Source organism: Deinococcus malanensis (assembly GCF_014647655.1).
Taxonomy (GTDB): domain Bacteria; phylum Deinococcota; class Deinococci; order Deinococcales; family Deinococcaceae; genus Deinococcus; species Deinococcus malanensis.
Genome location: NZ_BMPP01000017.1, coordinates 56,410 through 102,248, shown reverse-complemented (window position 1 = coordinate 102,248; position 45,839 = coordinate 56,410). Strand labels below are relative to the sequence as shown.

Annotated in this window: 46 protein-coding genes (1 of these 46 running past the window's edge); 19 read left to right on the top strand and 27 right to left on the bottom strand. The window is 66.0% G+C overall.

Annotated elements, in window-relative coordinates:
* Positions 1-175 precede the first annotated feature (175 nt).
* Positions 176-1,579, bottom strand: coding sequence for an RtcB family protein (locus IEY49_RS17300; protein ID WP_189011033.1), 1,404 nt, complete (start codon positions 1,577-1,579; stop codon positions 176-178).
* Positions 1,580-1,763: 184 nt separating this feature from the next.
* Here IEY49_RS17300 and IEY49_RS17295 point away from each other — a divergent pair, with 184 nt between their 5' ends.
* Positions 1,764-2,402, top strand: coding sequence for a hypothetical protein (locus IEY49_RS17295; RefSeq protein WP_229780887.1), 639 nt, complete (start codon positions 1,764-1,766; stop codon positions 2,400-2,402).
* Here IEY49_RS17295 and IEY49_RS17290 read toward each other — a convergent pair.
* From IEY49_RS17290 to IEY49_RS17270, 5 genes are all read right to left on the bottom strand, one after another.
* The gene (locus tag IEY49_RS17290; RefSeq protein ID WP_189011031.1) at positions 2,394-3,875 is read right to left on the bottom strand and encodes a UDP-N-acetylmuramoyl-L-alanyl-D-glutamate--2,6-diaminopimelate ligase; all 1,482 of its coding nucleotides are present in this window, start codon (positions 3,873-3,875) and stop codon (positions 2,394-2,396) included. The genes IEY49_RS17295 and IEY49_RS17290 overlap by 9 nt on opposite strands.
* 56 nt (positions 3,876-3,931) lie before the next feature.
* Entirely contained in the window at positions 3,932-4,555 is a 624-nt protein-coding gene (locus IEY49_RS17285; protein ID WP_189011029.1) for a deoxynucleoside kinase, read from the bottom strand.
* 86 nt (positions 4,556-4,641) lie between these two features.
* Positions 4,642-5,253 (bottom strand): deoxynucleoside kinase, encoded by a 612-nt coding sequence (locus IEY49_RS17280; protein WP_189011027.1) that lies wholly within the window; start codon positions 5,251-5,253, stop codon positions 4,642-4,644.
* Positions 5,254-5,321: 68 nt separating this feature from the next.
* Positions 5,322-6,422, bottom strand: a complete 1,101-nt coding sequence (locus tag IEY49_RS17275; protein ID WP_189011025.1) for a S1C family serine protease — start codon at positions 6,420-6,422, stop codon at positions 5,322-5,324.
* Positions 6,419-6,625 carry an FmdB family zinc ribbon protein gene (locus IEY49_RS17270; RefSeq protein WP_189011024.1) on the bottom strand — a complete coding sequence of 69 codons (207 nt, stop codon included), beginning with the start codon at positions 6,623-6,625 and terminating at the stop codon, positions 6,419-6,421. The genes IEY49_RS17275 and IEY49_RS17270 overlap by 4 nt, the downstream gene beginning before the upstream one ends.
* A 138-nt stretch (positions 6,626-6,763) precedes the next feature.
* Between IEY49_RS17270 and IEY49_RS17265 the strand changes: the two genes are divergently transcribed.
* The 6 genes from IEY49_RS17265 to IEY49_RS17240 all read left to right on the top strand — a co-directional run bounded on the left by IEY49_RS17265 (position 6,764) and on the right by IEY49_RS17240 (position 14,947).
* The gene (locus tag IEY49_RS17265) at positions 6,764-7,969 is read left to right on the top strand and encodes a trans-sulfuration enzyme family protein (protein ID WP_189011022.1); all 1,206 of its coding nucleotides are present in this window, start codon (positions 6,764-6,766) and stop codon (positions 7,967-7,969) included.
* A 370-nt stretch (positions 7,970-8,339) separates the two neighbouring features.
* Positions 8,340-10,160, top strand: a complete 1,821-nt coding sequence (gene glmS, locus IEY49_RS17260) for a glutamine--fructose-6-phosphate transaminase (isomerizing) (RefSeq protein WP_189011020.1) — start codon at positions 8,340-8,342, stop codon at positions 10,158-10,160.
* A 467-nt stretch (positions 10,161-10,627) separates the two neighbouring features.
* Positions 10,628-12,268, top strand: coding sequence for a GGDEF domain-containing protein (locus tag IEY49_RS17255; protein WP_189011018.1), 1,641 nt, complete (start codon positions 10,628-10,630; stop codon positions 12,266-12,268).
* Positions 12,269-12,342: 74 nt separating this feature from the next.
* Positions 12,343-13,926 (top strand): gamma-glutamyltransferase family protein, encoded by a 1,584-nt coding sequence (locus IEY49_RS17250; protein ID WP_229780886.1) that lies wholly within the window; start codon positions 12,343-12,345, stop codon positions 13,924-13,926.
* A 2-nt stretch (positions 13,927-13,928) separates the two neighbouring features.
* Positions 13,929-14,684 carry a sulfite exporter TauE/SafE family protein gene (locus IEY49_RS17245; RefSeq protein ID WP_189011050.1) on the top strand — a complete coding sequence of 252 codons (756 nt, stop codon included), beginning with the start codon at positions 13,929-13,931 and terminating at the stop codon, positions 14,682-14,684.
* Positions 14,681-14,947, top strand: a complete 267-nt coding sequence (locus IEY49_RS17240) for a hypothetical protein (RefSeq protein WP_189011017.1) — start codon at positions 14,681-14,683, stop codon at positions 14,945-14,947. Before IEY49_RS17245 ends, IEY49_RS17240 begins: the two co-directional genes overlap by 4 nt.
* 87 nt (positions 14,948-15,034) lie before the next feature.
* Here IEY49_RS17240 and IEY49_RS17235 read toward each other — a convergent pair whose 3' ends face one another.
* The 6 genes from IEY49_RS17235 to IEY49_RS17210 all read right to left on the bottom strand — a co-directional run bounded on the left by IEY49_RS17235 (position 15,035) and on the right by IEY49_RS17210 (position 22,245).
* Positions 15,035-15,511: a hypothetical protein gene (locus tag IEY49_RS17235; RefSeq protein ID WP_229780885.1), complete on the bottom strand. Its 477-nt coding sequence runs from the start codon at positions 15,509-15,511 to the stop codon at positions 15,035-15,037.
* A gap of 52 nt (positions 15,512-15,563) precedes the next feature.
* Positions 15,564-16,352, bottom strand: coding sequence for an alpha/beta fold hydrolase (locus IEY49_RS17230; protein ID WP_189011013.1), 789 nt, complete (start codon positions 16,350-16,352; stop codon positions 15,564-15,566).
* Between the two features lie 23 nt (positions 16,353-16,375).
* The gene (locus IEY49_RS17225) at positions 16,376-17,398 is read right to left on the bottom strand and encodes an MBL fold metallo-hydrolase (protein WP_189011011.1); all 1,023 of its coding nucleotides are present in this window, start codon (positions 17,396-17,398) and stop codon (positions 16,376-16,378) included.
* 120 nt (positions 17,399-17,518) lie between these two features.
* Positions 17,519-18,835, bottom strand: coding sequence for a 2-oxoglutarate dehydrogenase complex dihydrolipoyllysine-residue succinyltransferase (odhB, locus tag IEY49_RS17220; RefSeq protein ID WP_189011009.1), 1,317 nt, complete (start codon positions 18,833-18,835; stop codon positions 17,519-17,521).
* Positions 18,836-18,975: 140 nt separating this feature from the next.
* The gene (locus IEY49_RS17215) at positions 18,976-21,822 is read right to left on the bottom strand and encodes a 2-oxoglutarate dehydrogenase E1 component (RefSeq protein ID WP_189011007.1); all 2,847 of its coding nucleotides are present in this window, start codon (positions 21,820-21,822) and stop codon (positions 18,976-18,978) included.
* A gap of 132 nt (positions 21,823-21,954) precedes the next feature.
* Positions 21,955-22,245, bottom strand: a complete 291-nt coding sequence (locus IEY49_RS17210) for an addiction module toxin RelE (RefSeq protein WP_189011005.1) — start codon at positions 22,243-22,245, stop codon at positions 21,955-21,957.
* A gap of 89 nt (positions 22,246-22,334) precedes the next feature.
* On the opposite strand from IEY49_RS17210, the gene IEY49_RS17205 reads away from it, so the two are divergent.
* From IEY49_RS17205 to IEY49_RS17185, 5 genes are all read left to right on the top strand, one after another.
* A complete protein-coding gene (locus tag IEY49_RS17205) occupies positions 22,335-23,255 on the top strand; it encodes an SMP-30/gluconolactonase/LRE family protein (protein ID WP_229780884.1) in 921 nt (306 codons plus the stop codon).
* 47 nt (positions 23,256-23,302) lie between these two features.
* Positions 23,303-23,542, top strand: coding sequence for a hypothetical protein (locus tag IEY49_RS17200; protein ID WP_189011004.1), 240 nt, complete (start codon positions 23,303-23,305; stop codon positions 23,540-23,542).
* Positions 23,543-24,213: 671 nt separating this feature from the next.
* A complete protein-coding gene (locus IEY49_RS17195) occupies positions 24,214-25,587 on the top strand; it encodes an alpha,alpha-trehalose-phosphate synthase (UDP-forming) (protein ID WP_189011002.1) in 1,374 nt (457 codons plus the stop codon).
* Entirely contained in the window at positions 25,584-26,288 is a 705-nt protein-coding gene (gene otsB / locus IEY49_RS17190) for a trehalose-phosphatase (RefSeq protein ID WP_189011000.1), read from the top strand. The genes IEY49_RS17195 and otsB overlap by 4 nt, the downstream gene beginning before the upstream one ends.
* 185 nt (positions 26,289-26,473) lie before the next feature.
* On the top strand, positions 26,474-27,670 hold the full coding sequence (locus IEY49_RS17185) for a S1C family serine protease (RefSeq protein WP_189010998.1): 1,197 nt from the start codon (positions 26,474-26,476) through the stop codon (positions 27,668-27,670).
* A gap of 116 nt (positions 27,671-27,786) precedes the next feature.
* Here IEY49_RS17185 and IEY49_RS17180 read toward each other — a convergent pair whose 3' ends face one another.
* From IEY49_RS17180 to IEY49_RS17130, 11 genes are all read right to left on the bottom strand, one after another.
* Entirely contained in the window at positions 27,787-27,984 is a 198-nt protein-coding gene (locus tag IEY49_RS17180) for a YwbE family protein (protein ID WP_189010996.1), read from the bottom strand.
* Between the two features lie 216 nt (positions 27,985-28,200).
* Positions 28,201-28,422: a hypothetical protein gene (locus IEY49_RS17175; protein WP_189010994.1), complete on the bottom strand. Its 222-nt coding sequence runs from the start codon at positions 28,420-28,422 to the stop codon at positions 28,201-28,203.
* Between the two features lie 176 nt (positions 28,423-28,598).
* Positions 28,599-30,017, bottom strand: coding sequence for an amidophosphoribosyltransferase (gene purF / locus IEY49_RS17170; RefSeq protein ID WP_189010992.1), 1,419 nt, complete (start codon positions 30,015-30,017; stop codon positions 28,599-28,601).
* Positions 30,014-32,236: a phosphoribosylformylglycinamidine synthase subunit PurL gene (gene purL / locus IEY49_RS17165; RefSeq protein ID WP_189010990.1), complete on the bottom strand. Its 2,223-nt coding sequence runs from the start codon at positions 32,234-32,236 to the stop codon at positions 30,014-30,016. Before purL ends, purF begins: the two co-directional genes overlap by 4 nt.
* Positions 32,233-32,721 carry a DinB family protein gene (locus tag IEY49_RS17160; protein ID WP_189010988.1) on the bottom strand — a complete coding sequence of 163 codons (489 nt, stop codon included), beginning with the start codon at positions 32,719-32,721 and terminating at the stop codon, positions 32,233-32,235. Before IEY49_RS17160 ends, purL begins: the two co-directional genes overlap by 4 nt.
* Positions 32,722-32,736: 15 nt before the next feature.
* Positions 32,737-33,219 (bottom strand): DinB family protein, encoded by a 483-nt coding sequence (locus IEY49_RS17155; RefSeq protein WP_189010986.1) that lies wholly within the window; start codon positions 33,217-33,219, stop codon positions 32,737-32,739.
* On the bottom strand, positions 33,216-33,884 hold the full coding sequence (gene purQ, locus IEY49_RS17150) for a phosphoribosylformylglycinamidine synthase subunit PurQ (RefSeq protein ID WP_189010984.1): 669 nt from the start codon (positions 33,882-33,884) through the stop codon (positions 33,216-33,218). Before purQ ends, IEY49_RS17155 begins: the two co-directional genes overlap by 4 nt.
* Positions 33,881-34,252 carry a cupin domain-containing protein gene (locus IEY49_RS17145; RefSeq protein ID WP_189010982.1) on the bottom strand — a complete coding sequence of 124 codons (372 nt, stop codon included), beginning with the start codon at positions 34,250-34,252 and terminating at the stop codon, positions 33,881-33,883. Before IEY49_RS17145 ends, purQ begins: the two co-directional genes overlap by 4 nt.
* On the bottom strand, positions 34,249-34,500 hold the full coding sequence (gene purS / locus IEY49_RS17140; RefSeq protein WP_189010981.1) for a phosphoribosylformylglycinamidine synthase subunit PurS: 252 nt from the start codon (positions 34,498-34,500) through the stop codon (positions 34,249-34,251). The genes IEY49_RS17145 and purS overlap by 4 nt, the downstream gene beginning before the upstream one ends.
* A 56-nt stretch (positions 34,501-34,556) precedes the next feature.
* Positions 34,557-35,270 (bottom strand): phosphoribosylaminoimidazolesuccinocarboxamide synthase, encoded by a 714-nt coding sequence (gene purC, locus IEY49_RS17135; RefSeq protein ID WP_189010979.1) that lies wholly within the window; start codon positions 35,268-35,270, stop codon positions 34,557-34,559.
* A gap of 275 nt (positions 35,271-35,545) precedes the next feature.
* The gene (locus IEY49_RS17130; RefSeq protein ID WP_268239085.1) at positions 35,546-37,057 is read right to left on the bottom strand and encodes a CbiX/SirB N-terminal domain-containing protein; all 1,512 of its coding nucleotides are present in this window, start codon (positions 37,055-37,057) and stop codon (positions 35,546-35,548) included.
* Between the two features lie 99 nt (positions 37,058-37,156).
* Between IEY49_RS17130 and IEY49_RS17125 the strand changes: the two genes are divergently transcribed.
* The 3 genes from IEY49_RS17125 to IEY49_RS17115 all read left to right on the top strand — a co-directional run bounded on the left by IEY49_RS17125 (position 37,157) and on the right by IEY49_RS17115 (position 40,356).
* Positions 37,157-37,585 carry a hypothetical protein gene (locus tag IEY49_RS17125; protein WP_189010975.1) on the top strand — a complete coding sequence of 143 codons (429 nt, stop codon included), beginning with the start codon at positions 37,157-37,159 and terminating at the stop codon, positions 37,583-37,585.
* A 144-nt stretch (positions 37,586-37,729) separates the two neighbouring features.
* On the top strand, positions 37,730-38,815 hold the full coding sequence (locus IEY49_RS17120) for a M20/M25/M40 family metallo-hydrolase (protein ID WP_189010973.1): 1,086 nt from the start codon (positions 37,730-37,732) through the stop codon (positions 38,813-38,815).
* Positions 38,816-39,024: 209 nt separating this feature from the next.
* Positions 39,025-40,356: a S41 family peptidase gene (locus IEY49_RS17115; RefSeq protein WP_189010971.1), complete on the top strand. Its 1,332-nt coding sequence runs from the start codon at positions 39,025-39,027 to the stop codon at positions 40,354-40,356.
* A gap of 1 nt (position 40,357) precedes the next feature.
* Here the strand turns inward: IEY49_RS17115 and IEY49_RS17110 are convergent, their stop codons facing one another.
* The gene (locus IEY49_RS17110; RefSeq protein WP_189010969.1) at positions 40,358-41,581 is read right to left on the bottom strand and encodes an MFS transporter; all 1,224 of its coding nucleotides are present in this window, start codon (positions 41,579-41,581) and stop codon (positions 40,358-40,360) included.
* Between the two features lie 32 nt (positions 41,582-41,613).
* Between IEY49_RS17110 and IEY49_RS17105 the strand changes: the two genes are divergently transcribed.
* The 4 genes from IEY49_RS17105 (at position 41,614) to IEY49_RS17090 (ending at position 44,177) form a co-directional block, all read left to right on the top strand.
* A complete protein-coding gene (locus IEY49_RS17105) occupies positions 41,614-42,513 on the top strand; it encodes an MBL fold metallo-hydrolase (protein ID WP_189010967.1) in 900 nt (299 codons plus the stop codon).
* Positions 42,514-42,586: 73 nt separating this feature from the next.
* Entirely contained in the window at positions 42,587-43,198 is a 612-nt protein-coding gene (locus IEY49_RS17100; protein WP_189010965.1) for a Dps family protein, read from the top strand.
* Positions 43,199-43,282: 84 nt separating this feature from the next.
* Positions 43,283-43,774, top strand: coding sequence for a DUF4385 domain-containing protein (locus tag IEY49_RS17095; RefSeq protein ID WP_189010963.1), 492 nt, complete (start codon positions 43,283-43,285; stop codon positions 43,772-43,774).
* Between the two features lie 13 nt (positions 43,775-43,787).
* A complete protein-coding gene (locus tag IEY49_RS17090; protein ID WP_189010961.1) occupies positions 43,788-44,177 on the top strand; it encodes a DUF1622 domain-containing protein in 390 nt (129 codons plus the stop codon).
* A gap of 59 nt (positions 44,178-44,236) precedes the next feature.
* On the opposite strand, the gene IEY49_RS17085 is transcribed toward IEY49_RS17090, so the two are convergent.
* The 3 genes from IEY49_RS17085 to IEY49_RS17075 all read right to left on the bottom strand — a co-directional run.
* Positions 44,237-44,632 carry an OsmC family protein gene (locus IEY49_RS17085; protein WP_189010959.1) on the bottom strand — a complete coding sequence of 132 codons (396 nt, stop codon included), beginning with the start codon at positions 44,630-44,632 and terminating at the stop codon, positions 44,237-44,239.
* A 520-nt stretch (positions 44,633-45,152) separates the two neighbouring features.
* Entirely contained in the window at positions 45,153-45,758 is a 606-nt protein-coding gene (gene mobA, locus IEY49_RS17080) for a molybdenum cofactor guanylyltransferase (protein WP_229780883.1), read from the bottom strand.
* Positions 45,748-45,839, bottom strand: partial view of an aldehyde dehydrogenase family protein gene (locus IEY49_RS17075; RefSeq protein ID WP_189010955.1) — the 3' portion only. It continues 1,372 nt past the right edge of the window; only the last 92 of its 1,464 coding nucleotides appear in the window; its start codon lies off the right edge, out of view — the gene reads right to left on this strand; the stop codon is at positions 45,748-45,750. Before IEY49_RS17075 ends, mobA begins: the two co-directional genes overlap by 11 nt.

Below are 45,839 nucleotides of genomic sequence, written 5' to 3'. Positions count from 1 at the left end.
AACGTGGAGGAGCTCAAGGCCCGGTTGATCAGCGCTTGGCAGCGTGTACGATACATCCAGCTTCCACAGCACTTGATGGACTCAAACTTATGCCGAGATCAATAAGCTGTGCAATTTGTCCAGCACCCGCAAGATGGCGTCGTGGGGCCAGGGCCAGCGCACCGCCTCCGGGCCCTCAAATATCCTCGCTCCCGGTATCCATCCGGACCACCCGGGGCTGGAACTCGGCCACGATGTCCACCAGGTCGCTCTGACGGGCAATGACCTCCTCGATGCGCTTGTACGCCTGAGGGGCCTCGTCGATTCCGCCGCCGATCAGGGTGATGCCGCGCTGCTGAAGGTAGCCCTGCACGTCCTTTTTCGCCAGGCTTTTGGCGGCGGCCTTGCGGCCCAGCTGGCGGCCGGCGCCGTGGCTGGCACTGTTTAGCGCGCCTTCCTCGCCGCGCCCGCGCACCACGAAGCCGGGGTCAGCCATGCTGCCCGGAATCAGGCCCAGGCGGCCGCGCTCGGCGGGGGTAGCCCCCTTGCGGTGGACGATCAACTCGCGGCCCTTATGAATCTGCTTCCAGGCCAGGTTGTGGCTGTTGCTGACCTGCGCGGTGGGACGCACGTTCAGGGCGTGGGCCAGCCGGCGGTGAATCAGGTCATGGTTGGCCAGCGCGTAGCGTCCGGCCAAATTCATGGCCTGCCAGTACGCCTCGCCCTCATGCGTGTCCATGGGCAGCCAGGCCAGCTTCTGGGCGGCGCGGTCAAGGTTGGGGTGCAGTTTCTGGGCCAGCGCCGTGAAGTGCCCGGCCACCTGGGCGCCAAAGCCACGGCTGCCGCTGTGGGACAGCACCGCCAGGTACTCGCCGGGTTCCATGTCCAGGTCCGCCTCGCGCAGTTTCAGGGTGCCGAACTCCACGAAGTGGTTGCCACTGCCCGAGGTGCCGATCTGTTCGGCGGCCTTGGGATACAGGTGGCGCAGCAGCGGCTGGTCCTTCCAGGTGCTCTCGTGCAGCACCTCGTGGTCCTGGCGGTCGCGCTTCTCAAACCCCACGCCGGCACCGAAGCGGGTGTGCTTCATCAGCAGGCTGCGCGCCTCGTCGGTGCTCAGGGCTCCGGGCGCGATGGGCAGCACACTCAGCATCATGCTGCAGCCGATGTCCACGCCTACGCCGTAGGGAATGACCGCGTTCTCAGTGGCCAGCACCCCGCCGATAGGCAGGCCGTAGCCCACGTGGGCGTCGGGCATCAGGGCGCCGGCGCGGCTGACCGGCAGGCGCATGGCGACGTCCATCTGGTCGTGCGCAGAAGGCTCGATCAGGTCCTGGCCCCAGACGCGGTAAGGCAGAGGTATGGAGCGCAGCGCGGCACTCTGGCGCGACACCGTGGCCTGCTGCTGTTCATGAAGCTCTGCCGCCAACTCGGCGTAGACACCGCCGCTGAGGTAGCCGGTGGGGTTGTTCTGCACGGCCTGGAGCTCTTCGAGGATGTCGTTACGCCCGGCACCCGCGTCCTCACGGAGGTTGGCGGCGTCCAGCGCCAGTTTGATCGCCCGTTTCTCAAAGCCGAGCTTCTGAATGTGTTTGCCGTTCATGGGTTCATCCTGCTGGGGTGGAGTGGGCCTGCGGCTCAGGGCAAATGAAGGGGCCCTGAGGCTTGGCGGCCCCGGATCTGAGTCTGGTGTCCTGGCCTTGGAAGCTGCATCCGCCAGGTGGCCGGGTGCACCCCAGGCATGCTGGCCTGACAGGCCCCTGAAGCCCAGCGCCTAGCTTCAGGGTATGAACACGTCGTGGCAGACACTAAAAATGGTCAGGACTCTGGGGCTGCTGGCGCTGCTCGGTGCCGGGAGCGCCGGGGCGGTGGCCATCGAGGGCCAGATCCGCAACGTGACCCAGGTCAAAGAGCAGCTCGGTGAGCAGGACGTGCGCGTGCTGCTCGCCAATTTCACCGAGGGCCGCATCGTGGGTCTCAGCACGCTGCGCGGCGGGCTGTTCAGCATCGATATTCCCACCTCGTTCCGTCCCGCGACGGCCCCCATGAACCTGTGTCCCGGGGTCACGGCCCGCCCGTCCGAGCCGCGCACCTACATTGCAGAGAGCCTGCTGGTCTATCAGGCCGGGAAAAACAGCGCCGCGCTGCTGATCCAGGCCGACCACCCCACCGATCCGACGCGGCGTACCCAGTGGGTCTACAGCGACCGCGCCGCGACCATCAAGGGCCGCTGCACCGGCCTGAACTCGCACTACGACCTCAAGCTGCGCCGTGGCTGGACCGCCGTGATGACGACCAGCGAATCGGGCGCCTTCCGGGTGACCAACGCCACGCCGGGCCTGCCCTACTGGGTGCAGGGAAGCTTTACGCCCAATGCGCGTACGGTGTACGGCAGCCTGTTTGGCCGGGAAAGCCTGTCACGCTGAGGAATTGGCTGCACGCAGGGTCAGGGCATCACGCGCTTCCCCTACCTCATTCCAGGGCAGGGTCTCGGTCAGGCGCTCCAGGGTGTCCTCGGGTCCCTTGCCGGCCAGCAGCACCGTGTCGCCGCTGCCCGCCGCCTGAATGACATGCCGGATCGCCTCACGCCGGTCGCCGATGCTTCTGAAGTTGGTGCGGCCCGCCTCCCGGGCGCCACGCTCCATCTCGCCCAGAATGTCCGCCAGCGGCGTGTCACGGCAATCTTCCTCGGTAAACACCGCGTGATCGGCCAGGCGCGTAGCCACCTCGCCGAGGGGCGCGCGTTTGCCCGGGTCGCGGGGACCACCGGCCGAGCCGATCAGCACCCACAGCTGCCCGGTGGTGGTGGCCCTCAGGGTGCTCAGTGCTTTTTCCAGGCTGGGCGGCGTGTGTGCAAAATCCACGATGACCCGCACCTCCTGTCCCTCGGCAGGCACGAGTTCCATGCGTCCGGGCACACCCCGGAAGCTGGCCAGACCTGCGCTCAGCTGCGCGGCGCCCACCCCCAGATGGGCGGCGGCAGCCATGGCCGCCAGCGCGTTGGCCACGTTGAAGCGCCCGATCATCGGCAGGGCGGCGTCGAAAGCACCCAGCGGCGAGGTGACCCGGAAATGCAGGCCGGTCAGCCGTTCCTGGATGTCCGTGGCCTGCCAGTCGGCCCCGGCGCCCTCCAGGCTGTAGGTTGTTTCGGCCGGCGCCACGCCGCGCAGCTGTGCGGTCCAGGGGTCGTCGGCGTTCAGGACCGCGAAGGGCGCGCGCTCGACCAGCCGGCGCTTGTCGGCGAAGTAGTTTTCCACCGTGCCGTGAAAGTCCAGATGCTCGCTGGTCAGGTGCGTCCACACCGCCACGTCCCAGTCCACCGCGCGCACCCGGTCCAGGGCCAGGGCATGGCTGCTGGCCTCCAGCACCACCGCGCCCGCGCCGGCGGCAACCATGTCCCGCAGCGTCTGCTGCACCTGCGGGGCCTCGGGCGTGGTGAAGTGGGCCGGGAAGTGCCTCAATTCGCCGTCGGGCAGCTCAAAGCCCACGGTAGACAGCAGTCCTGTCTTCAGTCCGGCCTCGCGCAGCAGGTGACGGGTCAGCCAGCTGGTGGTGGTCTTGCCGTCGGTGCCGGTGATGCCTATGACCTTCAGCACCCGGCTGGGGTGTCCGGCCAGCGCCGCTGCCGCGTCGGCCAGTGCAGCACGGGCGGAGGGCACCTGCAGGTAGGGCAGCGGCGAGACCATTCCATCAGGCAGGCCCTCGCCCAGCACGGCGATGGCGCCCGCTTCCCTGACCTGCCCCAGAAAGCTGTGACCGTCGAACTTCGCGCCACGGATCGCCACAAAGGCAAAGCCGGGCTGCACCCAGGCCGCGTTGTGGGTCACGCCGCCGACCGGTAGGTCCGGCAGCCTGGTGGTGGAAACGTTCAGAGCGGCGGCCAGATTGTGCAGACGCATGCCCGGCAGAGTACCAGCCCTTATAACGGTCACTACGACAGTGGACAGTATTCGGGTCAGCGCAGCAGCGGCAGGCCGATACCATGCGCCTGGATTCGGGTGCAGACCCACTGAAAAGCACCCGGGTCCGCCACGAAATCCAGCTCGTCGCCGTTGACCCGCACCACCGGGCAGGCGTCGAAGGTGCTGACCCAGGCGTCGTACAGGCGGTTCAGCCCGCCCAGATAGGCGTCAGGAATGTCCTGTTCGTAGGCGCGTCCACGCTGCGCGATGCGTTTTTTCAGGGTGGGCAGCGTGGCATCGATGTGGATCAGCAGGTCGGGCACCCGCAGGGCCGGCAGCACGCCCTCGTACAGCCCGCGGTAGGTGTCCCAGTCGCGTCCTTCCATCTGCCCGGACTCGAACAGGTTGCGCGCAAAGATGTTGGCGTCTTCAAACACCGTGCGGTCCTGGATCACGTAACGGGCGCCCGTCACCGTGTTCAGGTGCTGTTCGAGCCGCCGGGACAGAAAGTACACCTGCGAGTGAAACGAGTACCGCCGCATATCTCGGTAGAAATCTTCCAGGTAGGGATTGTCCGCGTAGGGCTCGTACACCGGCCGCAGCCCGTAGCGCTCGCTGAGCATGCGCGTCAGGGTGCTTTTACCGCTGCCGATGTTGCCGGAAATGGCGAGGTACATATCAGATCACCATGGATGCGCCGGCAGGCCCCGGGCGGGCGCGAGAAGCAGACAGCCGAGAAGCAGACGGCACAGTGCCGGACAGGTCAGTCGGCGGCCGTTTTGGGCTGCAGGGCGTCGTGAATGCGCTCCAGAATGACCTGCTCGTCCTCGGTGCGGCCCACGAAGTCGTACTCGCCAGCTTCAATGGTCAGCAGCGGGTGCCGGTAGGTGCGGAAGTAATCGTCGTAGCGGCTGGTCAACTCGGCCAGGTAGCCCGCCTGCATGTCGCGCTCGAACGGGCGCCCACGCCGGGCGATGCGGCGCAGCAGTTCGTCGGTGTCGGCCCGCAGATACACCACCAGATCCGGGGTGGGCAGGCGCGGCGAGAGGTGTGCGTACAGATCCTCATACAAATGGAACTCGGCGTCCTTGAGGTTCATGGCCGCAAAGATGAAATCCTTGTCGAACAGGTAGTCGCTGACCACGTTGCCGCTGAACAGCCCCGGCTGTGAGAGGGCCGAGAGCTGCTTGAAGCGTGAGAGCAGGAAGAAGACCTGCACCTGGAACGAGTAGGCGTCTGGCTGCTCATAGAAGTGCGCTAGAAAGGGGTTTTCCTCGACGATCTCCAGGTTGAGTTCGGCACCGTAGCGCGCGGCGAGCCGCCCCGCCAGGCTTGTTTTTCCTACCCCGATTGGGCCTTCCACCACAACGTACATGACAGCTCAGAGCATAGCGCCGCCCGCACATGAAGACCTGATCAAGGGCCCCTTTGGGGGGAGGCCGGTTACTGCAGCGTGCGTTTGAGCAGCGTGACCTTCACGTCCACGGCCTTCTTGTTGCGCCACACCCGCAGGGTGACCGTCTGTCCTGGGCGCCGGGCAGCCACCAGCCGCACCACGTCGAAGGAACTCTGCACCCGCTGCCCGTTGACCGCCACGATGATGTCGCCCAGCGGCGAGAGCAGCTGCCCGCGACTGTTGCGCAGCGAGCCGCGCAGGCCCGCACGCGCACCCGCGGTGCCGGCCGGAACCTCGTCCACCAGGGCCCCTTCGCTGCTGCTCAGGCCGGCCAGGCTGCGCAGGGCCGGGTCCAGGGTGTCGAGGTCCACCATGGTGACGCCCAGCGTGCCACGCTGCGGGACCCCGATCTTCTCCAGGTCGTCCAGGCTCTGCTTGACTAGATCGCCGGGCAGCGCGATGCCGATCACGCCCGGCACCACGGCGTTGGGCGCGGCGTTCGCATCCGCTACCCCCACGACCGCGCCGCGCGAGTCCAGGATCGGTCCGCCGCTGTTGCCCTGCTGGATGCTGGCGGTGGTGATCAGGTACTGCCCGACCTCCTGCGCCAGATTGTCACCGCGCGGCACGTCACGCGCGCTGGCCAGCACGCTGAACACGCCGGTACTCACGAAGTTCTGAATTTTCAGCGGGGTGCCGATGGTGATGAGCTTCTGGCCCGGGATCAGGCGGGCGCTCTGGCCAAAGGCCAGGGTTTTGGGAGCGGTGACGCCGTTGACGCGCAGCACCGCGATATCGATATCGCGGTCCACGCCCTCAATCCGCGCGGGGACCCGTCGACCGTTGTACAGCACCACGCTGATCGATTCCTGGTACTGAATGACGTGATAGTTGGTCACGATCAGGTCCTTCTTATAAAAAAACCCGCTGCCGGTCTCGTTGGGGTCGTCTCCGGGTTGCAGGGCGTTCTTGCGCAGGCGCACGTCCACACGTACGACTGCCTGCAGGGCCTTCTGGGTAACTTCGACCGTATTGATCTCGTCGTTGGTGACGAGGGCCTTCTGCGCCGTGACACGGCCAGTGACATACGCGCCCGTGGCCGCTGCTGTCAGGAGCGCCGCCAATCCCAGGGCGCGTGCTGCTTTCACTCGCCGCCTTTGCTGCCCTCGTCCTTGGGGCGGGAGTCGTTGACATAAAAACCGCTGCCTTTGAAAGCAATACCGGGGCGGGCAAGGATCCGTTTGATGGCCACGTCGGTCTCGGGATGGCGGGTGAAGGGGTCGTCACGCATACTTTGGGTCAGCTCGTAAATCTCGCCGGTTTCGATGTTCTTATACAGGTAGGTGGGCATGTGCAGTCTCCGTGCAGCCCCCGAAAGGGGCAGTGGGCCAATCCTAACGCAGCCCCCATGGGAAAGGCATGCGACCCGTCTTGCCAGGGCGTTCAGATTCGCTGGCCAGGGCACTCGTCTAGACAGTACAGTCAGGGTATGGCTCAACATTCCAAGGAGTCCGGTTTCCGTACCCGGGCCGTTCACGCTGGTCACGGCCTTGACCCTGTCACCGGCGCGCACGCTGTGCCGATCTATGCCACCTCTACCTTCGGGTACGGGAGTGCCGAGCGTGGCGCCCGCCTGTTTGCCGGCGAGGAAAGCGGATACTTCTACTCACGTCTGAGCAACCCCACCGTGCGGGCCTTCGAGGAGAAGGTCGCCAGCCTGGAAGAAGCCGGAGACGCGGTGGCCTTCGGAAGTGGGATGGGTGCGGCGAGTGCCATTGCCCTGACCTTCCTGAAAGCCGGGGATGAGGTCGCCTTCATGGGTCCGCTGTACGGCGGGACCGAGGGCCTGCTGCGCGACATCCTGGGCCGCTTTAACGTCACGGTACACGACGTGCGTGACCTGGACGAGTTGCGGAGCATCATGAACGAGCGCACCCGGCTGGTGTGGCTCGAAACCCCCACCAACCCGACCCTGCGCGTGGTAGACCTGCGGGCCGCCTGCGACATCGCCCACGCCACCGGAGCACTGGTGGTCGTGGACAATACTTTTTCCACGCCCTACCTGACCCGGCCGCTGGAGCATGGCGTGGACCTGGTGATGCACTCGGCGACGAAGTACATCAGCGGGCACGGCGATGTGGTGGCCGGGGTTATTGCTGCCAGCAGCGAACTGGTGGCCGAGCTGCGTCTGCATGGCCTGCGTCACGTGGGCTCGGTGCTGGGGCCCTTCGAGGCCTACCTGCTGCTGCGCGGCCTGAAAACCCTGCCGCTGCGCATGGAGGCCCACTGTGCCGGAGCGCAGGCGCTGGCCACCGCGCTGCTGGGGCACCCCGGCGTGCAGGCGGTGCACTACCCGGGGCTGCCCACGCACCCTGGACATGAGCTGGCCGGACGGCAGATGAAGGCCTACGGCGGGCTGGTCAGCCTGGATCTGGGTTCGCAGGACGCCGCCTTCCGATTCCTGAACGCCCTGACACTGTTTACCCAGGCCGTCAGCCTGGGTGACGTGGAAAGCCTCTCGTGCCATCCGGCCAGCACCACCCACCAGCTGTTGGGTGAGGAGACGCTGGCCCGCCAGGGCGTCACGCCTGGACTGGTCCGGCTGTCGGTGGGCATCGAGGACCCCCAGGACCTGATCGACGATGTCATGCAGGCTTTGCAGGCTGCTCAGGAGCGCTCACCCGTCTCCCGTTGAGGCACATACTCACCTGAGGCCCCGGGCAGATGCTATGCTGCCCGGCGAACCTTTGGTGTCGGGTTCACACGAAACAGGGCAGCGCAAGGCCTGTCGGCTGCATTTGCTGGCACAGACAGGATACGAGGTGGAGGTCAGCGATTTTTCTGCGGATGCCTCCAGGCCCCTGACTCACGGGCCTACCCGACTTACCCCGGTAAGTGAAGCGCGGCGATAACCCTTACGGCAACGTAAACATAAGGCCGGGCAGTGAAGAAAATCAGATCAGACACCGGACCCCACGGCTTATGTTGTCGGGATCAGAAGCAGTGGCATACGGTCATGGAGCGCTGGAGCGCCCGGCCGTGAGCCCTGCCTCGCAGGAGCAACTATGTGCGGAATTGTCGGATACATCGGTCCCAAGCAGGCGCAGGACGTGCTGATCTCGGGTCTCTCCAAGCTGGAGTACCGCGGCTATGACAGCGCGGGTGTGGCCATCGGCGACGGCGCATGCATCACGGTGCGCAAGAAGGCCGGCAAACTGGCCAACCTCAGCACCGAACTGGAAGCCACGCCGCTGGCCGGCACGCTGGGCATCGGTCACACCCGCTGGGCCACCCACGGCCTGCCAAATGACACCAATTCGCACCCGCATGCCACCGAGGACGGCCGGATTGTCATCGTGCACAACGGCATCATCGAGAACTACCTGAGCCTCAAAGAAGGCCTGATCGCCCGCGGCCATGGCTTTAAAAGCGAGACCGACAGCGAGGTGCTGGCCCACCTGATCGAGGAAGCCTACAAAGGTGACCTGGAAAGCGCGGTGCGCACGGCCCTCTCGCAGGTGCGCGGAGCCTACGGCATCGTGGTCACGCATGTGGACCACCGCGAGATTGTCGCAGCCCGCACGGTCAGCCCACTGGTGATGGGCGTGGGCGAGGGCGAGATGTTCCTGGCCAGCGACGTGCCAGCCCTGCTGGCCTACACCCGCAACATGGTCTTCCTGCACGACGGCGACATGGTCGTGCTGAATGACGACGGCTTCCGCGTCACCGACCTGCAGGGCAACGCGCTCAACCGCGAGATCGAGCGTGTGGAATGGGACGCCGAGGCCGCCGAGAAGGGCGGGTACGACACCTACATGCTCAAGGAGATCTACGAGCAGCCCCAGGCACTGACCAACACCCTGATCGGCCGTCTGCACGACGAGACCGGCGAGGTGAACCTCGACATCAACCTGGACCCCGGCAGCTTCAAGCGGATTTCCATTATCGCCTGCGGCACCGCCTACTACGCCGGGTTGGTCGGCGAGTACTTGATCGAACAACTGGCGCGCATTCCGGTCGAGGTGGACGTGGCCAGCGAGTACCGCTACCGCGATCCCCTGGTCAGCGAGAACACCCTGGCGATTGTGGTCAGCCAGAGCGGTGAGACGATTGATACCCTCGAAGCCCTGCGTGAAGCCAAGAAGGGCGGCGCCAGGACGCTGGGTGTGATCAATGCCAAGGGCAGCTCCATGACCCGCGAGCTGGACGACACCCTGTACATCCACGCCGGCCCGGAAATCGGCGTGGCCAGCACCAAGGCCTACACGTCGATGGTCAGCGCCTTCCTGATGCTGGCACTGTGGCTGGGCCGCGCCCGCGGCACTCTGAGCGAAAAGGAAGGTGCAGAGCTGCTGCACGCGGCCCGTGAGCTGCCCCGCTTGGTGGAAGAAGCCCTGCAGCCCGAGCGCGTCGAGCGGATCCGACAGGTGGCCGAGAAGTACCATCAGGCCCGCGACTACCTGTTCCTGGGCCGTGGGGTGAACTCGCCGACCGCCTATGAGGGCGCCCTGAAGCTCAAGGAGATCAGCTACATCCACGCCGAGGCCTACGCCGCCGGCGAGATGAAGCACGGCCCCATCGCCCTGATCGATGCGAACCTGCCGGTCGTGGTGGTGGCCACCGAAAGCCGCCTGCTGGAAAAGACCATCAGCAACGTGCAGGAGGTGCGCGCCCGCGCTGGCAAGGTTATTGCCATCCTCAGCGACGGCGACACTGAGAACGCCCAGCACGCCGACGACGTGATCTACGTGCCGCGTGCCCACGAGATGGTCAGCCCCGTGGTGAACGCCATTGCCATGCAGCTGCTGGCCTACTTCACCGCCTCGGCCCTCGGTAAGGATGTGGACAAGCCGCGCAACCTGGCCAAGAGTGTGACCGTCGAGTAAGCACTGCGCCAGCTGGCAGGCCGTCGTTCTGGCGGCGTGCTGACTGATCCGCAAACCTCACTGTCCCGTCTTTTCCCGGCTGCCCTTCCTGACATATAAGGAAGGGCAGCCCTATTGATCTCTGGGCCTGCCTCCAGGGCTCACCTGCTTTCTTGAAAAGGCCCGGCGAACAGAGAAACCTGTCCTGTTGCCGGATGCTTACAAAGCTGTGGTACTTCGGCCCTGGTCACCGCCAAGGCCGGACGATATCCAGCCAGGCCATGGCCAGGAGGAAAAACTGCTGCCTTCCGGTGGCCCCGGCACCTCAATATGGGGTGCTGTCAGCCATGAGTCAGATTCTTGTATCGGTGCATTTCCCATACTTTTTCAAGCTGGGTTTCAGAGGGGAGCGTGGGCAGCCGGTGACAGGGTGGAAAAGGCATGAACAGGGAAAACCGGGGTGCCCTTTCCCAGACTGGGTGGGTCGCGTGCTGGCGGCTCTGGCGGTCTTTGTTCTGGTCTTCGGACTGCTGTGGTCTCCGGCTTCGGCACAACTTCCGCGTGCCGGGTCCGGCCCTCCAGCCCTAGAGGCCCAATTTCAGCTCCTTGAGGCCCGTGACCGCCAGTTTCCACGCACCGTCCGCGACATCCCGGCATGGCAGGACCGCCAGACACCCGTCCAGAAGGTCCGGTTTACAGGAGGGCGCTACTGGCTGGTTGCCGAGGTCCGCAACCCGAGTGCCGACACAGCCTGGGTGTTCAACCCACATGGCAGCCTGATCGAGCAGGTGAATGTGCGGGTTTATCGCCCGGGGCAGGCGGTGCAGACCTTCCGGACCGGCTACCGCGCCGAGCACCCCTATATGCTGCATTACGGCGTGGATCTGACCCTGCGCCCGGGTGAGCGGACCTGGGTGGTTGCGCAGATCCGCAGCCCCTATTTTGCCTCTCAGCCGGATTTCAGCTTTGTACCCCAGGACCGTTACCGTCAGCAGGTTAATCTGGACAACCTGCTGACCCTGGGTGCCTTCGGGGCGCTGCTGGCGCTGACCTTCTACAACCTGTTTATTTTTGCGGGCACCCGCAACCGCAGCTTTTTCTACTACGCGGCGTATACGCTGACCTACTGCGTGGCCTGGGCCTTTACCTTTCATGTTCCGGCGGACGTGTTTGGTTTCTACGATCTGCGCTGGCATTACGTGGGCTTCTTCCTGCTGCCGGTGCTCAATACCCTGTTTTACCTGCATTTCCTGAAGCTCGACCAGCGGCTGCCCCTGCTGGGCCGCCTGAGCCGGGTGAACCTGTGGCTGCCGCTGGCGCTGCTGCCTTCCTGTTTTCTGCTGCTGCCCTTTGCCCACATCCTGGCGACCGGCGTGATCTCGCTGTGGCTGGTGCTGGCCCTGGTGTGCGGGGTGGCGAGCTGGCGCCAGGGCTTTTACCCGGCCCGCTTTTTCGTGTTCGGGCTGCTGGCGCTGATGGTTCCTGCCACCCTGATCCTGCCGGCCAACGTTGGTCTGATTCCTGACCCGGTGCGCAACTCCGAACTGCTGACCCTGCTGGGGGGTACCCTGGACGGCATCCTGCTCGCTTTTGCGCTGGCGGATCAGATCCGGCTGCTGGTGAGAGACAACGTCTCCCATATTGTTCAGCTGCGGCGTGCGCTGCATCTGGCCGGAACCGACACGCTGACCGGGCTGCACAACCGCCATGCCTTCGAGCAGGCAGTGAGTACGCTGGATGAACGTCCATTTCTTCTGGTGCTGATGGACCTCGACGGCCTGAAAACCGTCAACGACAGCCTGGGGCATGCCCAGGGTGACGAACTGCTGCGCTCCTTTGCGCGGCTGCTGCGGGACATGGAAAACGAGCACATCACCGCCTACCGGCTGGGCGGTGACGAGTTTGCGCTGATCGCGCCACCCGAAGAGGAAGCGGCTCTGGTCTCCCGGCTGCGTGTGGCGGAAAAGGAGTTGCGCTCGGGCGGCTTTCCGACCTCGGGGCTCAGTGTGGGCGTGGCGCAGGCCGGGGGCGACCGCGCTGCCGGTCAGGTGTTCGAGGAGGCCGACCAGCGCATGTACCGGCACAAACACGCCAAGAAGGCCGACAAAGGTTCTTCAGACCTGCGGTAGTCCAGGGAAGGCGGCCGTGCCCATGCCAGGAACACCTCTACCTGTCAGGCAGTGCGTAGACTGCAGGCATCAACATGCAGACCTCTATTTCCCGCCAGCCGGTCCTTGCCCGTCAGGGTATGGTCGCCACCAGTCAACCACTCGCCGCGCAGGCAGGCCTGTTCATCCTGCGTGAGGGCGGCAATGCGGTTGACGCCGCCATTGCCACCGCCGCCGCCCTCACCGTGGTGGAGCCCACCAGCAACGGGATCGGCAGCGATCTCTTTGCGCTGGTGTGGGACAGTGGCGAGCTGCATGGGCTGAATGCCTCGGGGCGCTCGCCGGCGCTGCTGAACATGGACGCCCTGCCCGGTGGACAGATGCCCACCCATGGCTGGCTGCCGGTTACGGTTCCCGGAACGCCCCGGGGCTGGGCCGATCTGCACGCCCGCTTTGGCCGGCTGCCCTTCGAGCAGGTGCTGGCTCCAGCGATTCGCTACGCGCGCGAAGGTTACCCTCTGTCGCCCGTTCTGGCCGACGGCTGGCGACGCAGCATTCAGGTGTACCGTCGCCGCCAGGGACCGGAGTTCGAGGCCTGGCTGGAGACCTTCGCGCCGCAGGGTTTTGGGGCCGGAGTGGGGGAGATGTGGGCCTCCGAGGGGCACGCGCGGACCCTGGAGCGGATCGCGCAGAGCGGGGCAGCGGACTTCTACGACGGAGAACTCGCTGCACAGATCGATGCCCACGCCCGCGCGACGGGTGGACTGCTGCGTGCCGAGGACCTGGCCGCACATCAGAGCGAATGGGTCAAGCCCATCGGGGCCGCCTACCAGGGCCACACAGCCTGGGAGATTCCGCCAAACGGCCAGGGCATTGCCGCCCTGCTGGCCCTGGGCATCCTGGACGGCCTGGACCTGCCGTCCCGGCGCGATGACGAGTACGGCCTACACCTGCAGATCGAGGCGATGAAGCTGGGCTTTACCGACGCCAAGCGGTATGTGGCTGACCCCCAGCACGAGCAGGTGCCGGTGGACGCCCTGCTCTCGCCGGCCTACGCGGCCGCACGCCGCGCCCTGATCGGTGAGCAGGCCCTGGAGCCGGAACCCGGAGACCCGCAGTCGCACGGCACGGTGTATCTGGCCACCGCCGACGGAGACGGGCAGATGGTCAGCCTGATCCAGAGCAACTACATGGGCTTTGGCAGCGGTGTGGTCGTGCCCGGCACCGGTATCGCGCTGCAGAACCGCGGACATAACTTCAACCTGGAGCCCGACCACCCCAACCGCCTGGCGCCGGGCAAACGGCCCTACCACACCATCATCCCCGGGTTCCTGACCCGCCCCGACGGCACCCCGGCTGGCCCATTTGGTGTGATGGGCGGGTTCATGCAGCCCCAGGGCCACGTGCAGGTGGTGCTGAACACCCTGCGCTACGGTATGAACCCCCAGCAGGCGCTGGATGCCCCACGCTGGCAATGGACCGGGGGCAAGGTTGTGGAGGTCGAGCACGATCTGGGAGGCCAGCTCTCGCGGGCGCTGCAGGCACGGGGACATCAGGTGAAGGTGGAGTTGCAGGCCGGGGCCTTCGGGCGCGGACAGATCATCTGGCGTGACGGCAAAACCGGTGTGCTGACCGGCGGCAGCGAGTCCCGGGCGGACGGTCAGGTGGCGGCGTTTTGATCCTGCTGCTGGCCACGGTGGCCATTGGCCTGCTGGCCGGCGTGCTGGGGGCCATCCTGGGACTGGGCGGCGGCGTGGTCGTCGTGCCGGCGCTGGAGTTTGTGTTGCCGCAGCTGGGTCATCCCATCACCATCTCGCAGGCGGTGGCCATCAGCCAGTTCAGTGTGCTGGCGGTGGGCCTGTCGGGCGCGGCCGCCTACCTGCAGCAGGGCCTGGTGCGTGCCCGAACCGGGTACCTGCTGAGCCCCTACACCATCGTCGGCGGCACCATCGGCAGCGTGCTGGGGCTGGTGCTGCCGGCCCGGGCGGTGGCCACGGTGTTCGCCGTCCTGCTGCTGTATTCCGCCTATAACCTGGTGCGCGGCCTCAAACGGGTGGAAGTCGAGCGCGAGCCCAGCCCGCTGGTGCCGCCCGCCATGACCTTTGCCGGAGTCATGAGCGGCCTGCTGGGCATCGGTGGAGGCACGGTGCAGGTGCCGGTCATGAACCTGCTGGGCGGCCTGCCGATCCGGCAGGCGATTGCCACCAGCACCTTCATCATGGGGCTGACCGCTGTGGCCAACGCCCTGATCTACCAGGCCGGTGGATTGCTCGACGCCCGGCTGGCTTGCGGGGTGGCACTGGGCGTGCTGGTGGGAGCACGGGCCGGTGCGGGCCTGCAAAAGCGCATCCCGGACCGGGAACTCAAGCTGTTCTTCTCGGTGCTGCTGGTGTTCACGGCCGCGCAGCTGCTGTACAAATACTGGGGGCAGGGATGAACGCAGAACACCATGAAACCCGTGTGCTGCCGGCATGGCTGTATCCGGCGGCCTTCTGGCTGGCGTTGCCGGTGCTGCTGCTGAGCCTGCTGCTTCCAGGCGGCGCCGAGATCGGGGTGTGGTTCATGATGGCCGTTCCGGCCGTGGCTGCCCTGGTTGTGGTCGTCACCAACTGGAGCCGGGACCGGAGTGTCAGCCTGGGCGCGCTGATTGCCCTGATCGGACTGGGTCTGGTCGTGGCTGTCCGCGCCCTGATTGCCTGACCCTCACAGAGCGCCACTTTGCGGGCGCGCCCAGAGCAACCCAGGGGAGGAGCGGCCGGTATCAGGCAGGCTGTTCCTCCCTTCTGGTTACAGGCTCGGCCAGGCGTGGTAGGCCGCCAGCACGACCACGACCCCCAACGGCAGCGGCACGTCGCCCAGGTCCATACGGAAGTCCACCCCACGCGTGTAGCTGCCGATGCGCCCGCGCACTTCGCCCGCGTAGTGACGCAGGCTGACGTCATGACCAGCGGTGAAGGTCCCGTAGCGCCCGCTGGCTCCCTGCGTATCGAAGCTCAGTTCGGCGTCCACACCGTCCACAAAGCCGCCCAGATGCACCTGAAGATGCGTGGCACTCAGGCTGACCCGCAGGTCGAAGCCCTGGGTGAAGCTGCCGACCCGGCCCTCCAGCACCCCGTCTCCGAACCATACCGCCAGGTCATGCCCGGCCGTGAAACTGCCCAGTCGCCCGGTGAGCCGTTCGCCGTCCCAGGTGGCGCTCAGGTCGTGCCCGGCCGTGAAGGTCCCCAGCCGTCCGTGTAAGCTCTGCTCCTGCCCGATGCTCATGACCCGCAGCATAGGACGGCCGACCTGTCTGACACCTGACGGCCAGGATGGCTCAAGACCGGACCGCGACTTGCCGGACAAAGGCCGTCATGGCATCAAGCACGGTTTCGCGTGCCTCACGGTGCGGCGTGTGGCCGCACTCGGGCAGCAGGTGACCCTCGGCCGGACCGGCAGCCTGCGACACGATGGCCTGGACCTGCGCCGGGGTGCCGTATTCGTCATCCTTACCCTGCAAGGCCAGCAGGGGCACCCGGACACCCGGCAGGAATTTCTCCAGATTCCAGTCACGGAAGGCCGGGGAGAGCCAGGTGTCGTTCCAGCCGCCGAACGCCACATCCACCTGGGCATGGTGCCGCGCCAGCCGGGCGCGCAGATCACCCGACTGGTAGGCCTCGCGGGCAGCCTGCACGCCGCGCAGGGTGACGTCCTCCACGAAAACGTGGGCTGCCTCGGTGATCACCCCAAGCAGACCCGGCTGGGCGACGCTGCCCGCATAGATCAGGGCGATACTGCCCCCGTCCGAGTGACCGACCAGCACACACTCCCGCACCCCGCACCGGGCCAGCACTTGTGGCAGGACGTCCTGCGCTTCGTGATGAAGGTAGGTGACTGGGCGTGGCAGCGGGGCAGGACTGCTGTTTCCGTACCCGGCCCGGCTGTAGACCAGGGCACCGCAGCCGGTGGCCGTAGAGAGGGCCTGAGGGAAATCGCGCCACAGTCTCAGGCTGCCCAGGCCCTCATGCAGGAACACCAGCGTCGGCGCCTGCGAGGGTGGTGGACCGTGCCAGATGTATTCCAGCTGCTGTCCGCCGACCTGGAGGTATTCAGGACCAGAAGTCACAGACGCAGCCTAGCGTCCCCTGCTCAGGTCCGCTGAAACAGTGCTTCCCCGGCCACTCCGCGCGTTTCCTGCAACCGGCCGTCCGAGGTCAGGAACTCTGCCAGGGCGCCGGTCTGGTCGAGCAGCAGCAGGGCCTGCCGGGCATTCATACGGCTGACCCGCCCGGCAAGCTCCAGAACGCTGCTGGGCGTATCGGCCGCGTCCAGAACAGCCTGTAGTTTCTCGGCGTAGCGTTCCCGGAGTGCCTGAAGGCGGCCGCGCCACTGCGGCATGGGTTCGTCATGGCCACCCAGAGCCAGCTGAACATCTGCCAGGGCCTCGATCCGGTCCAGCGACTTCAGATAGGCCCGCAGGCCACCACCTGGGTGCACCCAGGCCGGCAGCAGCGGCGGAGAGTTGCGCGGCAGCAGGTGGTCGGCGCTGAGCAGCACGTCATCAAGCCGCAGGCAGATCTGGCTGCCCTCATGCCCGGGGGTATACACCACCTGAAAGATGCCGTCCAGTACGTCGCCGTCTTCAAGGGAAGTATGAACAGGCACCCCCGACGGCAGCATCAGGTTGCGGGTGCGGTTGCCCAGCCGGACACCGTAAGGGCTGTCTGCCGGCACGCCCAGCCAGGTGCGGTAGGCCTCCAGGCGCGGACGCATGGTGTCGCGGTAACTTTCCGGGTCCTGGAGAATCGGCACGCCACGTACGTGAGCGGCGACCGGCGCGTCCGTCAGGGTCCGCACGAAGGGCAGACCGCCCGCATGGTCAGGGTGCGCGTGGGTCACCACGATGCGGTCCAGGGTCCGCCACGAGCAGGCCTCACCCCAGGTGTCCCGGATGGCGGCCAGACCGGTCAGGCCTTCGGTGCTGAGGCTCAGACCGCTGCCGGTGTCCACCAGGGCCACATAGTCGGGCCGCGCCGGATCGCCCCGCACCACCACAAAGACGTTCACGCTGAGGCCCTCGAACGCCCGGACCGTCAGCGTGTAGATGCGCGTTCCCCCAGACGTGAGGGTCCGGGTCAACCGGGGTGCGGGGGTGGAGAGAGGCGCCGTCACAGGGGCATTCTAGGCGCGTCCGGCCTGTCTCCGGGACACACTACGTGGCCAGTGACAGAGGGTGAGAGCAAAAGAGGCGGCCCCATTCATAAGGGGCCGCCTCCTGTGTGGCCGTGCTGCTCAGAGCTCCAGCAGCATGCGTGCGGGGTCTTCCAGCAGGTTCTTGATCATCACCAGGAACTGCACCGCTTCCTTGCCGTCAATGATGCGGTGGTCGTAGCTCAGGGCGATGTACATCATGGGCGCGATCACGACCTGTCCGTTCTGGGCAATCGGGCGCTCGATGATGTTGTGCATGCCCAGAATCGCACTCTGCGGCGCGTTAATGATGGGGGTGCTCATCATGCTGCCGAAGGTTCCGCCGTTGGTGATGCTGAAGGTGCCGCCGCTCATGTCTTCCATGGTCAGCTTGCCGCCCTTGGCCTTCACAGCGAATCCGGCGATTTCCTTCTCAATGCCGGCCAGGCTCATCTGGTCGGTATCGCGCAGGACCGGCACCACCAGGCCACGGTCAGAAGCCACGGCAATGCCGATGTCGTAGTAGCCGTGGTAGATGATGTCCTTGCCCTCGACGCTGGCGTTGACCACCGGGAAGGCCTTGAGGGCCTCGGTGGCGGCGCGCACGAACAGGCTCATGAAGCCCAGTTTGGTGCCGTGTTTGGCGACGAACTGGTCCTGGTACTTCTTGCGAAGGTCCATCGACGGCTTCATGTTGACTTCGTTGAAGGTGGTCAGGATCGCGGCCGTGTTCTGCACGTCCTTGAGGCGTTCACTGATGCGCTGACGGATGCGCGTCATGGGCACGCGCTGTTCGGGGCGCGGGCCGCCTGGGACTGCCACTGTGGGTGCGCTCTGGGCTTGCGCGGGCGCCTGCTGGGTCGGCGCAGCGGACGCCTGCATGCTCGCGGGCTGCGCGGCGCTCTGGGGACCCTGGTACGTCAGGCCACCCTGGGCCGCCACGACGGCGTCTTCCTTGGTGATGTTGCCCCTGGGACCGGTTGCGGGGATCTGCGCGGGGTTCAGGCCGCTCTCCGCGACAATCTTACGCACGGCGGGCGACAGGTCATCGCGGCGGGTGGCCTCGTTGCCCAGGTCCGTGGTATCGGGGTTGGTGGCGGTGCCACCGGCGCTGGCCTCACCCACGACCGCGCCGCTGGCCGGATCAGCCGTCTGGGCGCTGGCAGCCGGGACAGGCGCGCTCCCGGCGTCACCCACTGTTCCCAGCACTTCCTCGCTGAGGACCGTGTCGCCCTCGTTCTTGGCGATGCTGACCAGCACGCCGTCTTGCAGCGCGGTCACTTCCAGCACCACCTTGTCGGTCTCAATCTCGGCGAGAACCTCGCCGCGCTTGATCGCGTCGCCGGGTTTCTTGTGCCATGTCAGCAGCGTACCCTCGCTTACCGACTCGGAAAAAACTGGAACCTTGATGTCCGCCATAACGCCTTCTGTTATACCCCGCGCCGGGCGCAACTCACGCAGGGACGGCCAGGGGTTTTGCCGTCTGGGTCAGCCGTATACCGCGCAACAGCAGAAGCCGGCCGGAATGCAGTTCCGGCCGACTCACTGACGCAGTGTCCTTAGCTCTGGACGCCTGCGTTCGGGGCGCTCGTGTTTTGCTCCTGAATCTCCATCGCCGTGATCTTCTCGCCGAGCGCGGCACTGATCACTGCGGCCTGCTCCTTGAGGTGCACGCTGGTATAACCGGCGGCGGTGCTGGCGCTGCGCGGGCGGGTGGCCCAGCCCAGCTTCTGGCCTTCCTGCAGGGATTTTTCCAGGTCTTCCCAGATCATCAGCCAGGCCCCCTGGTTCTCCGGCTCCTCCTGGGCCCAGATCACCTGGGCGCCGGGATGTTTGGCCAGCTCAGCACGCAGCTGCTGCCCCGGGAAGGGGTAGAGCTGTTCCAGGCGGATCAGGGCAGTCCCGGCGTAACCTTCGGCGTCGGCGTCGCGGGCCTCGACCAGATCCCAGTGCAGTTTGCCGCTGCTGATCACCACGCGCCGGGCGCGGACCACCTCGGCGTCGCCGATGACCTCGTGGAAGCGGCCCTCGGCCAGCTCCGTCAGCGGGCTCATGGCGCGCTTGTTGCGCAGCAGGTTCTTGGGGGTCATCACGATCAGCGGCTTGCGGTAGGGGCGCAGCACCTGACGGCGCAGCAGGTGGAAGATCTGGGCGGTGCTGCTGGGCACCACGACCTGCATGTTCTTCTGGGCACACAGCTGCAGGTAGCGCTCCAGACGGGCGCTGGAGTGCTCGGGCCCCGCACCCTCGTAGCCGTGCGGCAGCAGCAGGGTCAGGCCGCTCAGGCGCTGCCACTTACTCTCGCCGGCGGCCAGGAACTGGTCAATCACCGCCTGAGCGCCGTTGGCAAAGTCGCCGAACTGCGCTTCCCAGGCCACCAGGGCCTTGGGTTCGGAGGTGCTGTAGCCGTATTCGAAGGCCATCACGGCTTCCTCGGACAGGGTGGAGTCGATGACCTCCACGCGGCCCTGGCCTTCGCGCAGGTGCGCCAGGGCCATGTACTCCTCGTTCATGGGGTCCTGGGCGTTCTGGTCATGCAGTACGGCGTGGCGGTGCACGAAGGTCCCACGTCCGGAGTCCTGGCCAACCAGCCGCACGCCGAAGCCCTCGTCGAGCAGGGTGGCGTAGGCCAGCATCTCGCCCATGCCCCAGTCCAGCGGCTGCTCGCCGCGCGCCATTGCCTCGCGCGGCTTGAGCACCGTGCGCTCGATGGTGCGGTGAACCTTGAAGCCTTCGGGCACCTGGGTCAGTTTCAGGCCCAGTTCCTGCAACTTCTCCCTGGGCACGGCGGTACTGACCTCGTCGTCCCACTTGACGTTGTCGTACATGTCCCAGTCGACCTTCAGGGCACTCTGTTCGAGGTTTTCCATCTCCTCGACCACGGTTTCGCCGCGGTCGAGCTGGTCGCGGAAGCGCAGCACGAGCTCCTCGCCCTCGCCGGGTTTCAGCAGGCCCTCGCGCTCCAGCTGCGCGGCATACAGCGCGCGCGTGCCGGGGTGCTTGTCGATCTCGCGGTACATGATCGGCTGGGTCATGCGCGGCTCGTCGCCCTCGTTGTGGCCGTTGCGGCGGAAGCAGATCAGGTCGATGAAGATGTCCTTGCCAAATTCCTGCCGGTAGGCCAGCGCCAGATCCCCGCAGAACGCCACGGCCTCGGGATCGTCCCCGTTGACGTGAAGCACCGGCGCGTTGCCGATCTTGGCGACGTCGGTGCAGTAGCGGCTGCTGCGCGTGTCGCGCGGGTCGCTGATGGTAAAGCCGACCTGGTTGTTGATCACGATGCGGATTGCTCCGCCGGTCGCGAAGCCGCGCAGACGCGAGAGGTTCAGGGTCTCCATGACCACGCCCTGTCCGCTGACGGCCGCGTCCCCGTGAATGGTGATGGGCAGCACCTGCCGGCGCTCGGTGTCGTAACGGCGATCCTGGCGGGCACGTACGCTGCCGTGCACCACCGGCGAGACGATTTCCAGGTGACTGGGGTTGAAGGCCAGCGCCATGTGCATCGGCCCGCCGGGCGTACGCACGTCGCTGGAGTAGCCCATGTGGTACTTCACGTCGCCGGCCACGTCCGGATCGTCACTGAGTTTTTTCTTGCCCTCGAACTCGTCAAACAGCGCGCCTGAGGGCTTGCCGAAGATGTTGACCAGCGTGTTCAGGCGCCCGCGGTGCGCCATGCCCACGACCGTCTCCTTGACGCCCAGGCGGCCCGCTTCCTGAATGATGCGGTCCATCAGGGGAATAAACGCCTCGCCGCCTTCCAGACCAAAGCGCTTGACGCCGGGGTAGCGGTTTTTGAGATACAGCTCCAGGCCCTCGGCGGCGTTGAGCTTGACCAGGATACGCCGGCGCTCCTCGGGAGAGTAATTGGGGCGGCCCCGGTTGGCCTCGACACGTTCCTGAAACCAGGCACGCTCGGTAGCCGGCAGGTAGTTGTATTCGAAGCCGATAGCCCCGCAGTAGGTGTCCTGGAGCTGCGCGATCACATCTCGCAGCGGGGCGTTGAACACGCCGTCATGAACCGTCTCGTTGAGGTCGGCCTGGGACAGGCCGTAATACTCGGGGGTCAGCTCCGGCACCACCGGCAGACCGCGCATTTTCAGAGGGTTGGTATGGGCGCTGATGTGCCCGTACACCCGATAGGCCGTAATTAGAGCGCCCGCCGCCTGCGCTGCGCCGCTGACTCCCTGAGGCGCCGGCGCCACCGCCGCACCCCGGCGCTGGGTGCCCAGATTGTAGAAGGCCTGCTGCACGGCCGAATGCGCCGTTTCACGGGCACCACCGCGCAACTCGTCGAAGTAGGTGCGCCACTGGGCGTCCACACTTTGCGGGTCCTGCAGGTACGCCTCGTACAGCCCTTCGATGAAGGCCGCGTTCCCGCCGGACATGATGGTCTGAGACTGCGTCATAACGCCCCCCAGCATACTGCCGCCTGTTACAGCCCACGTGACCGTCCACCCTATAAATGGTGTTCCTGGGGACGTAACCCTCAGGTTCTGCGTGCTCAGTCCGGCGGCTCAGGACAGCAAGAGCTGCCCGATTTACAACAGCGCGCGGACCAGCTCGTCCTTGGTCATGCGTCCGCGCCCTTTGATGTCCTTCTCGCGGGCGCGGTTGTACAGCTCGTCGCGGGTCAGCTCGGACAGGGCCGCGTTCGGGTTGCCGGTGCCCTGGGTACGTTTGTTGGGTGTGCGGCCCTCCTCGCGGCGCTGCTTGTTCACCGTGCGCGCGGCAATCTCCTCGGCGCGCTCCTCGCTTTCACCGCGTTCCAGTTCACTCTGCTTGACGTGCTGGTACTGCCGCTCATCTTTTTCGGTCCAGGCTTCTGGCATGATGCACCTCCTGGGCGCACCGTAAGCCACCACAGGCAAAGGGTTCGTGAGGCTCACGTCCGCGCGCATTTAGGTCTCACTGGCTGGCCATGAAGACAACCCTCACCCCTGACCTTCATGCAGCGGGCACCATGGGGCGCATGACGTTGCGTGCCGTGCACCCGGACTTCCTGACCCTGTTTCCCCCGGACGCCAGCCTGATCCGCCTGGCGACCGGCTTTACCTGGACCGAGGGGCCGACCTATCTGCCAGCACGGCGCGCCGTGGTGTTCAGTGACGTGCGTCAGAACCGCACCTGGGCCTACACCGACAGCGGTGAACTGCACGGTGAGATGAATCCCAGCCATCACCAGAACGGCCACTGCCTGGACGACCAAGGCCGCCTGATCGCCTGCTCGCACGGCCTGCGCGCCCTGGTGCGCCAGGAAGACGACGGGTCCTGGACCACCCTGGCCGACCGTTTCGAGGGCCGGCGTATGAACAGCCCCAACGACGTTGCCCTGCATCCCGACGGCAGCCTGTGGTTTACCGATCCCACCTACGGCATCGACAAACCCGAGGAAGGCTACGGCGGCCAGAAGGAGCAGCCCGGCAATTACGTGTACCGCCTGGACCCGGACGGCACCCTCAGCGCACCTGTCCGCGACCGCGTCAAACCCAACGGGCTGGCCTTTGTCAGCGCCGAACGTCTGCTGCTGGCCGACACCGGAGAGGGCAAAACTCATGCCTACCGCGTGCAGGGCGTTACGGCCACCCACGAGCGTGAGTGGTTCTCGGTCAGTCCCGGCAAAACCGACGGTCTGCGCATCGATGAGCAGGGCCGGATCTGGAGCAGTGCCGGCGACGGGGTGCATGTCCTGACCCCGGAAGGCCAGGAACTGGGGCGGGTGCTGGTGCCGGAAACGGTCAGCAACCTGTGCTTCAGCGGGCCGCAGGGAACCGACCTGACCATTACCGCCACCACCGGCGTGTACCGCATTCCCACCTGTACGCGCGCCCTGAGCTGGTAAGCGAACCCTAAACCCCCGCGCGGAGGACTGGCGCTTACGATGCAGATATGAGAGTCCTGTCCCGCCTCCTGCTCTTGATCGGCCTGATCGTGCTTGTCGCGGGCCTGGTCTTTCTGGGCAAGAACATCATCGATATCAATCAGCTGCACGCGGTCGCTTATGCCAACAAAAGCAACGAGGGCGCCAACCCCAACCAGCAGATCCTGCTGATGGCCGCCCTGACCACCATCGGCGGCTTTCTGACCGGGCTGGGGCTGAGCATGCCCAAGGGCGTGCCCCGGCACTGAGCCCGTGCTGACATGGGCCGGGTCCCGGACGTGTAAGCCAGAGCGCGTATGCGTCTCCGGGCGGAGGCCATTACCCTGCAGTAGCCCGGGGGAGTGGTCTCAAAAGGAAGGGCACCGGAAAAACGTCTGGTTACCGGAAAGGCGGAAGCCTTGGGCGCAGGCCGAACAGGCCGGGGCGGGTTGCGGATGCACCTATAGCGGCCTTGCAAAAGGTGGGATAAAGCAGCAAGGGAAGCGCGTTTCCTGAAAGCCCCAGCACCATTTATGCGGGTTCGAGTCCCGTCTCCTCCACCAGATGCTTCCTTTCGCAAGGGAGCATTTTCTCTGCGGCCAAACCCATTTCCAGTTACCGCATAGACCAGCAGGACAGACCCGGTGTCACGCTGTCCTGTGCGATGCCCAGAGCTGGGCAGGCTCTCCCGGTCTACCAGGGGGGATTCCCTGCTCTGCCGCTCCATGAGGCGCTGCACATGACAGGGCAGTGACACGTTACCGGAAGGTCAAGGGCGTTATCAGGCTTTGGCAGTGCCCAGGGCCTACTGTGAACCACTTGCGGGCAGGACACCGCCGGTATTCTGGGGAGGACAACTCATGAGCGTGTTGGGAGTCGCGGCAGCATTGAAGGTGAATCACGGCCATGGGACTGGGCCAGGCACGGCCCAGGAGTATGTATGGGCCTGATCGTTGTTTCCAACCGCGAACCTTACGCGCCGCACTCCCGGGAGGACGGCGGGCTGGACTGGGTTCCGTCCATTGGAGGGCTGACGGCTGCGCTGGACCCGGCGCTGCAGCACGCCGGCGGTACGTGGATCGCGTGGGGGGAAGCACACCCGGACGTTGCGGAGGTGCAGTTGCCGCAGCACGACCCACGGTATTGCCTGCAGCGCCTGCGCCTGAGCGATGCGGAAGTGCGGGATTTCTACCATGGGTTTTCCAACCGTGCCCTGTGGCCCATGAGTCACTACTTCATCGAGCGCACGCGCTACGACGCCTCCGCGTGGCAGACGTACGTGGCAGTCAACCGGCGCTTCGCTGAGGCGACGGTGACTGCCTACCGGGAGGGCGACACCATCTGGGTGCATGACTACCAGCTGGCGCTCGTTCCGCGCATGATCCGCGAGATGCTGCCAGGCGCGTCCATCGGGTTCTTCTGGCATATCCCCTGGCCGTCCACCGAGGTGTTCCGCACGCTCCCGTGGGACCGGGAACTGCTTGACGGCATGCTGGGTGCCGACCTGATCGGCATGCACACCCATGATTACGTCCGCTACTTTCAGGCGGCGTGCCGGCGGGCGCTGGACGCGGACACCGACGAGGGCACGGTCTACTGGCAGGGCCGCACCTCACGGGTGGTGGCGCGCCCTATTGGTATCGAAGTGGACGCCTACGAGGAACTGTCGAGCCGGCCCGACGTGGAGGACGAGGCCGACCGCATCCGCCGCACCGTGCAGACGCAGATTCTGCTGGGCGTGGACCGGCTGGACTACACCAAAGGCATCCCTGAGCGGCTGGAGGCCTTCGATGCCTATCTGGACCGCCACCCGGAGGCGCGGGGCAAGGTTACCCTGGTGCAGATCGCGGTTCCCAGCCGTGAGCAGGTGGACTCCTACCGGCAACTGCGCGCGCGGGTGGAGGGTCTGGTTGGCCGCATCAACGGGAAACACACGCACTCGGGCTGGTCTCCCATTCAGTACATCTACCGGGGCGTGGGGCGCGAGGAACTCGTGGCCCACTACCGGGCGGCAGACGTGATGCTGGTGACTCCGCTGCGTGACGGCCTGAACCTGGTGGCCAAGGAGTTCACAGCCTGTTCGCGGGACGGCGCCCTGATCCTGTCGCGCTTCGCGGGCGCGGCGGACGAGATGCGCGAAGCCCTGCAGGTCAACCCATACAACCCCGGCGGGCTGGCCGAGGCGCTACAGGTCGCGCTGAACATGCCCCTGGAGGAAAAGAAGGCACGGTTACACCGCCTGCGGGAACGGCTGCACGCCAGCGACCTGCGCAGCTGGGCGGACGAGTTCGTGGAGGAGATCAGGACTCCGTGAATCTGTCTGCCCCCCTGCTCGCGCTGCGCGAACGTCCGCTGCTGGTGATCTGCGACTACGACGGTACGCTGGCCCCCATCGTGGTCCGGCCGGAAGAGGCCGTGCCGGAACCGGGCGCGCCTGAAGCGCTGGCTGCCCTGCTTGCCGGAGGACGCCACCGCGCGGCAGTCGTGACGGGCCGCCGGAGCGCAGAAGCCTCCGCGTTCCTGAACGTGCCGGAGTTGCAGGTGGTCGGTCTGCACGGCATGGAATGGCCCGGTGAGACGCTGCACCCGCCTGACACGGCGGCGCTGCAGGTTATAAAGGCCGCGCTGCCGCACGCCGCCGGCATGCGCCTGGAGGAGAAGGGCTGGACGCTCGCCGTGCACTACCGCGAAGTTCCTGAACCGGAGCAGCCTGCACTGGAGGCTGCGCTGGCACGTATAACCCCGCCACCCGGGTGGGAGGTGATCGCAGGGAAGAAAGTCCGGGAGTTCCGGCCGTCCGGGCATGGCAAGGGACGTGCGGCGCTGCAACTGGCGGCCCGGTTCCCGGACCACCTGCCGGTGTTCCTGGGAGATGACGTGACAGATGAGGAAGCCTTCGCTGCCTTGCGGGAGCGCGGCGGGGTAACCATCAAGGTCGGGGAAGGGCAGACTGAGGCCCAACATCGCGTGGCCTCCCCGGCCGAGGTCGTCACGCTCCTGCGCACCTGGGCGTAAGACCCGGGCAACTGAACGCCCCCGCCCGTGGTTGCGTTTCTCAGGTCTCCACCGACCAGCAGCGAATAGAGCGCTGGCCAGCTTTCCTAAGCGGATTTCAGCGTCTTCAAAGACCGGGATACATAAACGTTGAACAGAATGCGGGCGGTGTCCCGGCCACCGGAGGGCACCAGGAGGTCTTATCCGTGCCCAAAGCCCTTGTCCTGACGGTGCTGCTTGCCTTCGCCTCGCCCTTCTGTGCCGCCCAGACCAGCCCAGCCCCCACCAACCCAGCCCCCACGACACCTGCACCCTCCACGCCGACCGCGCCGCCCTCAGCCCTGCCCGCCGCCGAGCGGGCCACCGTGAATGTCATTGAGCGCGCGCTGGGCAGTGTGCTGTACATCGAGGCGACCACGCCCCGCCAGTCGCAGGGAACGTTCTCCAGCCCGCTGTTCGCAGACCCCCGCAGCCAGGGAAACCAGTCCAGTGGCAGCGGGTTTTTCGTGAATGCGGAGGGCTTTGCGCTCACGAACTATCACGTGGTGGAGGGTGCCACCCGGCTGTCCGTGACCCTGCGCGACAGCCGGCAGACCTTCACCGCACGCGTCGTGGGCACCGCGCCCGACTATTATCTTGCGCTTATACAGGTTCAGGGCGTGCCGGCCAACCTGATCCGGCCTCTCCCGCTGGGAAACAGCAGCGGTCTGCGCATCGGTCAGACCACCATTGCCCTGGGTGCTCCGTTCGGTCTGCAGTTCAGCGCCACGACCGGCATTGTGTCGGCTACCGAACGTACCATCCCCACCGGCGTTCGCAGCATCGCCCAGAGCGCCATCCAGACGGACGCGGCCATCAACCCGGGAAACTCTGGCGGACCACTGCTTGACTCTGCCGGGCGCGTCATCGGCGTCAACACCACAATCCTGTCCCCAGCAGGTGCCGCCACGGGCGTGGGCCAGAGTGCGGGCGTGGGCTTTGCCATTCCCATCAACATCGCCGCTGGTCTCCTGTCCCGCCTGCAGGCCGGACAGACCATCGTCGGACCGGTCATTGGCGTGGCCCTTGCACCGTTCGACCTGACCGAACAGGCCCGGGCGCAGTACAACCTGCCCCGTACGGGCGCGCTTGTGTCACAGGTCACGCCCAACAGCCCCGCCGCGCAGGCGGGCGTAAGCGGCGGCACCACGCGTATTCAGACACCTGTTGGTCCTGTCTTCCTGGGTGGGGACGTCATTACAGCCATCAACGGGCAGACGATCGAGTCTGCCGCCGACCTGCGCGAATACCTCTTTACCCGTCAGGCAGGCGAGCGCGTCACCCTGACGATCAACCGGGCTGGGCAGACACAGACGCTGCAGGTTACCCTCGCGCCGGGCACGGTCCCGGGGACGCCAAGGTAACAGCAGGGCCTCGCAAACCGGTTCGTCGAGGACTCAGGCGGCTCTGGCGCCCATCTACATCAGGTCCAGTTTCTCGTGCGACCACAGGCAGAGGCCCTCAATGAAAGCGGCCTCTGTTATTCCGGTGTGATAACCGCCTGGACCCGGCCCACCTGCCCGCTGATGAGGCGCACCTTGATGCCGTGCGGATGTGAGGGTGAGCGGGTCAGCAGCTGCGCCACGACCCCACGCGTGAGCCTGCCCGTCGGCTGGTCATGCTTCTGCACGATGTCCACGGTCACGCCCGGTTGAATTTGAGAACGGAGGGGGGCCATGCTGACAGCTTGACCCCTGGATTACTCGCCGGCAAGGGGCCTCGGCCGGTACAGGTTCCGGATGACATAGGAAGGCCGCCGCGGAACTTGGTTCGGCGGCGGCCTGTGAGGGGCTTGCTGTACCTCTGTCAACGTCACTACCGGCCGCCGTCACTCACGTGCCCTGACGCTTCCCGGACCGGTGAGGTTGAAGGCTATTGCCCCCGGTTATTCGGATCAGTGCTTGCCGGCGTCGGCGTCGATAGCCAGGGTGTTCTGGTTGCGGAACTCGCGGTTCTCTGCCCCGACGCTCAGGATGAAGAAGGTGGGGGCCCACTGTCCCACGAACAGCGCATCACGCTTCTCGTCGGGATCGGTGCTCGTGAAGTAACGGTAGGCGCTGTACGCAATGGAGGCGTAGCCGAGGATGATCATCAGGTCGGACATTTTTGCTTTCATGGTTGGCTCCTTTGCCACCGCATCAGCTTTGTGCCGCATGACAGGGTCTGGCGTCTGCCCAGTATTGGGGCGGCTTCTTGCAGGAGCGTTAGCGGGTGCTTCGGCCTTCTTTAGAAACGAATGCCTGTAAAAGAACAACGGCCCCGGATGACCGGAGCCGCTGCAATCAGGAGAGCTTAGACTTCCAGGGCGAGCTTATCAACATCGTTGAGCAGTGGCGTCCCGGCAGGGTAATGCCCGGTGAAGCAGGCACCACACATGCCTTTTCCGCCGATGGCCTGCCGCAAACCCGGCTCGCTGATGAAGGCCAGTGTGTCCGCACCGATCAGCTCACGGATTTCCTCGACGCTGTGGGTGCTGGCCACCAGCTCCTTGCGGGCCGCCGTGTCGATGCCGTAGAAGCACGGGTGCGTGATGGGCGGGCTGGACACGCGGAAATGCACCTCGGTGGCGCCGGCTTCACGCAGCAGGTTCACGATCTGGCGGCTGGTGGTGCCGCGCACGATGGAGTCGTCGATCAGGACCACGCGCTTGCCCCGCACCGCGCTGGTGGGGGAGAGCTTCATCTTGACCTTCAGTTCGCGGGCCTCCTGGCTGGGGGCAATAAACGTGCGCCCGGCGTAGGGGTTCTTGTACAGGCCGTAGTCGAAGGGAATGCCGCTTTCGCGGGCGTAGCCGATGGCCGCGCCCATACCACTGTCGGGCACCGGTACGACGACGTCGGCGTCCACCGGCTTCTCGCGGGCCAGCTGCATGCCCATGCGGATGCGGCTTTCGTGGGTATCCACACCGTCGATCTTGCTGTCGCTGCGGGCAAAGTAGATCCACTCGAACGAGCAGGGGGTGGGCTGACGCGCCTCGACCATCAGGCTGTGCAGGCCGTCGCGGTCGAAGTAGACCAGTTCGCCGGGCTGCACGTCCCGGATCAGGCGGGCGCCCACCGCGTACAGCGCGCAGGGTTCGGACGCCAGAGCCCAGGCTCCGTCCTCACGCTGGCCGATGACCAGTGGGCGCACGCCGTGCGGATCGCGGAAGCCAATCAGCCCGGTGCGGCTCATCAGCACACACGCGTAGCCGCCGCGCAGGCGCTTCATGGCCGCAGCGGTGGCGGCCACCAGATCCATCTGGCTCTCGCGGGCGATCAGGTTGAGCATCACCTCCGAGTCGTTGGTGGTGGCAAACAGCGCCCCCTCGTGCAGCATTTCGGTGCGCACTTCCAGGGCGTTCACGAAGTTGCCGTTGTGCGCCAGCCCCAGGATGCCCTTGTTGGTGCGGGTGGTCAGCGGCTGCGAGTTGAAACGCAGGTTCGAGCCGGTGGTGCTGTAGCGCACGTGCCCAATGCTGACCCGCGCGTTGGGCAGCCGCACGCTGTCCAGCCGGCGCTCGTCGAACACCTGCGTGACCAGCCCCAGGTCCTTTTCCACATGGAACTTGTCGCCGTCCGACACGCACATGCCGGCCGCTTCCTGGCCACGGTGCTGCAGGGCGAACAGGCCCAGGTAGGTCAGCCACGCCAGGTCGTTGGGCACCGGCGAGTACAGGCCGAAGACCCCGCACTCCTCCTGCGGCTTGTCGGTTACGGGGTCGAAAATCACCCGAGAATCTCCCGCAGAGGGCTCTCGAACGCTTGAGTCAGGGTCTGAAGGTTCACGCTCAAGTGTATGTGGTGCCCGGGCACGGCAATGGTGACGCTACTTCCTCCCGTCGTGCCCAAACGCACAAACGGAACGCTCTTTTCATGCAGCAGGGCCTCGGTGGCCGCCTCGTCCTGCACGGCGACCAGAATGCGCCCGTTGGCCTCTCCGAACAGCAGGGCGTCGGCGCGCGCCTCGCCCTCCAGGGTGGCGCTCAGACCCACCCGGCCAGCAATGGCCATCTCGGCCAGAGCCACGGCCAGGCCGCCTTCAGCGGTGTCATGTGCGGTGGTGGTCAGGCCAGCGCGGATCAGGGCCAGGGTGCCTTCGATCACGCGCTTTTCCAGATCCAGGTCCAGGTCCGGCACCTGACCGGCTTCCAGGCCGTGCACACTTTCCAGGTACTGAGACGCGCCGATGTGGCGGGCGTGCTCGCCCAGCAGGTACAACGTGTGGCCCTCACCCTTCAGGTTCATGGTGGCGCGCACGTTCACGTCCGGCAGCACGCCCACCATGCCGATGGTCGGGGTGGGGTGAATGGCGACCGTGCGGCCTTCTTCCACGTACTGGTTGTAGAGGCTGACATTGCCGCCGGTGACCGGGGTATTCAGCGCGCGGCAGGCGTCGGCGATGCCCTGCACCGCCTGCTGCAGCTGGTAGTAGACCTCGGGGCGGTGCGGGTTGCCGAAGTTCAGGTTGTCGGTAATCGCCAGTGGAGTGGCGCCCACGCAGGCGAGGTTGCGGGCGGCCTCGGCCACGGCGGCGGCGGCGCCGGTGTAGGGATCAAGCTGCACGAAGCGCGGATTGCAGTCGCTGGTCGCGGCCACGCCCATGCCCGAGTCCTTCACGCGCATGACGGCAGCGTCGGCGGCACCCGGCACGACCACGGTGTTGGTCATGACCTGATGGTCGTAACGCTCGAAGATGGGCCGCTTGCTGGCAACCGTGGGATGCGACAGCAACTCGACCAGAACGGCACCCAGGTCACCGGGCACCGGCACGCCGCTCAGGTCACGCTCGCGCGCTGCGCGGATTTCCGGGGACTCTATGCCCTCACGGGTGTACTTGGGCGCCTCGTTGAGCAGGGCCACCGGCAGGTCGCAGACCACTTCACCCTGCCAGGTCAGGCGGTAGCGGTCGTGGCCTTCCACCTCACCGATCTCCACCACGTCCAGCTCCCACTTGGCCAGCAGGTCGTTGAGTTCCTGTTCCTTGCCGGGCACCGGTACCAGGATCATGCGCTCCTGCGACTCGGACAGGCACAGTTCCATCGGGACCATGCCGGTCTCGCGGGTGGGCACCAGATCCAGGTTCATGGTGATGCCCAGTCCGGCGCGGTAGGCCATCTCGCAGGTGCTGGAGACCAGCCCGGCGGCGCCCATGTCCTGCACGCCCGCCACCACGCCCGCCTGAATGGCTTCCAGGGTGGCTTCGAGCAGCAGTTTTTCCATGAAGGGATCGCCGACCTGCACCGCGGGGCGGTCAGCCTGCGAGGCGTCGCTCAGGTCGGCAGACGCGAAGACCGCGCCCCCCAGACCGTCGCGGCCGGTCTTGGACCCCACGTAGATGATGCGGTTGCCGACCTCACCCATGGTGCCCTTGGCCAGGTCCTCGTGGCGCAGCAGCCCCAGGGCCATCACGTTGACCAGCGGGTTTTCCTGGTAGCTGGGGTGAAAGGTCACCTCGCCGCCCACGGTGGGCACGCCGATGGCGTTGCCGTAATGGCTGATGCCCTCTACCACGCCGTTGACCAGAAAGCGCGTGCGCGGGCTGTCGGGATTGCCGAAGCGCAGGCTGTCAAGCACCGCAAACGGCCGGGCGCCCATGGCGAAGATGTCACGCAGGATGCCGCCCACACCGGTCGCCGCGCCCTGCACCGGCTCGACCGCCGACGGGTGGTTGTGGCTTTCCATTTTGAAGGCCACGCCCCAGCCGTCGCCAATGTCCACCACGCCAGCGTTCTCACCGGGGCCCTGCAGCACCTGCGGGCCGGTCGTGGGGAAGGCACTGAACAGCGGGCGGCTGTTCTTGTAGCCGCAGTGCTCCGACCACATGGCGCCCACGATGGCCGCCTCCAGCGCATTGGGCTCACGCCCGATGCCGGACACGAGCAGGTCGAATTCTTCAACAGTCAGGCCGAAGGTGCCGGCCCGGTCACGCAGAGACTGCGTCTGTGTCATTGAAACTCCTTGAGAAGCGGGGCAATCTGCCCCCGGTGGTACGCGGTGTGTCGCAGGTGGGAGGTCAGCCCTTCCAGCACGGGCCGGGGACGTTTGAGGGTGGCCCAGAGGGCTTCAGATGTAAAGCGCTCTGCGGATGCGGTGCAGACCGCCTTCAGGGCTTGCGTGAACACCTGATCCAAGGCGGTCAGAATCTGATCTTTCGTATCGTCCTCAGCTGCCAGGGTGGGCCCGGTGACCCTTCTGACCCAGTCCGCCTCCTCAAAGCCCAGATAGCCGTAGGTCAGCGCCGGGTTGACGCCGCCGAGTCCAGGCTGAATCACGCAGCGGGTCCAGTCCATGATGTGCAGGGCGTACCACGCCGCACTGTGACCATAGGCCGCAGCCCTTCCGAACACGGTGGCCGGCACCGCATGCAGGGCGTTGCCAAACGCACGGAACTCGGCATCAAGCGCGGTGGACAGGAAGGACTGAAGCGGCGTCATAGTGGTTCCGGGCCTCTACTGAGCTGCCGTGAACTGCCGGCGAAGCAGCGCCACCTGGCCGCGGTGGTAGGCGACATGCCGCACATGCAGGCCCAGGGCCTGAAGCCGGGGCCGCTCGCCGTTCGGGGCGCTGGGCGAGAAGGTCGTGCCCTGCAGATCCGCCGGACTCAGGGTGCTCAGGAAAGTGTGAACCTGCGTTATGACCTCATCCAGCCGGGCCAGCACCGCCGCCCTACCCGCAGCTTCGGTCAGGGGCGGATTGACATTCAGCGCCTGAGCCCAGGCCTGATCCTCCCAGCCCAGGTAACCATACGTGGGTGAGCGGTCACCCAGGACCCCCAGCCGCAGCCAGTCGGCGATGTGCAGGGCCTGCCAGGCTGCGCTCTGCGCGCCAGCCGCGACGGTAAAGCTCTGCTCGGGGATGGCCTCCAGTGCTGCGCGGAAGGCGCCCAGTTCGATGGAGTACTGCTCGGCAAGAAAGGCGGCAAGGTCGTTCATTGTGCCCTCGCGGCCCTGAGGCTCTCGAACAGCCCACGGCCGTCCTCGCTGCCCAGCAGCAGTTCCACGGCGCGTTCAGGGTGGGGCATCATGCCCAGCACGTTGCCGCGCTCGCTGACAATGCCGGCAATATCGTTGAGGCTGCCGTTGGGGTTGTCGGCATAGCGGAAGACCACGCGGCCCTGCTGCTCCAGCTCGGCAATGGTGGCGGCGTCGGCGTAATAGTTGCCCTCTCCGTGGGCGATAGGCACCTCGATGACCTGCCCCTGGGCATAGGCACCGGTAAAGGCGGTGGCGTTGTTCTCCACGCGCAGGTGCACCGGCTTGCACATGAAGTGCAACTCGCGGTTGCGCGACAGGGCGCCGGGCAGCAGGCCGGACTCGGTCAGGACCTGAAAGCCGTTGCACACGCCCAGCACGAAACCGCCCCGGTCGGCGTGCTCCTTGACGGCCGCCATGATCGGGCTGCGGGCGGCAATCGCGCCGCTGCGCAGGTGGTCGCCGTAACTGAAACCGCCTGGCAGGAACACGAGTTCGGTGCCCTCGGGCAGTTCGCCGGCCGTGTGCCACACGAACTCGGCACCGTTATCCAGCAGCAGCCGGGCAGCGTGCAGGGCGTCAGCGTCACAATTGGAGCCGGGAAATTGAATCACAGCGGTTTTCACAGTCTCTCCAGATCGGTCACGGTGCGCTCGCTCTGGACCTGGCCGGTGTTCACGGTACCGGCGGGTTCGAGCATCATGACCCAGGCTTCCTCGGTCTCGGCGGCGGGCTTGTGCTCCACGCCGCGCGGCACGATCAGAAATTCGCCTTCGCGGACCAGTTCGGTGCGGTCGCGCAGCTCCATGCGCATCACGCCGCGCACCACGAGAAACAGTTCGTCCTCGTGCTCATGGCTGTGCCAGATGAACTCGCCGCCAAAGCGGGCCAGCCTGACCTGCTGACCGTTGAGTTCGCCCACGATCTTCGGCGACCACTGTTCGGTAAACAGCCCGAACTTCTCATTCAGGTTGACGGTCTTTGGGGCGGTCATGCCTCGGCAAGCTCCCAGCGCGCGTCTTCCATGACCGGGTTGCTCAACACGTTGGTGGTGATGCTCTCAAGCTGCGCTTCGACTTCGGCACGGTCGCCGTGTAGCGTCAGCTCGATCAGCTTGCCCACGCGCACGCCGCTGACATTGGCGTGCTCCAGGTGAGCCAGGGCGCGTTCCACGGTACGGCCCTGCGGGTCAAGGATGGACGGCTTGAGGGTGACAAAAACTTTGGCGTGGTACTGGGACATAGACAACTCCGGAAGGAAGGGATCAGGGAGAGGGGAAACGGATTGGGCGCTGTGAATTACGTGCTCTGGGTCACACGGCGCAGCATCTCAGCGTAGGCGTCTTCCACGCCGCCGAGGTCACGGCGGAAGCGGTCCTTGTCCATCTTCTCGTTCGTCTGGGCGTCCCAGAAGCGGCAGGTGTCGGGGCTGATCTCGTCGGCCAGCACGATCTCGCCGCTGGGCAACTTGCCGAACTCCAGCTTGAAATCAACCAGTCGCACGCCTCGTGCCTCGAAATAAGGCACCAGGAAGTCGCGGACCTTCAGGCTCAGTTCGCGGATGCGCTTCAGGTCGGCCTCGCTGGCCCAGCCCAGGGCAACGGCAGTGTCGGTGTTGATCACGGGATCACCCAGCGCGTCACTCTTGTAGCAGTACTCGACCACCGGGCGCGGCAGCGGGGTGCCTTCCTCGATGCCCAGGCGTTTGGAGAAGCTGCCGGCAGCCACGTTGCGCACGATGATTTCGACCGGCACGATGGTCACGGCCCGCACGCGCTGCTCACGGTCACTCAGCTTTTCCAGAAAGTGGGTGGGAATGCCAGCGGCCTCCAGCAGCGGATACAGGTGGGCTGTAATGGCGTTGTTGATCTCGCCCTTGCCCATGATCTGGGCTTTTTTCACCCCGTTGAAGGCCGTGGCATCGTCCTTGTACTCCACGATGTACTCGCCGGCCTGGGGGGTGGCGTACACGCGCTTGGCCTTGCCCTCGTACTTCATCTCGCCTCTGGTCATGGCATTCTCCCGGAATGTAGAAATGGCGTCCCCCGCGCAGAATCGGGGCGACGCTCGAATGTCGCTGTGGTGGGCATGATGGAGCCTCCATCGCCGTCTCTCGGACGGACTTACCGCTTCCGTGAAGGGAAACGGGGCGTCTCACAGGACGCGGGTGGAAGATTGGGTGGCGTGCAGCGAAAGTCGGGCTCAAGCTGCCGTACTCCACCTTAACAGCTTATGAAGGGCGTTGGCCGCCGCTGTTCAGGCGAGGTGGACAGCTCGTGGGATACTGCTCAGCCCTCCTGTCCGGCCGCAGGACGCTTGCTGATCAGCGTCTCGCGTACCTCCGCGACAAAATAAGTACAGGCCTCCGCACAGGGGAAAGCACCAGGAACTCCTTCCAGAAACGTCCGGGGCAGCTTTTCGCCGGCCCACAGACGGGTGCGCAGGCAGGGGGTACATACCGTGCGGGCCACCCGCTCGACCTGCTCTTGCGTGGCCCGCTGCACCCGGGTATAGATCCCGGTCTGGCGCCGCGCAGTCGTGGCCCAGGGGGTATGACGCAGGCTGTGGCAGCCGTGGGCGTAGCTTTCCTCGACCACTGCTGGATACAGGAAGTGCACCCCACGCCGCAGCTCCGTCTCACTCAGCACGGCGCGCCAGCCACGCGGCAGGGTCCGGTAGGTGTGGACCGGACGGTGGTTGCCGGCAGCGTCACGCCGGGTGACGTCTCTGAGGCCCTCGGGCGTCACCACTGTGTGCAACTCAGCTCCTCCCATGCCCTCGTCCAGGGCGTGGCGCAGTTCGTAGACACCGCTGTGGGGGGTGATCAGCACCTCACCCATTCGCCCACCGCGCCGGGCCAGATGTATCAGCGCCTGCCAGGCTGAATCGTGGGCGCGTTCCACATCACCGTCACGACCGGCCGCGCCGCGCGCTTCCTCCGCCAGGTGCAGCACCACGTCCGCCACTGCCGGATGTGTGCCCACCGGCCGGGCGTAATACACCGTCTGCGGGCCGTGGGGATTGTCCGGAAACCTGGTGACTTCCCCCTGAAGACCCATGTCCTCGGGAATGGTTTCCAGGGTGTGCCAGCCTTCAGAGGCGAAAAACGGCACCACCACCACCCGCGGCGCCCTGACCCGGTCCGGCCAGGTTCCCACCCGGGGATCCTCGTCCAGAAACAGGGCGTGTACCTCTGAAAACAGTCCGCTTTCGCGCAGGCGGTCGGCGTTGCTGTAGATCACCTTGTGGCTGTTCTCGTTGCGGGTGGTGCCGTGACCCAGCACGATCAGCGCGGTGTCCTCAGGGCTGGCGTCCGGCAGGGCTTCGCGCGCACGCGCCAGGATCACGTCGGTCATTCCTGGATGCACCCCGAATGGCAGCGTGTAGCGCACCGTCCGGCCGCCCAGCACGCGGGCCACACCTTCAGGAGGCACCGGGCCCTGATGACCCAGCCCCAGCTCACGCGGAATCACGGTCTCGGTGAAGTAGCCCTCGGAGATGAACATGGGAATCACCGTGACGTCCGTGCTGGCCGTGGTGCGCAGCACCTGACGCAGGGCCGGTTCCTCCTTCCAGTAGCCCTCAATGACCTCGTCGTACAGGCCCCGCTCACGCAGCAGCTCGGCATACCGGAACACCGCGCCGGCCGATTCGCCGTTCAGGTGGGAGCCATGTCCGATCAACACCAGGGAACGCATATCTGCGCACTGTATCGCCGGGGCGCAGGCCTGAGTGTTTCTGAGCTTGCGAAAGGAATGATCAAGCGGACGGGCAGGCCAGATGAATGCCGGTGAAGCCACCTTTCACTCCGCTCTGAGAGCAGTGCGGGTAACGTGAACCTTGCTGCATTCCCGGGGGCCGGACGGCTCCCCACGTCTCTCCTTCTTCGGAGGTTCCACATGTTTTTCCAGCAGAACGATCGACACCAGCAGATGGCCAACGCCTACGATCCCCGCGACACCAACGGTGACGGCCGCGTGAGTCCGCAGGAAGCAGCGGCCTACATTCACGACTACATGCAGAATGCCAGCCCCGACGAGCGCAACCAGATTCTGCGTGAGTACGTGGGCGGCATGGACCCGAACCAGCGCCAGCAGATGGGCGACGCGATTGTGCGCAGCCCCTCCAACCCTGTTCAGAGCGTGCGCTACGACGATGATAACGACCTGGTTGACGCCTACACCCGCACGGCCCAGGCCCCCATGCAGAACGGCCGCAGCCCCCTGGAAGAGGCATTCTCGTCGGGCGGCGCACTGGGTAACCCGATGGTGAAAGCTGGTCTGGTCGGGCTGGCAGCTGCTATCGGAAGCAGGATGCTGCGGCGCTGAGCGAAGAAGCAGGTGTTGCGGCCGGACAGGCCGCTGTGGAGTGCCATAAGCTCTGAGCCCGATCTTTATCAGACTTTCTGTATTCCCCGGCCCGCTGCGGCCGGGTTTCTCGTGCTGCTCCGCTGAAGGCTAGAATCCGCTCTAATGCCGCTTTCCTATCTGGTGCGTATCGCGCAGACGCCCGCTCCGACTTTTCAGGAGGCCCAGCGTGCCGAGCTGGTGGCCAGCCTGTGGGAAGAGCTGGGCTACCGGACCACTCGGGACGAGGTGGGCAACGTGCTGACGCGCATTTCCACCCCGGCCATCCATGATCAGCCTGCCTTGCTGCTGGCGGCCCACCTGGATACCGTCTTTGATGCCGGGACCGACGTGCGTGTCCGTGAGGAAGCAGGACGCCTGGTCGGGCCAGGAGTAGGAGACAACAGCGCCAGCCTGGCCGTCATCACAGCGTTCCTGCGGGACTTCCGCGGCATGGCCCATACCCTGCGCCGGCCCCTGTGGGTCGCGGCCAACGTAGCCGAGGAGGGCCTGGGTGACCTGCGTGGGGCCAAGCATCTTCTGGCCCAGCACAGGAATGAACTGGGGGCCTTCGTGGCAGTTGATGGCTACCTGGGCGTGGCCGTCACGCGCGGCGTGGCGGTGCGGCGTTACCGGGCTTCCTTTCTGGGTCCAGGGGGACATTCCTGGGGTGACCAGGCCCCCAGCACCCTGCATGCCCTGGGACGCGCGGTGGCTGCCCTGTATGCCCTGCCGCTGCCCCTGTCACCGCGCACCACTCTGAATGTGGGGGTCGCGTCAGGGGGCACCAGCGTGAACAGCATTGCCGCGAGTGCAGAGCTGCTGCTGGACCTGCGCTCGCTGGACCCCGAACTGCTCGCGGACCTCGACAGCCGGGCCGTGGCGGCGCTGCATATGGCGGCGCGCGAGGTGGGCGTGACGGTGCGAGTCGAACGCGTCGGTGACCGGCCGGGAGGTGACCTGCACAGTGAGCCGCTGCTGCCGCTGGCCCGGCAGGCCGCGCGCGAACTGCGCGTGGATGTGCGCACCACCTCCAGCAGCACCGATGCCAACGCGGCGGCCCCGCACGGGATTCCGGCGCTGGCCCTGGGCGTCTACCGCGGAGGCAACGCCCACCGCCACGACGAGTGGGTCCAGGCCAGCAGTCTGGGATCGGGTCTGCGTCTGCTTCAGCGGCTGGTGGAACTGTACCAGCGCGCCCCCGCCGCCTGAAGGAACCTGCAGGCTGTGCGCGTCCGGTGCATAGTGCTCTACCACCCCGCCGACATTACAGCGGCCCTGCACCAAGTCCTCAGAACACTGCCATCTTCCTGTCAGACCTCAGTCGCTGGAAACTTCCGTCCCTGACGGTGCAAATGTGATCCCGGTGGCCATGTGAACCCACCAATTTCCCATCTGTACCGGGCAGAATATGAACACTCATGACCCTGAACAATCGCTGCGTCCACCCGGCCCCTTTTCGTTCCCTGCTGGGTGCGGCGCTGGGGTTGTCTCTTGTCCTTCCCGCTGCCCAGGCGCAGGCCGTGTCGCCTGCCCAGGTGGTCTTTGATCAGGCCAACATCCTGCTGGTCGAAGAGTACGGTGGCCTGTCGACCGTTGACCGCGTGGCTCTGCGCGACGAGTATCAGGCACGGCTGAACGCGGTCTGTGCCGCCGTGATGGCCACCTGCCCGGCCAGCAAGGCCTACCCGGTTCTGGAAGCACAATTCACTGCCCTGGCGGACAAGCACAGTTTCTTTCAGACGCCAGACGACTACAAGGAATTTGTGACCAGCGCCACCGGAGGCAACCGCCGGCAGTTTGGCGTGAAACTGGCGCCGCTTGATGGCCAGAACCGGGTGGTACTGGAAGTGGTGCCCGAGAGCGCGGCGGCAGAAGCCGGACTCCAGCGTGGGGACGTGCTGCAGACCCTGAACAGTCAGCCTTACCGCTACGACGCCCTGCGTGCCGCCCGGCTCAGCGGCCAGACCATCACCCTGGGTCTGACGCGCGCGGGACAGCCGCTGACCCTGAGCATCACCGCGCGCGAAAGCAGCACCCGGGACCTGCCGCGCCTGTCCTACCTGACCGTGGGCGGCGCCCAGGTGGGCGTGCTGCGGATTCCAACCTTCCTGGCCGGCGGCGGTGTGGCGCAGCGCGTGCATGATCTGGTTGCTCAGGCGCAGGCCGCCGGCGCGCAGGGCATGGTGGTGGACCTGCGTGGAAACGGCGGGGGCAGTCTGGTGGAATGCGACAACTCCGTCAGTGCCTTCGTGCCGAGCCTGACCCGGGTGGCCCGCAGTGCACGCGGCAATACCCGCACGGAGGTTCGCCAGGGCGCCCGTTTCGAGTCGGGCCGGGTGGTGGGTGCCGTGCGTAACCCGCAGTTGTGGACCGGTGCGGTGGCTGTCCTGGTGGATGACGGCAGCGCCTCGTGCAGTGAGTTCTTCGCCTATGAGGTGCAGTACGCCAAGCGAGGCCCGGTGCTGGGCGAGGAAACGGCCGGAGTAGGCAACACCGCGACCCGTGTCTTTGAGGTAGGCGAGGCTGCCGTTCAGCTGACCATCCTCAACTACGTCAAGCCCGAAGGCACGCCCTATCCGCTGCTGGTCCGTCCGGACGAGGCCCACGTGCAGGGTGAAGCAGAAGTCCGCCTGCTGACCCAGGGTGTGGACAAACTGCTCAATGCAGCGGTGACCGCCCTGGGCCGCGCTCCGGCACTGGGCGCTGCAGCCGGTGCAACGCCGGTGCCTGCGGTTCCCGGCGGGCGGTAAGCTACTGCGCTGAGGCTTCTGGCTGCGGGACGTTCCTTTCCGGAGCGTCCCGCAGCGCCCATTTCAGGCCCAGGGCCGTCAGCAGCCCCAGCGTGAACAGGGTCAGCCAGGGCAGCGCGGTGAACTGCACGCGCGCGCCAATGTCGACCAGCGCGCCGCCCAGCAGGCTGCCGACCGCGCCGCCCACCCCCAGGCTGATGGCCGAGAAACCGAAGTAGCTGCCCAGCAGTTCAGGAGGGGCCAGCCGTGCGGTCAGGGTCTGCTGAGTGGGATACACGATCATGGTGCCCAGGCTGTACAGCGCCACGCACGCCAGCAGCGCCGGGAAAGTCTGCGCAAAGGCCATCAGGCCCAGCGCGGTCGCGACCATCAGCACGGCCATGACCAGGGCGGGCCGGGTCGGCACGTGCCGCTCGACCAGCCGCAGCAGCGGGTATTGCAGCACCACCGACAGTCCGGCGCTCAGGCCGTACAGCGGGGCCGTGGCGCTGGGGCCCGCCAGGGCAATGGCCTTGAGGGTCACCGCCACATTGATCTGGGTGCTCAGCAGAAAGTAACCGATCAGCACCAGCGTGAAGCGCCGGAACCGGATGTCACGGGCCGCCGTCGCCAGCCCGCCCAGGCCGCCAGCCCGTGGGCTCTCCGGGCGCACATGTGGCAGCGTCAGCCCCAGAACCACAAAGGCCAGAAGGTACGCACTTGCCGCCACAAGCCCCGCAGTGCGGAAGCCTACTGGCAGCAGTGCCGCTCCCAGCAGCGGCCCGCTGACCATCCCCAGGTTTCCGGACATGCTGGCCAGGCTGTACATCCTTGTGCGGTGCTCCGGACGGGTCACCGCAGTAATTGCCGCGTTCTTCGGGGCGTCGAACAGTCCACCGCCCACCCCGGCCAGCAGCGCGGCCAGCAGCAGGGTGACGAAGGTCTCGCTGTAGGCCATGCCCGCAAACCCGAGGGTGCGCAGGATACAGCCCGCCAGAATCAGCGGTTTGGGCCCTATCCGGTCAGCCCAGGCGCCTCCAAATACGGTCAGGCCCTGCTGGGTCAACTGCCGCAGGCCCAGGATCAGCCCCACGCTGGCCGCGGTCCAGGCCAGACCTTCGACAAAATGCACCGTGACCAGGGGAATCACGGCGAAAAACCCGCCCCACATCAGAAAGTTCGCGGCGATCAGTCCAAGCTGTGCACCCGACGGTCTGAAGGGCTTGGCGGGCGGGGCAACAGTCACGCGCCCGAGCCTACACCCGTTACCCTGAGGACATGTCTGCTCTGGTGCCACTTGGCTCCGGCGTCTGGTATCTGCCGGGCGCCGTGAACAGCGTGGTGGTAGAAAACGGTAAGGGGAGGGCCCTCCTGATCGACACCGGCCTGGACGACTCGCATGCACGCAAGCTGCTGCGGGCGGTGGAAGCGGCCGGCCTGGGCCCCAGCGCCATTCTGAACACGCACAGCCACGCCGACCATCACGGTGGCAATGCCTTCATCCTCAAAAAGTTCCCGGAACTGGCAGTTTTTGCGCCCCCCATCGAGGCGGCCGTGATCAACCATCCGTTTCTGGAACCGCTGAGCCTGTTCGGGGCCAGTCCTCCGCCGGAGCTGCGGACCAAATTCCTGCTCGCCCCCGCCAGTCCGGCGCAGCTCATCCCGCCGGGGCAGCAGAGACTGGGAGGGGTGGACCTGGACCTTATTCCAGTGCCCGGGCACGCGACAGATATGTATGCCGTGCAGCTGGGAGACATGATTTATGTTGCCGACGCCCTGTTCGGCCCCGAAGCGCTGGAGAAGCACCCGCTGACCTTCTGCGTGGATTCGGCGGCACAGAAGGTCAGTGCCGCCAGCCTGGTGGAACTGGGGGGTGTGGGCGTGGTGCTGCCGGGTCACGGTCACCCCTCCGTGGACCTGCCGGGACTGGTGGGCGCCAACCTGGCCGCCTATGAACGGACCACCGCAGCCGTGCTGGCGACGGTTCAGGAGCAGGCGGGCAGTGTGGACGACCTGCTTGCCCGGGTCTCGGTGCGGCTGGGAGTGCACACCGGTAGCCCCGCTGCGGTGGTGCTTAACCGCGCGGTGGTCAGCGCGCATCTCACCGAGTTGCAGGCTCAGAAGCAGGTGCACTGCGCCGCCGAGCATCACCGGCTGGTCTTCCGCATCTACTCATGACGACCGCGAGGTGAGCCTAACTGTAAAGAAAGGCCCATGGCACCTTCCGTGTGCCCGGGCGTAGCGTGACCGCATGACCAAAAAGAGTGCTTCTACCAAGACGGCCGCCAAAACCACCGCTCGCGGCGGAGCCAGGGGTGTCAAGGCCCAGGGCGAGGCCAAGGCCGACGCCGCACACCTGCGCACCGTCAACAACGCTCTGGTGGACCACCTTTACCTCAGTGAAGAGGAATTCGCCACTGTAGCCGAGACGCTGCAGCGCAACCTGGCCACCACTATCAGCCTGTACCTGAAATTCAAGAAGTACCACTGGGATATTCGTGGCCGCTTTTTCCGCGACCTGCACCCGGCCTATGACGAGTTTATCGCCGAGATCTTCCCCGCCATCGACGAGCAGGCCGAGCGTCTGGTGGCCCTGGGCGGAAGCCCCATTGCCGCCCCGGCGGACCTGGCGCGCTTCAGCGTGGTGCAGGTACCCACCGAGACCGTCCGTGACGCCCGCACCCAGGTGGCGGATCTGGTCCAGGACCTCAGCCGGGTCGGCAAGAGCTTTCGCGACGACAGCCAGACCGTGGACGAGGCCAACGACCCGGCCACAGCCGACCTGTACAACGGCTACGCTCTGGTGATCGACAAGATCCGCTGGATGCTGCAGGCTCTGATGGACGACGACCGCCTGGACTGAGTTCCGCACAGGTCCCAGGCAGCGTGTCAGGTCACCGGGCCCCAGAGGTCTGGTGACCTGCGTCATACCGAAAGGGGAGAGCAGGTGCCCAAATTCGAGTACTCGCTGAACTATGCCGAACTGGACCTGCGCGCCCAGCCGCAGCTGTACCGCGTCGGGATCGGCGAGCAGGGCGTATTGCTGGTGCAGCCCTACAAGAATGAGCTTTTGCCGCACTGGCGCTTTGCCACGCCGGATCTGGCACGTGAGAGCAGCGAGAAACTCTATGCCATGTTCGAGGCCTACCTGGAAGCCGGAGACTTTGTGGGCGCCGACATGGCCCGCAAGTTCCTGCAGATGGGGTTTACCCGGTCGCGGCGCTATGCCAACCACAAAGGGGGTAAAAAATACGACGGCCCGGTGCCGGCAGATAAAAAAGGCCAATCGGGAGCCCACGGCCGAGCAGAGCTGCCGCGCAGCCCGGAGGACCCGGTCAAGGCCGAGTCGGCCCGCATCTTCAAACAGAAGTGGGAGCAGGCTGAGGCCAACGAAACCTACGCTGCCCTGAAACGCGAGCACAAGGCCCGGTACGGCTGAGCGGAGGCCCGGCATGGAAGAACTGTTCAAGATCTTCGCGGCGTATGTGGCCCTGGGGCTGGAAGCGGCGGCGGCCCTGATCGTCGCCATCGCCGGTCTGGAAGCCCTGTGGCGGACGCTGGCGGTGTTCCTCGGTCGCGTGGAAGCGCCGGACCGGACCAGGGAAATCGCGCGTCTGCACCTGGCACGCTGGCTGGCCGTGGCGCTGGAGTTCACGCTGGCGGCCGATATTCTGCGCACGGCGATAGCGCCAACCTGGGAGGAGATCGGCAAGCTGGCTGCCATCGCGGCGCTCCGGACCCTGCTCAACTACTTCCTGCAACAGGAGATCGAGAACCATGACCGCCGGCATGGGAACGAGACAGCTGCGGCTCCTGGAGACCTGAACGATTCACGTTCGTGAGGGGAGACGCGCGGACGCTGGGTGCGCGCCTCCCCCGTCAATGACAGCGGTATTCGATGTCAGATCACGCGAAAATTCAGGGTGACGGCCGGGCGCAGGGTATTGGACACGATACAGGCCCGGTCCGATATTTCCACAAGTTTTTGCAGAAGCGCGTGGTCCTGCGTCTGGGCACTGACCGCCACATCAATGGCGCTGAAGCGGCCCGGCGCCGTCTCCAGTGTGCCGGTGACACTCAGCTGCACGTCCGTGATCCCGGCCTCACGTGCCCGGATGGCCGCCAGCAGGTTGCTCATAAAGCAGCCGCCCAGCGAGACCAGCAGCTGTTCGCCGCCCATCATGCCGCGGTCTTCTCCACCTTTGTCCAGTGGGCGGTCGATCATGACCTGATGCGTGCGGGCAGTGGCCTGTGCTGTGGCGGGACTGATCTGTCTGACTTGCACCTCGATCTGCATGGTTGTCCTCCTGGACCACCGCGCCTGGAAGAGACCGGGGCCACTGGCTCCATCATGCCTGCCTGGGAGGCGGTGGGGTGGCCTCCCAGTTCTCAGGGCCGAGAGAGCACCCGGGCGCTCTGCCGTCCGATGAGTTGGAGAAGCGTACAGTCGCCATGGTGGCTGCGCTTGCATCAACCTGCTCTGCGCCTCCAGTTGCCGCCTGGGTAATCCTTGATCTGTCCTCACTGTAATCGTCCGCCACGTTCAGGCGCAGTCCGGGAGCCGGGCATGTCACCCTTTTCTGGCTGCATATCAGTTGTCCTTTAAAGGCGCCATGCAAGAGTGCGCTCACGGAAATCTACCGACGACGCAGGCACTCCGACCGTAGCCTGGGCTGGAGAAATCATCAGGCCTCACGAAAATTGGTTCAGCGTGCCTATGCACACCCCTGGCCGGTCCCCAGAACCAGACGCATCCTCTTGACGCATAGCGCATAAGACGCTATCTTTTTTTCATCACCGCCCAAGAGGCGGCTTTTTTATTGCCCTGGATTCAAGATATGGGTCAGTGCATCCAGGTCGGTCGGCGTATTCACATTGCGCAGCGCCGCCGGATCCACTCCCGCCACCATCACTGTCGCGTCCTCCGGAGCGGCCAGGCGCAACCGCCGCTCGCCGCTGTCCAGCAGGGCACGGACGCGTGGCAACAGGGACGTGTGATACAGCGCGCCCAGCGGCTGGGGCCGCCCCGTGGCGTCCAGCGCCTGCACACTCAGGGCTCCGGGGAGACGCGCCTGAGCCAGCGTGGTCCAGTAGGCACGTGTCAGGCCCGGCAGGTCTACGCCCGTAAAAGCCACCCAGCCGTCGGGCGCGGCACGGAGCGCAGCCTCCAGCCCGGCCAGCGGCCCTTCTCCGGGACGGGTATCCGCTACCGGAGCCCAGCCATCCAGGGTGTAGCGTCCAGGCGGGGCTACCAGCAGTCGCTGCGGACAGGGCTCCAGGGAGGCCGCCACATGCTGCAACAGGGGGCTGCCGTCCAGCAATGCTAGGGCCTTGTCCGATCCGAACCGGCTGGAGCGCCCCCCGGCCGTGATGGCGCCTGTGAAATCCCAACTGCCATCAGGCAGGGTGCCCCTAGCCTCCACGCGAGCCTGACTGCCGCTCCAGTTTGCGTAGCGCCCAGGCCGCCAGCCGGGGCAGGGGACGGCCATAGGGCGGGTACATGA

Bases quoted from the DNA above. Each gene is read 5' to 3' on its own strand.
- IEY49_RS17265 (WP_189011022.1), top strand. From the start codon at position 6,764: ATGGCTCAACATTCCAAGGAGTCCGGTTTCCGTACCCGGGCCGTTCAC.
- purC (WP_189010979.1), bottom strand. From the start codon at position 35,270: ATGACCAGAGGCGAGATGAAGTACGAGGGCAAGGCCAAGCGCGTGTAC.
- IEY49_RS17205 (WP_229780884.1), top strand. From the start codon at position 22,335: ATGAAGACAACCCTCACCCCTGACCTTCATGCAGCGGGCACCATGGGG.
- odhB (WP_189011009.1), bottom strand. From the start codon at position 18,835: ATGGCGGACATCAAGGTTCCAGTTTTTTCCGAGTCGGTAAGCGAGGGT.
- purS (WP_189010981.1), bottom strand. From the start codon at position 34,500: ATGTCCCAGTACCACGCCAAAGTTTTTGTCACCCTCAAGCCGTCCATC.
- IEY49_RS17105 (WP_189010967.1), top strand. From the start codon at position 41,614: ATGTCTGCTCTGGTGCCACTTGGCTCCGGCGTCTGGTATCTGCCGGGC.
- IEY49_RS17250 (WP_229780886.1), top strand. From the start codon at position 12,343: ATGCAGACCTCTATTTCCCGCCAGCCGGTCCTTGCCCGTCAGGGTATG.
- IEY49_RS17090 (WP_189010961.1), top strand. From the start codon at position 43,788: ATGGAAGAACTGTTCAAGATCTTCGCGGCGTATGTGGCCCTGGGGCTG.
- glmS (WP_189011020.1), top strand. From the start codon at position 8,340: ATGTGCGGAATTGTCGGATACATCGGTCCCAAGCAGGCGCAGGACGTG.
- IEY49_RS17295 (WP_229780887.1), top strand. From the start codon at position 1,764: ATGAACACGTCGTGGCAGACACTAAAAATGGTCAGGACTCTGGGGCTG.
- IEY49_RS17100 (WP_189010965.1), top strand. From the start codon at position 42,587: ATGACCAAAAAGAGTGCTTCTACCAAGACGGCCGCCAAAACCACCGCT.
- IEY49_RS17215 (WP_189011007.1), bottom strand. From the start codon at position 21,822: ATGACGCAGTCTCAGACCATCATGTCCGGCGGGAACGCGGCCTTCATC.
- IEY49_RS17155 (WP_189010986.1), bottom strand. From the start codon at position 33,219: ATGAACGACCTTGCCGCCTTTCTTGCCGAGCAGTACTCCATCGAACTG.
- purL (WP_189010990.1), bottom strand. From the start codon at position 32,236: ATGACACAGACGCAGTCTCTGCGTGACCGGGCCGGCACCTTCGGCCTG.
- IEY49_RS17125 (WP_189010975.1), top strand. From the start codon at position 37,157: ATGTTTTTCCAGCAGAACGATCGACACCAGCAGATGGCCAACGCCTAC.
- IEY49_RS17210 (WP_189011005.1), bottom strand. From the start codon at position 22,245: ATGCCAGAAGCCTGGACCGAAAAAGATGAGCGGCAGTACCAGCACGTC.
- IEY49_RS17270 (WP_189011024.1), bottom strand. From the start codon at position 6,625: ATGCCCACCTACCTGTATAAGAACATCGAAACCGGCGAGATTTACGAG.
- IEY49_RS17180 (WP_189010996.1), bottom strand. From the start codon at position 27,984: ATGGCCCCCCTCCGTTCTCAAATTCAACCGGGCGTGACCGTGGACATC.
- IEY49_RS17290 (WP_189011031.1), bottom strand. From the start codon at position 3,875: ATGCGTCTGCACAATCTGGCCGCCGCTCTGAACGTTTCCACCACCAGG.
- IEY49_RS17115 (WP_189010971.1), top strand. From the start codon at position 39,025: ATGACCCTGAACAATCGCTGCGTCCACCCGGCCCCTTTTCGTTCCCTG.
- IEY49_RS17200 (WP_189011004.1), top strand. From the start codon at position 23,303: ATGAGAGTCCTGTCCCGCCTCCTGCTCTTGATCGGCCTGATCGTGCTT.
- IEY49_RS17175 (WP_189010994.1), bottom strand. From the start codon at position 28,422: ATGAAAGCAAAAATGTCCGACCTGATGATCATCCTCGGCTACGCCTCC.
- IEY49_RS17195 (WP_189011002.1), top strand. From the start codon at position 24,214: ATGGGCCTGATCGTTGTTTCCAACCGCGAACCTTACGCGCCGCACTCC.
- IEY49_RS17085 (WP_189010959.1), bottom strand. From the start codon at position 44,632: ATGCAGATCGAGGTGCAAGTCAGACAGATCAGTCCCGCCACAGCACAG.
- IEY49_RS17280 (WP_189011027.1), bottom strand. From the start codon at position 5,253: ATGTACGTTGTGGTGGAAGGCCCAATCGGGGTAGGAAAAACAAGCCTG.
- IEY49_RS17145 (WP_189010982.1), bottom strand. From the start codon at position 34,252: ATGACCGCCCCAAAGACCGTCAACCTGAATGAGAAGTTCGGGCTGTTT.
- IEY49_RS17120 (WP_189010973.1), top strand. From the start codon at position 37,730: ATGCCGCTTTCCTATCTGGTGCGTATCGCGCAGACGCCCGCTCCGACT.
- IEY49_RS17300 (WP_189011033.1), bottom strand. From the start codon at position 1,579: ATGAACGGCAAACACATTCAGAAGCTCGGCTTTGAGAAACGGGCGATC.
- IEY49_RS17285 (WP_189011029.1), bottom strand. From the start codon at position 4,555: ATGTACCTCGCCATTTCCGGCAACATCGGCAGCGGTAAAAGCACCCTG.
- IEY49_RS17235 (WP_229780885.1), bottom strand. From the start codon at position 15,511: ATGAGCATCGGGCAGGAGCAGAGCTTACACGGACGGCTGGGGACCTTC.
- IEY49_RS17240 (WP_189011017.1), top strand. From the start codon at position 14,681: ATGAACGCAGAACACCATGAAACCCGTGTGCTGCCGGCATGGCTGTAT.
- IEY49_RS17160 (WP_189010988.1), bottom strand. From the start codon at position 32,721: ATGACGCCGCTTCAGTCCTTCCTGTCCACCGCGCTTGATGCCGAGTTC.